The organism is Propionibacterium acidifaciens (assembly GCF_003798325.1).
Taxonomy (GTDB): Bacteria; Actinomycetota; Actinomycetes; order Propionibacteriales; family Propionibacteriaceae; genus Propionibacterium; species Propionibacterium acidifaciens.
In genome coordinates this window covers 2926733-2983544 of the sequence record NZ_CP033719.1, presented here as the reverse complement: position 1 = coordinate 2983544, position 56812 = coordinate 2926733, and the positions used below count along the sequence as shown (strand labels likewise).

The 56812-nt window shown below is 68.7% G+C and carries 54 protein-coding genes and 3 pseudogenes (2 of these 57 cut by a window edge); 11 read left to right on the top strand and 46 right to left on the bottom strand.

From position 1 onward, the window contains the following. The 10 genes from EGX94_RS12820 to EGX94_RS12775 all read right to left on the bottom strand — a co-directional run. Positions 1 to 1078 carry the 5' portion of a replication-associated recombination protein A gene (locus EGX94_RS12820; RefSeq protein WP_051245286.1) on the bottom strand. The gene continues 359 nt to the left of window position 1, outside the view, so the window shows 1078 of its 1437 coding nt (coding positions 1–1078); it begins with the start codon at positions 1076 to 1078; the stop codon falls past the left edge of the window. A 58-nt stretch (positions 1079 to 1136) separates the two neighbouring features. Beyond that, on the bottom strand, positions 1137 to 1439 hold the full coding sequence (locus EGX94_RS12815; protein WP_123826393.1) for a hypothetical protein: 303 nt from the start codon (positions 1437 to 1439) through the stop codon (positions 1137 to 1139). Then, positions 1426 to 1653, bottom strand: a complete 228-nt coding sequence (locus EGX94_RS12810; protein WP_021797912.1) for a hypothetical protein — start codon at positions 1651 to 1653, stop codon at positions 1426 to 1428. The genes EGX94_RS12815 and EGX94_RS12810 overlap by 14 nt, the downstream gene beginning before the upstream one ends. Before the next feature lie 129 nt (positions 1654 to 1782). Continuing rightward, positions 1783 to 2292: a Fic/DOC family protein gene (locus EGX94_RS12805; protein WP_226906031.1), complete on the bottom strand. Its 510-nt coding sequence runs from the start codon at positions 2290 to 2292 to the stop codon at positions 1783 to 1785. Between the two features lie 112 nt (positions 2293 to 2404). Next, on the bottom strand, positions 2405 to 2614 hold the full coding sequence (locus EGX94_RS12800; protein WP_043122087.1) for an antitoxin VbhA family protein: 210 nt from the start codon (positions 2612 to 2614) through the stop codon (positions 2405 to 2407). A 516-nt stretch (positions 2615 to 3130) separates the two neighbouring features. After that, a complete protein-coding gene (gene aspS / locus EGX94_RS12795; RefSeq protein WP_021797921.1) occupies positions 3131 to 4933 on the bottom strand; it encodes an aspartate--tRNA ligase in 1803 nt (600 codons plus the stop codon). Between the two features lie 98 nt (positions 4934 to 5031). Further along, the gene (locus EGX94_RS12790) at positions 5032 to 6099 is read right to left on the bottom strand and encodes a glycosyltransferase (protein WP_021797915.1); all 1068 of its coding nucleotides are present in this window, start codon (positions 6097 to 6099) and stop codon (positions 5032 to 5034) included. 138 nt (positions 6100 to 6237) lie between these two features. Beyond that, positions 6238 to 7014, bottom strand: a complete 777-nt coding sequence (gene budA, locus EGX94_RS12785; protein ID WP_021797922.1) for an acetolactate decarboxylase — start codon at positions 7012 to 7014, stop codon at positions 6238 to 6240. 6 nt (positions 7015 to 7020) lie between these two features. Next, positions 7021 to 8352 carry a histidine--tRNA ligase gene (gene hisS / locus EGX94_RS12780; protein WP_021797917.1) on the bottom strand — a complete coding sequence of 444 codons (1332 nt, stop codon included), beginning with the start codon at positions 8350 to 8352 and terminating at the stop codon, positions 7021 to 7023. Further along, entirely contained in the window at positions 8352 to 9056 is a 705-nt protein-coding gene (locus EGX94_RS12775; RefSeq protein WP_226906030.1) for an MBL fold metallo-hydrolase, read from the bottom strand. Before EGX94_RS12775 ends, hisS begins: the two co-directional genes overlap by 1 nt. Between EGX94_RS12775 and EGX94_RS12770 the strand changes: the two genes are divergently transcribed. Further along, positions 9028 to 10311 (top strand): DUF349 domain-containing protein, encoded by a 1284-nt coding sequence (locus tag EGX94_RS12770; protein ID WP_043122077.1) that lies wholly within the window; start codon positions 9028 to 9030, stop codon positions 10309 to 10311. The genes EGX94_RS12775 and EGX94_RS12770 overlap by 29 nt on opposite strands. 41 nt (positions 10312 to 10352) lie before the next feature. Here EGX94_RS12770 and EGX94_RS12765 read toward each other — a convergent pair whose 3' ends face one another. The 15 genes from EGX94_RS12765 to hisD all read right to left on the bottom strand — a co-directional run bounded on the left by EGX94_RS12765 (position 10353) and on the right by hisD (position 26002). Next, positions 10353 to 12722, bottom strand: coding sequence for a RelA/SpoT family protein (locus tag EGX94_RS12765; RefSeq protein WP_021797920.1), 2370 nt, complete (start codon positions 12720 to 12722; stop codon positions 10353 to 10355). A gap of 100 nt (positions 12723 to 12822) precedes the next feature. Then, positions 12823 to 13365, bottom strand: a complete 543-nt coding sequence (locus EGX94_RS12760) for an adenine phosphoribosyltransferase (RefSeq protein WP_021797918.1) — start codon at positions 13363 to 13365, stop codon at positions 12823 to 12825. A 3-nt stretch (positions 13366 to 13368) separates the two neighbouring features. Beyond that, positions 13369 to 14709 carry a protein translocase subunit SecF gene (gene secF, locus EGX94_RS12755; protein ID WP_021797907.1) on the bottom strand — a complete coding sequence of 447 codons (1341 nt, stop codon included), beginning with the start codon at positions 14707 to 14709 and terminating at the stop codon, positions 13369 to 13371. Continuing rightward, positions 14709 to 16466 carry a protein translocase subunit SecD gene (gene secD / locus EGX94_RS12750; RefSeq protein ID WP_123826391.1) on the bottom strand — a complete coding sequence of 586 codons (1758 nt, stop codon included), beginning with the start codon at positions 16464 to 16466 and terminating at the stop codon, positions 14709 to 14711. The genes secF and secD overlap by 1 nt, the downstream gene beginning before the upstream one ends. Before the next feature lie 115 nt (positions 16467 to 16581). Next, a complete protein-coding gene (gene yajC / locus EGX94_RS12745) occupies positions 16582 to 16995 on the bottom strand; it encodes a preprotein translocase subunit YajC (RefSeq protein WP_021796826.1) in 414 nt (137 codons plus the stop codon). A gap of 138 nt (positions 16996 to 17133) precedes the next feature. Then, complete coding sequence (gene ruvB, locus EGX94_RS12740) at positions 17134 to 18162, bottom strand: Holliday junction branch migration DNA helicase RuvB (protein ID WP_192962711.1); 1029 nt, start codon at positions 18160 to 18162, stop codon at positions 17134 to 17136. A 73-nt stretch (positions 18163 to 18235) separates the two neighbouring features. Then, on the bottom strand, positions 18236 to 18841 hold the full coding sequence (gene ruvA, locus EGX94_RS12735; protein WP_021796845.1) for a Holliday junction branch migration protein RuvA: 606 nt from the start codon (positions 18839 to 18841) through the stop codon (positions 18236 to 18238). Beyond that, positions 18838 to 19350, bottom strand: coding sequence for a crossover junction endodeoxyribonuclease RuvC (locus EGX94_RS12730; protein WP_028706088.1), 513 nt, complete (start codon positions 19348 to 19350; stop codon positions 18838 to 18840). The genes ruvA and EGX94_RS12730 overlap by 4 nt, the downstream gene beginning before the upstream one ends. A gap of 150 nt (positions 19351 to 19500) precedes the next feature. Beyond that, positions 19501 to 20298: a YebC/PmpR family DNA-binding transcriptional regulator gene (locus EGX94_RS12725; RefSeq protein ID WP_028706089.1), complete on the bottom strand. Its 798-nt coding sequence runs from the start codon at positions 20296 to 20298 to the stop codon at positions 19501 to 19503. A 149-nt stretch (positions 20299 to 20447) separates the two neighbouring features. Beyond that, positions 20448 to 21497, bottom strand: a complete 1050-nt coding sequence (locus tag EGX94_RS12720; protein ID WP_021796851.1) for a GNAT family N-acetyltransferase — start codon at positions 21495 to 21497, stop codon at positions 20448 to 20450. Continuing rightward, on the bottom strand, positions 21494 to 22273 hold the full coding sequence (priA, locus tag EGX94_RS12715) for a bifunctional 1-(5-phosphoribosyl)-5-((5-phosphoribosylamino)methylideneamino)imidazole-4-carboxamide isomerase/phosphoribosylanthranilate isomerase PriA (RefSeq protein WP_081707321.1): 780 nt from the start codon (positions 22271 to 22273) through the stop codon (positions 21494 to 21496). Before priA ends, EGX94_RS12720 begins: the two co-directional genes overlap by 4 nt. Positions 22274 to 22283: 10 nt before the next feature. After that, positions 22284 to 22913: an imidazole glycerol phosphate synthase subunit HisH gene (hisH, locus tag EGX94_RS12710; RefSeq protein WP_021796813.1), complete on the bottom strand. Its 630-nt coding sequence runs from the start codon at positions 22911 to 22913 to the stop codon at positions 22284 to 22286. Next, positions 22910 to 23518, bottom strand: coding sequence for an imidazoleglycerol-phosphate dehydratase HisB (gene hisB, locus EGX94_RS12705; protein ID WP_021796848.1), 609 nt, complete (start codon positions 23516 to 23518; stop codon positions 22910 to 22912). Before hisB ends, hisH begins: the two co-directional genes overlap by 4 nt. Positions 23519 to 23561: 43 nt before the next feature. After that, entirely contained in the window at positions 23562 to 24689 is a 1128-nt protein-coding gene (locus tag EGX94_RS12700) for a histidinol-phosphate transaminase (RefSeq protein WP_021796841.1), read from the bottom strand. Continuing rightward, the gene (gene hisD, locus EGX94_RS12695; RefSeq protein WP_021796812.1) at positions 24686 to 26002 is read right to left on the bottom strand and encodes a histidinol dehydrogenase; all 1317 of its coding nucleotides are present in this window, start codon (positions 26000 to 26002) and stop codon (positions 24686 to 24688) included. Before hisD ends, EGX94_RS12700 begins: the two co-directional genes overlap by 4 nt. Positions 26003 to 26089: 87 nt before the next feature. Here hisD and EGX94_RS12690 point away from each other — a divergent pair, with 87 nt between their 5' ends. After that, a complete protein-coding gene (locus tag EGX94_RS12690; RefSeq protein WP_021796816.1) occupies positions 26090 to 26851 on the top strand; it encodes a DUF554 domain-containing protein in 762 nt (253 codons plus the stop codon). 48 nt (positions 26852 to 26899) lie between these two features. On the opposite strand, the gene EGX94_RS12685 is transcribed toward EGX94_RS12690, so the two are convergent. Together EGX94_RS12685 and dnaE are read right to left on the bottom strand one after the other, a co-directional pair. Then, positions 26900 to 27694 carry a hypothetical protein gene (locus EGX94_RS12685; RefSeq protein ID WP_021796831.1) on the bottom strand — a complete coding sequence of 265 codons (795 nt, stop codon included), beginning with the start codon at positions 27692 to 27694 and terminating at the stop codon, positions 26900 to 26902. Positions 27695 to 27750: 56 nt separating this feature from the next. Beyond that, entirely contained in the window at positions 27751 to 31317 is a 3567-nt protein-coding gene (gene dnaE / locus EGX94_RS12680) for a DNA polymerase III subunit alpha (protein WP_021796843.1), read from the bottom strand. 272 nt (positions 31318 to 31589) lie between these two features. On the opposite strand from dnaE, the gene EGX94_RS12675 reads away from it, so the two are divergent. Further along, positions 31590 to 32231 carry an HdeD family acid-resistance protein gene (locus EGX94_RS12675; RefSeq protein ID WP_043120583.1) on the top strand — a complete coding sequence of 214 codons (642 nt, stop codon included), beginning with the start codon at positions 31590 to 31592 and terminating at the stop codon, positions 32229 to 32231. Between the two features lie 128 nt (positions 32232 to 32359). Next, on the top strand, positions 32360 to 33415 hold the full coding sequence (locus EGX94_RS12670) for a magnesium and cobalt transport protein CorA (RefSeq protein ID WP_081707320.1): 1056 nt from the start codon (positions 32360 to 32362) through the stop codon (positions 33413 to 33415). Between the two features lie 35 nt (positions 33416 to 33450). Here EGX94_RS12670 and EGX94_RS12665 read toward each other — a convergent pair whose 3' ends face one another. Together EGX94_RS12665 and EGX94_RS12660 are read right to left on the bottom strand one after the other, a co-directional pair. Beyond that, positions 33451 to 34041, bottom strand: a complete 591-nt coding sequence (locus EGX94_RS12665; RefSeq protein ID WP_051383742.1) for a TetR/AcrR family transcriptional regulator — start codon at positions 34039 to 34041, stop codon at positions 33451 to 33453. A 372-nt stretch (positions 34042 to 34413) separates the two neighbouring features. Then, positions 34414 to 35514, bottom strand: coding sequence for a hypothetical protein (locus EGX94_RS12660; RefSeq protein ID WP_021796840.1), 1101 nt, complete (start codon positions 35512 to 35514; stop codon positions 34414 to 34416). Positions 35515 to 36051: 537 nt separating this feature from the next. On the opposite strand from EGX94_RS12660, the gene EGX94_RS12655 reads away from it, so the two are divergent. The 3 genes from EGX94_RS12655 (at position 36052) to EGX94_RS12650 (ending at position 37123) form a co-directional block, all read left to right on the top strand. Further along, on the top strand, positions 36052 to 36342 hold the full coding sequence (locus tag EGX94_RS12655) for a hypothetical protein (protein ID WP_043120581.1): 291 nt from the start codon (positions 36052 to 36054) through the stop codon (positions 36340 to 36342). Continuing rightward, the gene (locus EGX94_RS13520) at positions 36339 to 36539 is read left to right on the top strand and encodes a hypothetical protein (RefSeq protein ID WP_043120579.1); all 201 of its coding nucleotides are present in this window, start codon (positions 36339 to 36341) and stop codon (positions 36537 to 36539) included. The genes EGX94_RS12655 and EGX94_RS13520 overlap by 4 nt, the downstream gene beginning before the upstream one ends. 227 nt (positions 36540 to 36766) lie before the next feature. Further along, a complete protein-coding gene (locus tag EGX94_RS12650; protein ID WP_021796825.1) occupies positions 36767 to 37123 on the top strand; it encodes a transposase in 357 nt (118 codons plus the stop codon). 517 nt (positions 37124 to 37640) lie between these two features. Here EGX94_RS12650 and EGX94_RS12645 read toward each other — a convergent pair. The 17 genes and pseudogenes from EGX94_RS12645 to hisI form a co-directional block, all read right to left on the bottom strand. Beyond that, positions 37641 to 38450 carry a cyclase family protein gene (locus tag EGX94_RS12645; protein ID WP_081660472.1) on the bottom strand — a complete coding sequence of 270 codons (810 nt, stop codon included), beginning with the start codon at positions 38448 to 38450 and terminating at the stop codon, positions 37641 to 37643. Positions 38451 to 38709: 259 nt separating this feature from the next. Then, entirely contained in the window at positions 38710 to 39153 is a 444-nt protein-coding gene (locus tag EGX94_RS12640) for an SRPBCC family protein (RefSeq protein ID WP_021796837.1), read from the bottom strand. Continuing rightward, positions 39140 to 39364 (bottom strand): phosphopantetheine-binding protein, encoded by a 225-nt coding sequence (locus tag EGX94_RS12635; RefSeq protein ID WP_162142544.1) that lies wholly within the window; start codon positions 39362 to 39364, stop codon positions 39140 to 39142. The genes EGX94_RS12640 and EGX94_RS12635 overlap by 14 nt, the downstream gene beginning before the upstream one ends. A gap of 73 nt (positions 39365 to 39437) precedes the next feature. Beyond that, positions 39438 to 40691 (bottom strand): beta-ketoacyl-[acyl-carrier-protein] synthase family protein, encoded by a 1254-nt coding sequence (locus tag EGX94_RS12630; protein WP_021796833.1) that lies wholly within the window; start codon positions 40689 to 40691, stop codon positions 39438 to 39440. Between the two features lie 16 nt (positions 40692 to 40707). Then, entirely contained in the window at positions 40708 to 41979 is a 1272-nt protein-coding gene (locus tag EGX94_RS12625) for a beta-ketoacyl-[acyl-carrier-protein] synthase family protein (protein WP_021796846.1), read from the bottom strand. Between the two features lie 2 nt (positions 41980 to 41981). After that, a complete protein-coding gene (locus EGX94_RS13970) occupies positions 41982 to 42521 on the bottom strand; it encodes a hypothetical protein (protein ID WP_226906116.1) in 540 nt (179 codons plus the stop codon). A 246-nt stretch (positions 42522 to 42767) separates the two neighbouring features. After that, positions 42768 to 42986 (bottom strand): annotated as a pseudogene (locus EGX94_RS14485) (methyltransferase family protein); the annotation flags it as partial. A 67-nt stretch (positions 42987 to 43053) separates the two neighbouring features. Further along, complete coding sequence (locus EGX94_RS12615) at positions 43054 to 44103, bottom strand: methyltransferase (RefSeq protein WP_021796821.1); 1050 nt, start codon at positions 44101 to 44103, stop codon at positions 43054 to 43056. Continuing rightward, positions 44090 to 44509, bottom strand: a complete 420-nt coding sequence (locus EGX94_RS12610; RefSeq protein ID WP_196807732.1) for a cupin domain-containing protein — start codon at positions 44507 to 44509, stop codon at positions 44090 to 44092. The genes EGX94_RS12615 and EGX94_RS12610 overlap by 14 nt, the downstream gene beginning before the upstream one ends. 983 nt (positions 44510 to 45492) lie before the next feature. Then, positions 45493 to 45726 carry a hypothetical protein gene (locus EGX94_RS12605; RefSeq protein ID WP_028706097.1) on the bottom strand — a complete coding sequence of 78 codons (234 nt, stop codon included), beginning with the start codon at positions 45724 to 45726 and terminating at the stop codon, positions 45493 to 45495. 24 nt (positions 45727 to 45750) lie between these two features. Next, positions 45751 to 46155, bottom strand: a complete 405-nt coding sequence (locus EGX94_RS12600) for a hypothetical protein (RefSeq protein WP_123826385.1) — start codon at positions 46153 to 46155, stop codon at positions 45751 to 45753. A gap of 911 nt (positions 46156 to 47066) precedes the next feature. Beyond that, positions 47067 to 47864 (bottom strand): annotated as a pseudogene (gene lgt / locus EGX94_RS12595) (prolipoprotein diacylglyceryl transferase); the annotation flags it as partial. Then, positions 47861 to 48694 (bottom strand): tryptophan synthase subunit alpha, encoded by an 834-nt coding sequence (trpA, locus tag EGX94_RS12590; protein ID WP_043150017.1) that lies wholly within the window; start codon positions 48692 to 48694, stop codon positions 47861 to 47863. The gene trpA and the pseudogene lgt, both read right to left, overlap by 4 nt. Positions 48695 to 48747: 53 nt before the next feature. After that, positions 48748 to 50004: a tryptophan synthase subunit beta gene (gene trpB, locus EGX94_RS12585; protein WP_021796817.1), complete on the bottom strand. Its 1257-nt coding sequence runs from the start codon at positions 50002 to 50004 to the stop codon at positions 48748 to 48750. Further along, positions 49997 to 50827: an indole-3-glycerol phosphate synthase TrpC gene (trpC, locus tag EGX94_RS12580; RefSeq protein WP_051245294.1), complete on the bottom strand. Its 831-nt coding sequence runs from the start codon at positions 50825 to 50827 to the stop codon at positions 49997 to 49999. The genes trpB and trpC overlap by 8 nt, the downstream gene beginning before the upstream one ends. Before the next feature lie 127 nt (positions 50828 to 50954). After that, positions 50955 to 52394, bottom strand: a pseudogene (locus EGX94_RS12575) (chorismate-binding protein); the annotation flags it as partial. Further along, positions 52391 to 52840, bottom strand: a complete 450-nt coding sequence (hisI, locus tag EGX94_RS12570) for a phosphoribosyl-AMP cyclohydrolase (protein WP_021796852.1) — start codon at positions 52838 to 52840, stop codon at positions 52391 to 52393. The gene hisI and the pseudogene EGX94_RS12575, both read right to left, overlap by 4 nt. Before the next feature lie 354 nt (positions 52841 to 53194). On the opposite strand from hisI, the gene EGX94_RS12565 reads away from it, so the two are divergent. The 4 genes from EGX94_RS12565 to EGX94_RS12550 all read left to right on the top strand — a co-directional run. Continuing rightward, positions 53195 to 54127: a sugar phosphate isomerase/epimerase family protein gene (locus EGX94_RS12565; RefSeq protein WP_021796834.1), complete on the top strand. Its 933-nt coding sequence runs from the start codon at positions 53195 to 53197 to the stop codon at positions 54125 to 54127. 42 nt (positions 54128 to 54169) lie between these two features. Further along, positions 54170 to 55180, top strand: coding sequence for a Gfo/Idh/MocA family protein (locus tag EGX94_RS12560; RefSeq protein ID WP_021796808.1), 1011 nt, complete (start codon positions 54170 to 54172; stop codon positions 55178 to 55180). Between the two features lie 135 nt (positions 55181 to 55315). Continuing rightward, complete coding sequence (locus EGX94_RS12555) at positions 55316 to 56359, top strand: LacI family DNA-binding transcriptional regulator (RefSeq protein WP_021796844.1); 1044 nt, start codon at positions 55316 to 55318, stop codon at positions 56357 to 56359. 100 nt (positions 56360 to 56459) lie between these two features. Next, positions 56460 to 56812, top strand: partial view of a zinc-binding dehydrogenase gene (locus EGX94_RS12550; protein ID WP_192962664.1) — the beginning only. 781 nt of this gene lie beyond the right edge of the window; 353 of the gene's 1134 nt are visible here — the first part of the coding sequence; its start codon is at positions 56460 to 56462; its stop codon lies off the right edge, out of view.

The window sequence follows — 56812 nt, the reverse complement described above, 5'->3', positions numbered from 1 at the left end:
GGGCCTCGGGCATGCCGATGAGCTGCACCGCCTGCGCCGCCGCGACGGCGGTCTGGAGCACGCTCGGGGCGGCCATGCCGATGTCCTCGCTCGCCAGGACGATGAGGCGGCGCGCGATGAAGCGGGGGTCCTCACCGGCCTCGATCATGCGGGCCAGCCAGTGCAGGGCGGCGTCCGGGTCGGAGCCGCGCACCGACTTGATGAAGGCGCTGATGACGTCGTAGTGCTGGTCGCCGTCCCGGTCGTAGCGCACGGCGGCGCGGTCGACGGAGGCGGCCAGGACGGCCGAGGAGATCTCGGCGCTCTCCCCCGCGGTGGCGCCGGCGGCGGCCTCCTCGAGATAGGTGAGGACGCGGCGGGCGTCCCCGCCGCTCAGGCGCAGCAGGTCGGCGCGGGCGGTGTCGGTGATCGTGTAGGGCCCGCCGTCGGGGGTGCGCAGGCCCCGCTCGTCGGCCAGGGCCCGGTCGACGAGCTCGTTGATGTCCTCGGGCGACAGCGGCTCGAGGGTGAGGAGCAGCGAGCGCGAGAGCAGCGGCGGGATCACCGAGAAGGAGGGGTTCTCGGTGGTCGCGGCGATGAGCGTGACGATGCGGTTCTCGACGGCCGGCAGCAGGACGTCCTGCTGGGCCCTGCTGAAGCGGTGCACCTCGTCGACGAAGAGCACGGTGGGCCGGCCGTGGGCCAGCTCGGCGCGGGCGGTGTCGAGTTCGCGGCGCACGTCCTTGACGCCGGCGGTGACTGCGGAGATCTCGACGAAGCGGCGGTTCGTGGCGTGCGAGACGACCGAGGCGATCGTCGTCTTGCCGACGCCGGGCGGGCCCCACAGGAAGACGCTCATCGAGGCGGTGCCCTCGGCGAGGCGGCGCAGCGGGGAGCCGGGGGCCAGCAGCTGCCTCTGCCCGACGATCTCGTCGAGGGTGCGGGGGCGCATGCGCACGGCCAGCGGCGCGTCGGGGCTGGCGGCGTCGCCGAGCGAGCCGCCGCGGCCGTGCGGCTCTGCGGCGGGCATCACCGTCCCGAACAGGTCCTCGCTCACGAGGTGAACGATAGCGCCGGGCGCGGACAGACGGCGGACCATGGGGCGAAGCGCGTCGGGGCCATCGAAGAGCCTGTGCGCCCGGGCCGGGAGCAGGCACTCACGGTGCGTCGGACGCCAGCAGGGCCGTGCGGACACTGTGGGCCGGATCGTTCGCGAGTATCTTCCGGGCATCTCTCTGCTCGGAAGTGGGGTCGGTCCTCGCCAACTTCTCAGCGAGGGCGCGGCGTACCCGCGGATCGGGATCGGCGGCCAAGCGAGCACCGAGGTGGGAAGGGCAGGGATGTCTTGCCCAGATGATGCCGGCGAGCGAACGGGAGGCCCGGCCCTGCCCGGCGAGGAAACCGAGGTCTAGGTCAGGTGCCTGGTAGAAGTACCCGCGCCACGCCTCACTGAACACCATGCCAGGCCCCTTCCGGGTCGAGAGAGCGGGCCACGTACTCGTCGATGCCGATCCGGCCGGCGGCCAAGTCGACGACGTTCCTCGTCTCGCGGCGGGTCGGGTAGAAGCCCTCGTGCCAGCCGGCGGCGAGCACTCGGACCACGACGCGGCGCTGCTCCTGGTCGAGGCCGGCGAACAGATCCGGCCACCGCTGCTCAACATCGAAGATCTCCACGGCAGCCCCTCACATCTCCGGGCCCATGCCCGGTCTCTGTCTCAGGGACGGGCGGTGGGACTTCTCCGGCGCCGGCGGCTCTTGTCGTGCCGGCTCGTGGAAGGCCAGGTGTGCGCGTTCGATCTTCTTCTACGCGGTGTCCCTGCGGGCCTGCGTGGGCGCTTCACCGGTGACGACCTGGTCGAACATGTCGCGGAGCGGCCCGAGATCGCGTTCCTCGATCGCGGCCCTGGAGGCGTGATCGTTCACCGCGCCCTGAACGGTGCGCCAGTCGAGCTGCCAGCCCGCGTCGCGAGCGACCCGGCTCCAGAACACTCGCTGGGTCCTGCCGTTGCCCTCGCGGAACGGGTGCAGGTAGTTGACCTGGTCGTAGTGGTGGGCCAGGCGCTCGATGAACTGGTCCCGGCCCATCGCGCGGAGATTGTTGTCGGCGCGCAGCTCGGCCGCTGCGTGGTCGGCGGCACGCTGGATCATGCTCACCGGCATGAACGGCTCGGTCGGCCTCTCGCCTGCCGCGGCGATCTTGCGCATGTCGATCGTCCGCAGCTGGCCGGCCCACTCGTAGACGTCCTGGAACAGGACACGATGGATCGCGCGCAGCTCGTCGAGGTCGCCGGTCGGCTTCGGCGGGTGGTCCAAGAGCTGTATCAAACGGGCGAACGAAAGGTCACCCTCGACTTCATGGAGCTCGGCGCGAGTCCTCGCCCCGGCCAGGTTCCGCAGGACACCGGTCCCGGGGTCCACGTACGGGTCACGACTGCTTGTCAAGGCCATAGCGGGCGCGTGCGCGAGCGACCAGCTCGTCGGAGTCGATGTGACCGTCGATGTACTCCTGGGCGTCCTGGAGTCCGGCGGGCGTCACCGACAGGCCTTCCATCTCCACGCTGTGCCGCGCCTGGGCGACGTTCCAAGCCCTCTCCTCACGGATCAGCTCGGCCGTGGTCTTGACGGTCGCGGTCATCATCGCCTCCCTCTCGTGCGCCAGTCTAGTGCGAAAACGTCTGGGACCACTGGTTTTGACCGGTTCGGTTCTGGCCAGAGTCTTGGTCGGCCGAACCTCGTAGTCGGCCGGCGCCGGCATGCCGACGCTGTGGGCTGGTCAGGAACGACCGTTTCCGGGCCGCCGCACCGTGATCGCGGTGAGAGCGCGACACGCCCGTTTCGTACGCCCCACCGGCCTCGGGCAGGAGCGGCTCGGACGGCCCCATCTCCCCCAGCGCGATCTCGACCTGGAGCAGTTCGTCGGCTGCGAGGAGATTCCACTTCAGTCGGAAGGAACGGCGGCTGAGGACCCGGGTCTGCGCATCCGTCCACCGCTGGGCGAGGCAGGCGTCACCGGCCGCCTCCTCCCAGAGCGCGTCGGCCTCCTTGAACTGCTGGTGCAGCGCCTGGTGGCGCGCGTACCGGGCGAGGACCAGTGCCCCGGACGCATGCCCGAGGCGTCTTCTCCTCGCGTCGCCGATCAGCGCCGACGGCCTCAGCCCCCGTCGGCCGCCTTCGCGCCCTTCTCCTGCTCGGGCCTGTGGTCGACGCCGGCCTCCCGGCGCTGGGCCGCGGTGATCGGCGCCGGGGCGCCGGTGAGCGGGTCGTAGCCGTTGCCGGTCTTCGGGAAGGCGATGACGTCGCGGATCGACTCGAAGCCGCCGAGCAGCATGACGAGGCGGTCCCAGCCGAAGGCGATGCCGCCGTGCGGCGGGGCGCCGAACCGGAAGGCGTCGAGCAGGAAGCCGAACTTGCGCTGCGCCTCCTCCGGCGACAGGCCCATGACCTTGAAGACGCGCTCCTGGACGTCGCGGCGGTGGATACGGATCGAGCCGCCGCCCACCTCATTGCCGTTGCACACGAAGTCGTAGGCGTAGGCCAGCGCCCGGCCGGGGTCGGTGTCGAAGGTGTCCAGGCACTCGGGCCTCGGACTCGTGAAGGCGTGGTGGACGGCCGTCCAGGCGCCGGCGCCGACGGCCACGTCGCCCTCGGCGCGGGCCTCGGCGGCGGGCTTGAACAGCGGCGCGTCGACGACCCAGCAGAATGCCCAGTCGGACGGGTCGTACAGCCCGCAGCGCCGCCCGATCTCCAGGCGGGCGGCCCCGAGCAGCTCCTGGGAGGCGGTGCGCTCGCCGGCGGCGAAGAAGATCGCGTCGCCGGGTTTCGCGCCGACGAGCCCGGCGACGCCGGCCTTCTCGTGCTCGGAGATGTTCTTGGCGACCGGCCCGCCGGGGGTGCCGTCGTCGGCGATCGTGATGTAGGCGAGGCCCTTGGCGCCGCGCTGGCGGGCCCAGTCCTGCCAGGCGTCGAACTGGCGGCGCGGCAGCGAGGCCCCCCCGGGCATGACGACGGCGCCGACGTAGGGGGCCTGGAAGACCCGGAACGGCGTGTCGGCGAAGAACCCGGTGACCTCGGTGAGCTGCTGGTCGAAGCGCAGATCGGGCTTGTCGGAGCCGTAGCGGTCCATGGCCTCGTGCCAGGTGATGCGCGGCAGCGGGCGGGTCATCTCGTGGCCGATGAGCCGCCAGCAGGCCGCCATGACCTCCTCGCCGAGGGCGATGACGTCGTCCTGGTCGACGAAGCTCATCTCGATGTCGAGCTGGGTGAACTCGGGCTGGCGGTCGGCCCGGAAGTCCTCGTCGCGGTAGCAGCGGGCGATCTGGTAGTAGCGCTCCATGCCGGCCACCATGAGCAGCTGCTTGAACAGCTGGGGGCTCTGCGGCAGGGCGTACCAGGAGCCCGGCGCCAGGCGCGCCGGCACGAGGAAGTCGCGGGCGCCCTCCGGCGTCGAGCGGGTGAGGGTCGGGGTCTCGATCTCGACGAAGTCGTGCTCGGCGAGCACCTCGCGCGCGGCCCGGCTCACCCGCGAGCGCAGCACGAGGGCGTCGTGCATGCGGGGGCGGCGCAGGTCGAGGTAGCGGTAGCGCAGCCGGGCGTCCTCGCCGACGGTGGAGTGCCCGTCGAGCGGGAACGGCAGCGGCGCCGAGGGGTTGAGGACGTCGAGCTCGCTGATGTTGACCTCGATCTCGCCGGTGGGCATCTCGGGGTTCTCGTTGCCCTCGGGCCGGTGCTCGACGACCCCGGTCACGGCGATGCAGAACTCGTTGCGCAGGTCGTGCGCCCCCGAGTTCGCCAGCACCTCGTCACGGACGACGACCTGGGCGGTGCCGCTGGCGTCGCGCAGGTCGATGAACGCCACGCCGCCGTGATCGCGACGGTGGGCGACCCAGCCGGTCAGGGTGACGGTCTTGCCTTCGTCGGATGCGCGCAGACTGCCCGCCCCACGGGTTCGGATCACGATGTCTTCCCTTCTGCGCCGCCGCATGGACGGTACGGCGGCCAGGGGACATTTTTCCACGGATGCCCCCTGGGCCGTCGACGCGGCGGGCGGTTGCCTCAGAAGACCTCGGGGAACCAGTCCCGGGCCTTCTCGTAGATGGCCTTGTTGCCGGCGGCGCGGGCGTGGTGGGTGAGGATCCAGTCGTGGATGGAGCCGCCGGAGGCCTCGTCGATCCTCGCCTGGGCGCCCTGCGGGTCGCGCAGCACCTCCTCGAGCATGTCGGCGGCCTCCTCCTCGGAGCCGTACAGGTACGGGTAGGCGTCCGGCACGACGCCCTTGACCCACTCGCGGCGCGGCAGGACGCCGATGACGCCGGCCAGCAGCGCCTCCAGGTACTCCAGCGAGTAGGCCTCCTCGCGGGCGGTCGACAGGAAGGCGGTCATGCCGGCCAGGGACTCCCAGTAGTTCTCGCGGCGGCCGAAGACGGGGCCGACATGGGTCCACGAGTGCGAGCTCATGCGCATGGCGGCCATCGAGACGAGCTCCCGCTCGGACAGGCAGGCCTCCATGCGCAGCTTCATGCGGCCGGCGACCTGCGAGACGATCGACATGAAGACCTTGGGCTGCTTGTCGTCCGAGACGTGGATCGTCGGGTAGAGCACGGTGGGCACCTCGGCGACCCGGTGCGCCTGGACGAGGTCGTCGTGGACGCCGGGGTAGAACCACGAGATCGGGGCCCGCTCGCGGATGGCGGGGCTCCCCCAGCGGTGGCACAGCTCGGTGACCTCGCTGGCGGTGCGCTCGCCGGCGCACAGCGTCGGGAAGAGCGCGTAGCTCAGGCCGAGGGCGGCGAAGTTGACCCGGTGGTGGTAATGGCGCGGCGGCAGCCACTGGAGGTTCATGATCTTCGGCTCGGCGCCGTTGCGGTGCAGCACCTGGAAGGTGCCGACGCTGTCCATGACGTCGAGGTTGATGACGAGGTCGGAGACCGGGTCGAGGCTGGTGACGCGCTTGATCTCGAAGCCGTTGGCCCGCTGGTCCTGGTAACCGACCAGGCAGGACCCCGGGAAGATCTTGAGCAGCCGCTCGACGAGGGCGCCGCCGCTGCCCTTGATGGCGAAGTTCCCGTCATCGTCGACCAGCGGCTCGTCGACCAGTGAGCCGTACTTGATGGCGATCGTCATTGTTCTGCACTCCGTTGCTGCGATGGGCCCTGCGGGCCTCGTGGATGGCGGCGCGCCCGGCAGGGCGGCCGCCGACTGCTCCGGCGCACCGCGGCACCCGTTGTCGGCGGTGCGGGGACAGACCCACTGTAGGGCCGATCACGAGCGGCTGCCAGCGGCCCCCCGGGGGCGCTCGTGGGTCTCGGCCGCCCGCACCTGGGCGTCCAGGTCGGCGGGCGTCAGGTCGGCCCCGGCGAACGAGTCGGTGAGCGGCAGCGCCACCCGCAGATCGGTGCCGAGGCAGACCTCGACCAGTCCCCCGGCGATGACGAAGTCCATGACGTGCCCGCCGCGGCTGCGGGCGTCGTCGATGAAGTGCACGTGGCAGCCCGCCACGTTGATGCCCTGCTCGAACAGCGGGGTGCGGAAGCCCGCCATGACCCCGCTCGTCCGCTCGTGACGCACGACCCGCTCGGTGGCGGTGGTCTCCGCCATGGGGCGCCAGGGGCGCTCCTGGCGCTCGACGGTGCGGGTGCTCACCCATTCGAAGTCGCCGCTGATGCGCAGCGCGTACAGGTAGTTCGTCGAGATCATGAGGCGGTCGATGATCCCGTGGAGCTCGGCGCGGGTGGTCGGCCCGGTGATCTCGTGACTCACGTCGGGCACGAAGTTCGTGACCGTCGCGAAGGGGGTGCGGTCCTGGAGCCCGGCCCGCTCGACGGCACCGTCGACCCGCATGCGCCACGGCACGGAGTCGGTGATGATCATCTCGCCGTCGAGCGCCTCGAAGGTGCCGATGCCGAAGTTGCCGTGGCCGAGCAGCTCGGCCAGGGTCATCTCGCCCTCGTAGACGCCGTCGAGCAGGGCGCTCATGAGGCTCGTCTGGAAGACCTCGTGGCGCACCAGACGGCGCTGGGCGCTTCGTTCGCCGCTCATCGTCGCTCACTCCGCGGGCAGCACGCGCGGATGCAGGTCGACCTCCTCCGGCGTCCAGTCGGCCGCATCGGCCGGCTGCTGGTCGCCGGAGCGGATGTCCTTGATCTCGCCGACGCGCGGCCCGAACCAGACGAACGGGATGCCGCGCCGGTCCGCGTAACGGATCTGCTTGCCGTACTTGTCGGCCCTCGGGGCGACCTCGGTGGGGATGCCGCGCACGCGTAGGACGGCCGCCACGTCGAGGGCCCGGTCGCGGGTCTCCTCGCTGTCGACGGCCACGAGCACGCAGGTGGGCACGGGGCGCGAGACGACGAACTGCCCGCGGGCCAGCAGGGGCCCGAGCAGACGGGTGACGCCCAGCGAGATGCCGACGCCCGGGTGGCTGTTGCGCCCGTCGGAGGCGAGGGAGTCGTAGCGGCCCCCGGAGCTGATGGAGCCCATCGACTCGAAGCCGACGAGCTCGGTCTCGTAGACGCAGCCGGTGTAGTAGTCCATGCCGCGGGCGATCGACAGATCGGCGCAGAGGCGCCCGGGGACGCGCCGGTTGGCCTCCTCGAGGAGGGTGACGAGCTCGGCCAGGCCCTCGTCGAGCAGCTCGTCGGCGACGCCCAGGGCGCGGACCCGGTCGACGAAGCCCGTGTCGTCGCTGCGGATCGTGGCCAGCTCCACGCACCGCTCGGCGACCCCGGCGTCGAGGCCGAGCTCGTCGACGAGCAGCTGCGCGGTGGCCTGCGCGCCGATCCTGTCGTACTTGTCGACGATCTGCAGGACGCCCGGCGTGTCCGTCACGCCCAGGCCGCGGTAGAAGCCCTCGGACAGCTTGCGGTTGTTGACGTGCATGAGCACCGGCGGCAGGCCGATGCGCTCGTGGAGCCGTTCGAGGGCCTCGAGCATGACGAGGGGGACCTCGACATCGTGGTGGGCGGCCAGCTCGCCGCGACCGATGATGTCGATGTCGGCCTGGGTGAACTCCCGGTAGCGGCCCTCCTGGGGGCGCTCGCCGCGCCAGACCTTCTGGATCTGGTAGCGGCGGAAGGGGAACTGGAGCGCGCCGGAGTGCTCGAGCACCCAGCGGGCCAGCGGCACGGTGAGGTCGAAGTGCAGGCCCAGCTCGTCCTGGTCGGCCTCGTCGGCGTGGAGCCGGCGCACGACGTAGACCTCCTTGGTGATCTCCCCCTTGCGGGACAGCTGCGCGAGCGGCTCGACGGCCCGGGTCTCGATGTTGCCGAACCCGTGGAGCTCGAAGGTCTCGCGCAGGGTGTCGAGAACGGTCTGCTCGACGATCCGCTCGTCGGGCAGGAACTCGGGGAATCCGGACAGCGGCTTGGGACGTGCCATCAGCTCAGCGCCTCCACGTAGGCATCGGTCAGATACGGATTGGTGGCCAGTTCGTCGGCCATCGTGCTGAACGGGCCGTGGCCCGGCAGCACCTGGACCCGGGCCGGCAGCTCGCGGACGACGTCGCGCAGGCTCGCGCGCATCGCGGGATCGTCACCGGCGGGGAGGTCCGTGCGTCCGATGCTACCGGCGAAGAGGACGTCGCCGGTGAACGCGACCTCATCGTCCCCCGTGCTGGTGCGCAGCAGCACCGAACCGGGCGTGTGGCCGGGCGCCGGCAGCACCGTGAGGCGGAGCCCGCCGATGCTCAACGGCCGGGACGGGTCGTAGAGCTCGACGCGGCGGGGCTCGGCCGGCGGCCCGGGCAGCAGGGCCACGAGCTGGGCGGCGAGCTCCGTCGAGAGCGCCAGCTCGGGCCTGGTGAGCAGCACCCGGTCGGCCGCCGAGACGAGGACGGGGGCGTCGTGGGCGTCGGCGAGACGGGCCGCCTCGGCGCAGTGGTCGATGTGACCGTGGGTGAGCAGGACGCCCGCCAGGCCGAGGCCGTGCTCGGCCAGGGCGCGCTCGACCGTCTCGCTCGCGCCCAGCGGCGCGTCGATGACGATCCCCCGGTCGCCCCCGTCCGGCGCGAGGAGATAGCAGTTGTTCTGCAGCGGGCCGGCCACGAAGTAGGCGATGAACACAAGCGCCAGCCTATCGGGCAAGATAAAGAGCATGAGCGAAACACCGAGCCCGACGAATCACGGTCGCGTCGACGCCGATGGGACCGTCTACGTGATCACCTCCGCCGGTGAGCGCCGCGTCGGTCAAGTCCCCGACGTCAGCCCCGACGAGGCCATGGCCTTCTTCGTGCGCCGCTACGAGGCGCTGAGCACCGAGGTGAACCTGCTCAGGCAGCGCATCGTCTCCGGCTCGGTGAGTCCCGACGAGGCCCGCAGGCAGATCAGGACTCTGCGCACGAACATCCTCGAGGCGAACGCCGTGGGCGACCTCGACGCCCTGGCCGCCAGCCTCGACGGAGTGGCCCCCGTTCTCGAGACGAAGGCCGCCGAGCGCCGCGAGGCCCGCGCCCGCCAGCACGAGGAGACGAGGGCGGCGAAGGAGGAGATGGTGGCCGAGGCCGAGCGTCTGGCCGCCGGCAATGACTGGCGCGGCGGCGTCAACCGCTTCCGCGCCCTGCTCGAGCAGTGGAAGGCGCTCCCCCGCATTGACCGGACCACCGACGACGAGCTGTGGCACCGCTTCAGCTCGGCCCGCACCACCTACACCCGCCGCCGCAAGGCCCAGTTCGCGCAGCAGGCCGAGCACCGCGAGGCGGCCCGCCGGACCAAGGAGCGGATCATCGCCGAGGCCGAGAGGCTCTCGACGAGCACCGACTGGGGCCCCACCGCCCATGCCTTCCGCGAGCTCATGACCCAGTGGAAGGCCGCCGGCCCCGCCCCGCGCGAGGTCGACGACGAGCTGTGGAAGCGCTTCCGGGGACTCCAGGACGTCTTCTTCGACGCCCGCAACGAGGTCTTCCGCAAGCAGGACGCCGAGTTCGAGGAGAACCTCGCCGCCAAGCAGGCCCTGCTCGACGAGGCGGAGCGGACGATCCTGCCGGTCACCGACGTCGAGCGGGCCCGCCACCAGCTGCGGGCCTTCCTCGAGCGCTTCAACGCCCACGGCAAGGTGCCGCGCGAGGCCATCCGCGCCGTCGACGGTCGGGTCCGGGCCCTGGAGCAGGCCGTCAAGCAGGCCGAGGAGGCCGAGTGGAGGCGCACCGACCCGCAGGCCCGCGAACGGGCCGCCGACACGGTGGCCATGCTCACCTCGCAGATCGACAAGCTGACCGCCCAGGCCGAGGCCGCCGAGGCGCGCGACGACACGCGGGAAGCAGGCCAGTTGCGCGACTCGATCAGCACCTACCGGGGCTGGCTGGACCAGGCCCAGAAGACGCTCGACGAGTTCAGCGCCTGAGGCCGCGCGCAGGGGCCCCGGGACGGCCCGGCCTGCGCGCGTCACTGCTTCAGGCGGTACGCGTCGTAGACGCCCGAGACCTTCCGGATCGTCGCCATGACGTGGTGCAGGTGCACGGGGTCGCTCGACTCGAAGGTGAGCCTGATCTTCGCCAGGTGGTCCTTGGTGACGTTGACCGCCGCCGAGGTGATGTTGACCTGCTGATCGGCCAGGGTGCGGGTGATGTCGGCTAGCGTGCCGGGGCGGTCGAGCGCCTCGACCTGGATGCTGACCAGGTAGCCGCTGGAGACGTCCGGCGCCCAGCTGACCTCGACGATGCGCTCGGGGTGCGTCAGCAGGTTCGCGGCGTTGGTGCAGTCGCGGCGGTGCACCGAGACGCCCTGCTCGCGCGTGACGAAGCCGAGGATCTCGTCGCCGGGCATCGGGGTGCAGCACTTGGCGAGCTTGACCCACATGTCGGCGTCGCCCTCGACGACGACGCCGGTGGTGCCCCTGCCGGCCCGATGCCGGCGCCGTTCCCCCTCGACCTTGGGAAGGATCGCCGCCTCCTCGAGGCCCTCCCCGACGGCCTCCTCCATCCCGCCCTCGGCGGCGATGAGGCGCGCGACGGCGCCGGGGGCGCCCACGTTGCCCTCGCCGATCGCCGCGTAGAGCGAGTCGACGTCGGGCAGCCGGAAGCTGTCGGCCACCTCGGTGAGGTGCTCGATGGTGAGCAGGCGCTGCACCGGCACGCCGGCGCGGCGCAGCTGCTTGGCGAGCGCGTCCTTGCCCCGGTCGATGGCCTCCTCGCGGCGCTCGCGGGTGAAGTAGGAGCGGATCTTGCTCTTGGCCCGCGGGCTCACGACGAAGTTCAGCCAGTCGCGGCTGGGGCCGGCGTTCTCGGCCTTCGAGGTGAGGATCTCGACGAGGTCCCCGTTCGACAGCTTGGACTCGAGCGGGACCAGCTTGCCGTTGACGCGGGCGCCGATGCAGTGGTGACCGACCTCGGTGTGGATCGAGTAGGCCAGGTCGACCGGCGTGGAGCCCTGTGGCAGGGCCAGTACGTCGCCCTTCGGGGTGAAGACGTAGACCTCGGAGGTGGCCAACTCGAAGCGGAGGGTGTCGAGGAACTCCTCGGGGTCCTTCTCCTCCCGCGTCCACTGGTTGAGCTGGTGCACCCAGGCCAGGTCGGTGCCCTCGGGGTCGACATTGCCGCTGGCCTTGTTGGGGTGCTCCTTGTACTTCCAGTGGGCCGCAACGCCGTACTCGGCGCGGCGGTGCATGTCGTGGGTGCGGATCTGGAACTCGACCGGGTGCATGTCGGGGCCCATGACCGTCGTGTGCAACGACTGGTACATGTTGAACTTCGGCATGGCGATGTAGTCCTTGAAGCGGCCGGGCAGCGGGTTCCAGTGCGTGTGGATGACGCCGAGCACCGCGTAGCAGTCGCGGACCGTGTCGACGAGGATGCGCAGACCGACCAGGTCGTAGATGTCGTTGAAGTCGCGGCCCCGCACGACCATCTTCTGGTAGATCGAGTAGTAGTGCTTCGGGCGGCCGTAGACGACGGCCCCGCCCAGCCCGGCCTCCCCCAGGTAGTCCTTGACGAGGTCGATGACCTCGCGCAGCTGCTGTTCGCGCTTGGGGGCGGCCTGGGCCACCAGGCGCACGATCTCGTCGTAGACCTTGGGCTGGAGGGTCGAGAAGCACAGGTCCTCGAGCTCCCACTTGATGGCGTTCATGCCGAGCCGGTGGGCCAGGGGCGCATAGATCTCGAGGGTCTCGCGGGCGATGCGGTTCTGCTTGTCGGGGCGCAGGAAGCCGAGGGTGCGCATGTTGTGCAGGCGGTCGGCCAGCTTGATGACGAGGACGCGGATGTCGCGGCTCATCGCGATGACCATCTTCCGGACGGTCTCGGCCTTCGCGGAGGCGCCGTACTGCACCTTGTCGAGCTTGGTGACCCCGTCGACGAGTGCGGCGATCGTCTCGCCGAAGTCGGCCGTGAGCTGCTCGAGCGTGTAGCTGGTGTCCTCGACGGTGTCGTGGAGCAGGGCCGCGCACAGCGTCGGTTCGGTCATGCCCAGCTCGGCGAGGATCGTCGCGACGGCGAGCGGATGGGTGATGTAGGGATCGCCGCTCTTGCGCGTCTGGCCTCGGTGGTAGTGCTCGGCGGTGCGGTAGGCGCGCTCGATCATGCCCAGGTCGGCCTTCGGGTGGTTGACCCGTACGACCGAGAAGAGCGGGTCGAGCACCGCCAGCTGCGGGTTCTTGGAGCTCGCGCCGAGCCGGGCGATGCGCTGGCGCATGCGGCGCCTCGGCTGCTCGGGGCCCGAGTTCACCCGTTCCAGCGCGCCGACGGAGACCGGGGACGAGGGTGCTCCGTTCTCGCCCCGGCCGTAGGGCCCGTAGACTCCCTCGCTCCCGCTCGTCATGGTGAAGCCCCTTCGCTGTCTCGGTGCGCCAATCTTAGTGCGACGACGGGACGGCCCCGCGTACGCCGCCGCCGGGGCGCCCCGGGTCCGGACAGCGGGTTCAGAAGGCCAGCAGCGAAGAGAACGAATCAACGCCCTGGGCGGCGAGGTGCTCCCGTCCCCCCAGGTCCTTGAGTTCGAGGACGGTCTCGGTGTGGGCCAGGACCGCCCCCTCGCGCAGCACGAGCCGGGCAGCCGCGCCGAGGGTGCCGCCGGTGGCGAGCAGGTCGTCGATGAGCAGCACCCGCTGGCCCGGCTCGAGGGCGTCCTGGTGGATGCTCAGCGAGCTGGAGCCGTACTCAAGGTCGAAGCTCTCCTCGTAGACGGGCGCGGGCAGCTTGCCAGGCTTGCGGATCGGCACGAAGCCGATGCCCAGCCGGACGGCGATCGGGGCGCCGAACAGGAAGCCGCGCGAGTCGACGCCGGCCACGACGTCGACCGGGCGGGGGATCCGGTCGACGAGCTCGTCGATCGTCTCGCCGAGGCCCACCGGATCGGCCATGAGCGGGGTGATGTCGCGGAAGACGATGCCCGGCCTGGGGAAGTCTGGGACCGTGCGGACGAGCGCCTCAATACGGTCGACCCTGGTCTGGTTCGCTGCCATCGGTCATTTCTTCCGCTGGGAGCGGGTGGTGCGGGTCGGCTGGGCGCGGCCCGCCGAGTTCCGCCGATCGAGCCCCGAGCCGCCGGACCGGCGGGTCCGGCCCTGCTTCCCGGACGATCCGCTCCGCCCGCCGCCGGTCCCCCGGGCCTTCCTCTCGTCTGCGCGGGACTTCCTCTCGTCGGCGCGGGTCCGCTCCCCATCATCGGTACGGGGCCGCTCCTCGTCGGTCGTGAAGGGCGCGGAGTCCTCGCTCACGGTGGCCGCGCTGACGGTCCCGTCCACCTCGGTCGTGGCGATGGTGACGCGGGTCCTGCTCCGCTTGGCGCGATTGGCGAGGGCGGCGCGGTGCTTGACCATGTCGGGCTGGTGCTCGCGCAGCTGGCTGAACAGCGGCGTGGCGATGAAGATCGACGAGTAGGCGCCGGTCACCATGCCGAGCAGCAGCGCCAGGCCGAGATCGGCGAGGGGACCGTCACCGCCCATGAAGACGACGCCGGCGACGAGCAGGGCCAGGACCGGCAGGACGCCGAGCAGGGTCGTGTTGATCGACCGGACGAGCACGTCGTTGATGGCGCTGTTCGCCGCCTGCGAGAAGGTGCGCCCCTGCTTGGTGATGTCCGTCGTGTTCTCGCGCACCTTGTCGAAGACGACCACCGTGTCGTAGAGCGAGTAGCCGAGGATCGTGAGCAGGCCGATGAGCGTGGCCGGCGTGAAGGTGAAGCCGATGAGGGCGTAGAGGCCGACGGTGATGACGAGGTCGTGGGCCAGCGCGATGAGCGCCGACACCGACATCCGCCAGTTCCGGAAGAAGATCCAGATCATCACGCCGACGAGGACGAGGAAGACGACGAGCGCCTGGATGGCCTTCACCGTGATCTGGGAGCCCCACGAGGGCCCGATGAGCTGGTAGTTGATGCTCTCGGAGGAGACGCCGACCTGCTCGGCGAGCGCCTGGCGCATCTGGACGACCTCGTCGGTCGACAGGCTGCGGGTCTGGACGCGGACCGAGCCGCCGCCGACCGTGGTCACCTGCGCGTCGGAGACATCGGACACGCCCGAGCCCTCGGCGGCCGAGCGGATCCGCCCGACGGTGCCGTCGTCGACCTGGGAGACCGGCACGGTGAAGACCGAGCCGCCCTTGAACTCGATGCCGAGGTTCAGACCGCGGACCGCGATGGCCAGGAACGAGACGACGATCATCGCGATGGCGATGGTGTACCAGAGCCTGCGGCGGCCCACGAAGTCGATGGAGAACCGACTGGTGTAGAGCTTGTGGAAGAAGCCGTTTCCGGAGGCCTTCTCGGAGGTCCTCGGCGCATCCTTCGTCGCTGCGGCGGTGCTCATCACGCCTCCTTCGGATCGGTGGACGGCTTCGACCCGCCGGAGGGCCGTCGCCCGCCGGTGCGCCGACCGGAGTGCGTGCGGCGGCGACCGATGAGCGAGGCCCGGGTGACGCCCAGGTGCTCGGGCTCGAAGCCGCTGAATCGGCTGCCCTGGCCGAAGAAGCGGGTGCGGCCGAGCAGCGTGACGAGCGGATGGGTGAAGAAGAAGACGATGAACAGGTCGATGGCCGTCGTCACGCCGAGGGTGAAGGCGAAGCCCTTGACCGTGCCCATCGCGAGGAAGAACAGCACGACGGCGCTCAGCAGCTGGACGGCGTCGGCCATGACGACGGTGCCGCGGGCCTTCGTCCAGCCGCTCTGGATCGAGTGCGCCAGCGAGTGGCCGTCGCGGATCTCGTCCCTGATGCGCTCGAAGTAGACGATGAACGAGTCGGCGGTGACGCCGATGGCCACGATCGCGCCGGCGATGCCGGGAAGGTTCATGGCGAAGCCGACGGTCGTGCCGAGCAGGACCAGCGTGGCCCACGTGATGACGGCCGCCGCGACGAGCGAGCCGGTCACGACGATGCCGAGGCCGCGGTAATAGACGAAGCTGTAGAGGAGCACGAGCGCCAGGCCGATGGCGCCGGCGATGAGGCCGGCGGTCAGCTGGTCGCCGCCGAGGGTCGGCGAGACCGTGTCGACGCTGGAGACGTCGAAGGAGATCGGCAGGGCGCCGTACTTGAGCTGGTTGGCCAGCGTCGTGGCGGTGTCCTGGTTGATGCCACCGCCGCTGATCTGCGCGGAGCCCGAGGTGATGGCCTCGGAGGCCTGCGGGGCCGAGATGACCTTGCCGTCGAGGACGATGGCGAACTCGTTGAGCGGGCTCTGCTGGGTGGCCAGACGGCTGGTGGCCTGGCCGAACTGGTCCGCCCCCGTCGAGTCGAAGTCGAGGTTGACGACCCAGGAGACCTCGTTCTGGGGGATGCCGGCGGTGGCGTCGGTGACGTTCTCGCCGGAGATGAGCACGGGGCCGAGGAGGTACTTGTACTGGCCGTCCTCGCTGCAGGCGAAGAGGGGCTGGTCCTCGACGTCGGGCGTCGCCGTGCCGCAGTCCCAGGCCATGAAGTCGCTGTAGTCCTGCGAGCTCGGCGTCCAGGCGAGCCGGCCGGCGAAGTCGGCGGGGCCCTGGCCCGCGGCGCTCGAGCGCGGCGTCGGCGTGGGGGACGGCGAGACGGGCAGCTCGGGCAGGACGCGCCCGGCCGGGGTCTGCCCGTCGGTGGCCTCGCCGGCCGGCTGGCCCGACTGGTCGGCCGGAGCGCTCTGGTCGCCGCCCGTGGTGCCCGAGGCGTCCCCGGACTGGGACTGGGACTGCTGCTGGGCGGCGGAGGCGCTGTAGTCCATGTAGTAGACGTTGCGGAAGGCCAGTTTGGCCGTCGTGCCGACGAGGTCGACGAGCTCGTCGCCGCTCACGTTCGGGACGGAGACCTCGATCTGGCGATCGCCCTGGAGGGTGACCGAGCTCTCACCGACGCCGAGCGAATCGACGCGGTTCTGGATGATCGTGCGGGCGGTCTCCAGGTTGTCCTTCGTCGGCGCCGAGCCGTCGGCGTTGTTCTCGGCCGTCAGCGTGATGGTCGTGCCGCCGCGCAGGTCCAGGCCGAGCCGGGGCGTCCACGTCCTGGTGAGCGCCATCATGGCGTACAGGAGGACGAGGATGAGCCCGAAGGCCCCCAGTCGTTTCCAGGGTGAGTAGGAAGTGGTGGTTCGAGCGGCCATTGATCGGGCTCTCCAACGGTGTCGGTTCAGGTGTCAGTTCTGATCGTTCTCGGCGTCCTCGGTCGCGGCCCGGGCGGTCGCGGCCTCGTCCGCGGCGCCGTCTTCGTGCTCGGCATCATCCGCCCTCGGCCGGGGCGGCCTGCTCCTCGGAACCGGCCCCGTCCGGCTCCGCGGACTCGTCGGGCTGCGCCCCGGTCGCCTCGTCGGGCTCGGTGGACTCGGTCGCGTCGTCGACGGGCCCGCCGTCGGTGAACTCGAACTCCTCGTCCTCGGGCCGCACGATCTTGTTGATGGCCTGCTTGAGGACGGTGATGTCGACGCCGGGGGCCAGCTCGATGACGGCCTGGGTCTCGCCGGTGGCCCGGACGGTGCCGAACACGCCGCTCGTGAGCATGACGCGCGTGCCCTCGTCCATGCGGTTGAGCATCTCGCGCTGCTTGTCCATCTGCTTCTTCTGGGGACGCATCACCATGAAGTACATGAGGGCGAACACCACCACGATCAGGATGAGGAGAGTGCCACTACCCATTGCATTCCTTACGTCGTCGAGCCGTGCCCCGATGGCACGCCGTGGCGAGTTTACCGGTTCAGTCCGGTCGATCCCATCAGGGCACGGCCTGCGAACGCTTTCCCAGGGCCCGGACGGGCCCGTGCGGGCGTGCGGGGTTCAGGGGAACAGGCCCTCCCGGGCGCCCTGCGGCGGGTTCAGGCCCAGGTGGGCCCAGCCGGCGGCCGTCGCGACCCGTCCGCGCGGGGTGCGCATGAGGAAGCCCTGGCGCACGAGGAAGGGCTCCGCGACCTCCTCGACGGTCTCGGTCTCCTCGCCGACGCTGATCGCCAGCGTCGACAGGCCGACCGGGCCGCCGCCGAACTTGAGGCAGATCGCCTCGAGCACGCCCCGGTCGAGACGGTCCAGGCCGAGCTCGTCGACCTCGTAGAGCTCCAGCGCCGCCACGGACAGCTCCTCCGTCACCCGTCCCCCGTTGTTGACCTGGGCGTAGTCGCGCACCCGGCGCAGCAGCCGGTTGACGATGCGCGGCGTGCCGCGCGAGCGCGAGGCGACGACCCGCGCCGACTCGTCGTCGAGGTCGAAGCCGAGTTTGACGGCCGAGCGCTTCGCGATCTCGGCGAGGTCCTCGACCTCGTAGTAGTCGAGCTGGGCGGTGAAGCCGAAGCGGTCGCGCAGCGGTCCCGGCAGCAACCCGGCGCGGGTCGTCGCGCCGACGAGCGTGAAAGGCGGGATGTCGATCGGGATGGCCGTGGCGCCCGGGCCCTTGCCGACGACGACGTCGACGCGGAAGTCCTCCATTGCGAGGTAGAGCATCTCCTCGGCCGGCCGGGACATGCGGTGGATCTCGTCGAGGAAGAGCACCTCGCCGGCGACGAGCCCGGACAGGATGGCCGCCAAGTCGCCGGCGTGCTGGATCGCCGGGCCTGAGGTGATGTGCAGCGGCACGCCCATCTCCGCGGCGATGATCATGGCGAGCGTCGTCTTGCCCAGCCCCGGGGGCCCCGAGAGGAGGACGTGGTCGGGCACCGCGCCGCGGTGCCGGGCGGCGGCCAGGACGAGGCCGAGCTGCTCGCGCACCCGCGGCTGGCCCTCGAACTCGACCAGGCTGGACGGGCGCAGCGCCGCCTCGGCGGCGCGCTCGGCCGGCTCGGCCTGCGGACTGACCGGTGAGTACTCCATGATCAGGCCAGCCTAGAGGCAGGAACGGCGCACGGGCCCGACGGACCCGCGCCCGCACCGGAGCCGAACGGTGCCGCGCTCATGCGCGGGCCAGCGATGCGAGGGCGGCCTTCATGAGCGTCGAGACCGAGGGCATCGGCTCGGACTCGGCGAGCCCGGCGACCGCGTCGGCGGCGGTCTCGGCGTCCCTGCTCGACCAGCCGAGGGACTCCAGCCCCTCGCAGACCTGCTCGCGCCAGGGCTGGGCGCCGGCCGTCGGGACGGTGGGCGGGTCCTCGACGCCGAGCGCCGCGACCCGGTCGCGCAGCTCGAGGATGATCTTCTGGGCGCCCTTGCGGCCGATGCCCGGCACCTGCGTGAGCTGGCCCAGGTCCTCCGAGTGCACCGCTGCGACGAGCTGGCCCGGGCTCAGCACGCTCACGATGGCCAGCGCCAGCTTCGGGCCGACCCCGGAGGCCGACAGGCACAGGGCGAAGCACTCGCGCTCGTCGCGCTCGGCGAAGCCGTACAGGCTCATGTCGTCCTCGCGGACGATCATGGCGGTGTGGAGCAGGGCCTCGCCGCCGACGCGCAGCATCGCGGTGGTCCTCGGGGTCGTGCCGATGCGCAGCCCGAGCCCGTTGACGTCGACGACGACCCAGGTGGCGCCGATGGCGGCGACAGTCCCGTGCACCTGGGCGATCATGAGGCCCTCCTCCTGGCCGCGACGGCCTGCGCGTACCTGTTCTCGACTCCCCCGCGCCACAGCTGGGTGACGGCCAGCGCCACGGCGTCCGCCGCGTCGACGGGCCGCGGCGGCCCGTCGAGGCCGAGGATGCGGGCGACCATGGCGCCCACCTGCTTCTTGTCGGCCTGACCCGAGCCCGTGATGGCGGCCTTCGCCTCACTGGGGCTGTGCAGTTCGACGGGCGTGTCGTGCCGGGCGCCGATGAGCATGGCGATGCCGACCGCCTGCGCGACCCCGGCGACCGAGTGCAGATTGTGCTGGGCGAAGACCCGCTCGATCGAGATCGTCCCGGGCCGGTAGCGGTCGTACCAGGCGGTGAGGCCCTCCTCGAGGCGCAGCAGGCGGAACTCGTGGGGCAGCCCCGGGCTGGTGCGCACGACGCCGACGGCGACGAGCGTCGGCCGCACGCCGGGGCGTCCCTCGACGACGGCGACCCCGCACCGGGTCAGGCCCGGGTCGACTCCCATGACACGCACTGGCGCTCCTCCGCATCCGGGCCGCTGGGCCCCGGACCCCCGCCGGGGCGGACGGCGCCCCGCCGGGATGATCCGAACATCAGTTCGATGTGCGAGTCTACCCGTGCGGGGCGCCGCACCGGCCCGGAACACTCCAGCGGCTCACTCCTGCTCCGCGAGGGCCTCCTCAACCTGCGGTGAGTACTCGGCGTTGCTGTAGACGTTCTGCACGTCGTCGAGGTCCTCCACGGCGTCGATGATCCTCTCGAGCTTCGTCGCCTCGTCGACGTCGTCGACCGTCTGGTTGAAACTGGCGACGAAGCTGACCTCGGCCGAGTCGTAGTCGAGGCCGGCGGCCTGGACGGCCTTGCGCACCTCGACCAGGTCGTTCGGGTCGCAGACGAGCTCGAAGACGTCGCCCTGGTCCCGGAGGTCCTCGACGGCCGCGTCGATGGTCGCCTCGAGGAGCTGGTCCTCGTCGACGGTGCGCTCGACGCTCCTGCGCCCCTCCTCGACCTCGAAGGTCCTGGGGACGGTGACGATGCCCTTGCGATCGAACAGGCGCTGCACCGAGCCGCCGTCGGCCATGGTGGCGCCGTTGCGGGTGACGGCCGTGCGGACGTCGGCGACGGCGCGGTTGCGGTTGTCGGTGAGGCACTCGATGAGGATGGCCACGCCGGCGGGCCCGTAGGCCTCGTACATGATCTCCTCGTAGCTGACCGCGTCGGCGCCCTCGCCGGAGCCGCGCCTGACGGCCCGGTCGATGTTGTCGTTGGGGACCGAGTTCTTCTTGGCCTTCTGGATCGCGTCGTACAGGGTCGGGTTGCCGGCGGGATCGCCGCCGCCCACGCGGGCCGAGACCTCGACGTTCTTGATCAGCTTGGCGAAGAGCTTGCCCCGCTTGGCGTCGATCGCCGCCTTCTTGTGCTTCGTGGTGGCCCACTTGGAGTGACCGCTCATACGCAGATCCCCTCTTGTCCTGACTCGTTCGGCTGCTCGTGCACTGCTCGTGCCCATCGGCGGCGCGCACCGTCGGCGGCGTCGCAAACCCTGCCGATTCTACCCACTGCCGTCCACGGCCCGGCCCGGCGGCGCGGACCGGGACGGCCCTACCGGCCGCGCCTGACCAGGAGCTCCTCGTAGCTGCTCGTGCGCCCGTAGACGATGAGGCGCTCGGTGGCCACGAAGCCCATCGAGTTGAAGTAGTCCTCGGCGGCCTGCGGCACGACCGTGTCGACGCCGATGCCGGCGCTGTCGAGCCCGGCGGCGACGAAGCCGTGCATCGAGGCGATCATGAGAGCGCGGCCGATGCCCTTGCCGTGGCACCAGGGGCACACGCCGATGCGCTCCGTCCAGCCCTCGGAGACCTCGTCCTCGTAGGCACGGTTGATGACGTAGCCGACGACGCGCCCGTGCGGGGCGTCCGCGTGGCTCGGCTCGGGCTTGTTCACGATGGCCAACCAGGACAGGCGGGCGCGGGCGCCCTCGGAGTTCAGGGAGCGCTCCCAGTCCTCGCGGCTCGTCTCCCCGGCGCCGGGACGCGCGGAGAAGGCCTCGTTGTGGGCGGCGCGGGCCTGCTCGGAGTAGCGCTCGTCGAAGGGCACGATCGTCACCTCGGGCGGGACGACGAGCTCCGGCAGCTCGGTGCCGGTCAGGTCGCGGTGCATGTCGAACTGCCAGCGCTCGGGCACGAGGCCGGCGCCGACCATCGAGCCGGTGAGGCCGATGCGCTTCTCGTCGACGAGCGAGCCGATCCACAGCGGCCCGGTCCCCTCGTCGTGGACGTAGAGGTACCACTGCTCGGCGCGGGCGATGAGCCACAACGAGAGGTTGTGGCGGATCCCCTGGTGACGCCATGCGGGATGGACGCCGACGTCGAACCAGACCTTCGGCGCCGCCGGATCGGACAGGTCGGGGTGGTTCCACCCGTAGGCGACGATCCGGCCGCTCTTCTCGCGCCCGACGACCGCGTGGTGACTGGCGTGGGCGCCCGGGCGCTCCCAGTCGGCGACGAGGTCCTCGTAGCCCATGGTCTGCACCGGGTCGTCGTAGTACTCCATGGCCGCGCGCAGCTCGGCGAGCTCGGGCAGGTCGTCGAAGCTCAGGAAGCTCCAGTCGAGCAGGTCGTCGACGAAGGTCTCCGTCCACTCCGGGGTCATCGGGCCACCGCCAAGGCATCGGGAAGGGTGAACTTTCCGATGTACAGGGCGGTGCCGATGATGGCTCCCTCGACGCCCTGGCCGACCATGGCGCGCAGGGCCCGCACGTCGTCGAGCGAGGAGATGCCGCCGGAGGCGACGACCGGGGCGTCGGTGTGGGCGCAGACGGTGGCCAGCAGCTCTAGGTTGGGCCCCGACAGCATGCCGTCGGAGGAGACGTCGGTGACGGCGTAGCGCGCGCAGCCGGCGGCGTTCATCGTGTCGAGGGTGTCGAGCAGCTCGCCGCCCTCGGACACCCAGCCCCGCGCTGCGAGTCTGGTGCCGCGCACGTCGAGCCCGATGGCGATGCGGTCGCCGTGGGCCCTGATGACCTCGGCGCACCAGCCCGGGTCCTCGAGCGCAGCGGTGCCGATGTTGACGCGGCGGCAGCCGGTGGCCAGGGCGCGCTCAAGACTCGCGTCATCACGGATGCCGCCCGACAGCTCGACGTCGACGTCGAGCTCACCGATGACGTCGGCGAGCAGCTCGGCGTTCGAGCCGCGGCCGAAGGCCGCATCGAGGTCCACCAGGTGCAGCCAGCTCGTGCCGGCCTCCACCCAGCGCTTGGCGGCCTGGTGCGGGTCGCCGAAGACCTTTCCGGAGCCGGCCACCCCCTGGACCAGCTGGACCGCCTGTCCGTCCTTGACGTCGACGGCGGGAAGGAGCTGCAGGGCCTCGCTGTGTTCAGTGCTCACGGATGAAACCCTAGCCCACCGGCCGGGCCGCGCCCATGGCATCGCGGCCCGCTCACGGCCCTTCGACGATGTCCAGCCAGTTGCGCAGCAGGCGGGCCCCGGCCCGGCCCGACTTCTCGGGGTGGAACTGGGTGGAGCAGACGGGCCCGCGTTCGGCGGCGGCCACGCAGCGGTCGCCGCCGTGCTCGACCCAGCTCGTGAGCGCGCCGTCCGGTGCGGTGTGGGCGGCGTAGGAGTGGACGAAGTAGAAGCGCTCGGACGCCAGGCCCGCGAACAGGCGGCTGCCGGGGGCGGCCTCGACGAGGTTCCAGCCCATGTGCGGCAGGCGGCGACTCGTGAGCGCGGTGACGACGCCGTCGAAGACGCCGAGGCCGGCCCTCGTCCGGCCGTGCTCGTCGCCCGAGTCGAACAGCACCTGGTGCCCGACGCAGATGCCCAGCAGCGGCCGCGACACGGCCGCCCACGCGCGGACGAGGTCCGCTCCCCCGCCGGCCTCGAGTTCGTCCATGCAGGCCTCGAAGGCCCCGACGCCGGGCACGACGAGGCCCCGGCAGTCGGCGAACCCGTCGGGGCGCGATGACAGTCTCACCCGGGCGCCGGCGGCGTCGAGGGCCCGGCAGGCCGAGTGGAGGTTGCCAGAGCCGTGGTCGAGGACGCCGACCAGCGGCCGGTCCCCGCTCACAGCAGGCCCTTGGTGCTCGGGACGCCCTCGACGCGGGGATCGGGCTCGACGGCGGCGCGCAGGGCCCGGGCGAGGGCCTTGAACTGGGCCTCGACGATGTGGTGCGGCTCGCGGCCGGCCAGAAGGCGCAGGTGCAGGCAGACGCCGGCGTTGAGGGCCAGCGCCTCCATGACGTGATAGGTCATCGACCCCGGGTACAGGACCCCGTCCCCGCCGATGCGGGCGGTGACCTGCGACTCGGGTTCGCCGCTGCACACCGCGTAAGGACGGCCCGCGACGTCGACGACGGCCTGGGCGAGCGCCTCGTCGAGGGGGACGAGGGCGTCGCCGAAGCGGCGGATGCCGGCCTTGTCGCCGAGCGCCTCGCGCAGTCCCCGCCCGATGGCGATGGCGGTGTCCTCGACGCCGTGGTGGCCGTCGACCCATGTGTCGCCGGACGTCGTGACGTCGAGGTCGATGAGCGAGTGCCTGCTCAGGGCGGTGAGCATGTGGTCGTAGAAGCCCACCCCGGTGCTGATGCGCGAGACGCCGGTGCCGTCCAGGTCGAGGCTGACCTGGACGTCGGACTCACTCGTGACGCGGTGAACGCTCGCGGTGCGGCTCATGGTCGTCCTTTCCGGATGCTGTGGGCGGTGCGTGCTGCGGTGCTCAGCGGACCAGGACGCCCGGGCGGGCGAGGATCGGCCCGATGGCCTCGCGGAAGGCCCTCATCTCGTCGGGGGTGCCGGCGTTGAGGCGCAGGAAGCCCTCTGGGCCGACCTCCCGGACGAGGACGCCGGCGTCGAGGATCTCCTGCCACACGCCATGGCGGTCGGCGAACCGGCCGAACAGGATGAAGTTCGACTGGCTGGGCACGACCTCGAGGCCGGCCCGGCGCATCCACTCCTGCATGCCCTGGCACTCCTCGCGCAGGGCCTGCACCTGGGCGAGCATCTCGCCCCTGTGCGCCAGGGCGACGCGCGCAATGGCCTGGGTCTGCGCGCTCATGTGGTAGGGCAAGCGCACGATGCGGCAGGCGTCGACGACCGCGGGCGCGGCGGCGAGGTAGCCGACGCGTCCGCCGGCCAGGGCGAAGGCCTTGGACATCGTGCGCGTGACGATGAGCCGTCCGAAGCGGGCCAGCAGGGCGAGGGAGGAGTCCTCGGGCACCTCGGTGAACTCCTGGTAGGCCTCGTCGACGACGACGAGGCAGTCGACCCGCTCGCAGACCTCCTCGATCACCTTGACCGGGGTGAGCGTGCCCGTCGGGTTGTTGGGCGTGGTGATGAGCAGGACGTCGGGCCGGTGCTCGGCGACGGCCGCCGTGACGAGCTCGGCGTCGAGGGTGTGGTCCTCGCGGCGCGGGGCGGTGACGTAGCGGGTGTGCGTGTTGCGCGCGTACTCGGGGTACATCGAGTAGGTGGGAGTGAAGCTCAGCACCGTGCGGCCGGGCCCGCCGAAGGCCTGGAGGATGTGCGTCATGACCTCGTTGGATCCGTTGGCGACCCAGATGTTCGAGCTGTCGAGCCCGAAACCGAGGTAGGCGGCCAGGTCGGCCCGCAGCGCCAGGGCCTCGCGGTCGGGGTAGCGGTTGATCGAGCCGGCTGCCCGCTCGACCTCCCGGGCCATGTGGGCCCTCGCCCGCGCGCTGGGCGGGTAGGGGTTCTCGTTGGTGTTGAGGCGCACCGGCACGTCGAGCTGGGGGGCGCCGTAGGGCTCCGCACCGACGAGCTCGGGCCGCAGCGGCAGCTCGGCGAGGCTGATCCCCGGGCCTGGGGTCCGCGCGGTCCTGCTCATGAGGGCACCTGCTCCCCGGTGCGCACCGCGATGGCGTTGGCGTGGCCTGGAAGGTTCTCGGCGTGCGCGAAGCGCTGGACGGTCTCGCCGAGATCGGCCAGGGCCTGCGACGTGTAGTCGACGACGTGCACCGATCTCATGAAGCTGCGCGCGGTCAGCCCGGACGAGTAACGGGCCGCGCCCCCGGTCGGCAGGACGTGCGTGGATCCCGCTGAGTAGTCGCCCAGCGGCACCGGCACGGAGCCGCCGACGAAGACGGCGCCGGCGTTGCGCACGCGCGCGGCGAGCCCGGCCGCGTCGGCGGTCTGGACCTCGAGGTGCTCCGGCGCGTAGTCGTCGGTGACGGCCAGGCCCTGCTCCATGTCGTCGACGAGGACGACGCCGGACTGCTCGCCGGTCAGCGAGACGCGCAGCCGCTCGGCGGTGTCGAGCTGCTCGACCTGGGCCGCGAGCTCCGTCTCGACCCCCCCGAGCAGGTCCGGCGAGTCGGTGACGAGCACGGCGCCGGCCATCGGGTCGTGCTCGGCCTGGCTGATGAGGTCGGCTGCGACGCACCGCGGATCGGCGGTGCCGTCGGCGAGGACGAGGATCTCCGTGGGGCCGGCCTCCGCGTCGATGCCGATGAGGCCCCGCAGGTGCCGCTTGGCGGCCACGACGTAGATGTTGCCGGGCCCGGTGACCATGTCGACGCGGCGGCACAGCTCGGGGACGCCGTAGGCGAACATGGCGATGGCCTGGGCACCGCCCACGGCGTAGACCTCGTCGACGCCGAGAAGGGCGCACACGGCGAGGATGGTCGGGTGCGGCAGACCGCCGTACTCGGCCTGCGGCGGGGTGGCGACCGCCACCTTCCCGACGCCGGCGACCTGGGCGGGCACGACGTTCATGAGGACGGTGGAGGCGAGCGGGGCCAGACCGCCGGGCACGTACAGCCCGACGCGGCCGACGGGGACCATGCGGTTGCCGACGACGGCGCCCGGGGCGACCTCGACGCTGCGGTAGGCCTCCTCGGTCTCGATGGTCTCGGCGACGAGACGGCGCCTGCGGATCGACTCCCCGATGGCGGCGCGCAGCCGGGGGTCGAGGCCGTCGAGCGCGGCGCGGAGGGCCTCGTCGGGAACCCTCAGGTGCTCGGGGACGACGTGGTCGAACTGCTCGGCGAAGCGCAGCAGGGCCTCCCGTCCCTCGTCCCGGACCGCCCGGCAGAGGGGTTCGACGGCGGTCAGCGCGCGCTCCACGTCGAACGAACCGCGCGGCAGCACGGCAGTGTAGTCGTCCAACCGCCGCCCGCGCACATCAATGATCCGCAGCATGCCGTCAAGCCTAGCCGCGGAGCCCCGGTACGGTGGCCCCGCGCGCCGCGGGTGAGACCCTCCGCACCGGGATGGTGGAATGGGGCGGTGGTCCCCCAGATCTTCATCGGCGCCGGCACGGTCATCAACGTCTCGTCGATCATCGTCGGCTCGACGATCGGTCTGCTCGTCGGCCAGCACCTCCCGCAGGACTCCCGCCGGGCCATCACCACCGTGCTGAGCCTCGTCGTCATCGTCATCGGCGCCGAGTCCGGCACGGCCTTCTCCGACGCCGCCCTCGCCGAGGTCGTCGGCGACTTCGGCATGGTCGTCGTCATGCTCTCCCTCGTCATCGGCACGCTCATCGGACGGGCGCTGCGTCTCGAGGAGCGGCTGGAGTCGCTCGGCCGGTGGGGCCGGCGCGCGATCGCGCGGATGCGCCGGAAGGATGCCTCCTCGGGTGCCGGGGACGAGCTGGAGGGCTTCGTCACCGCGGTCCTCATCTTCTGCGTCGGCCCGCTGGGCCTGCTCGGCGCGCTCCAGGACGGCCTGGGCAACGGGCCGAGCCAGCTGTGCATCAACGCCGTCCTCGACGGCTTCACCTCGATCGCCCTCGCCTCGTCGTACGGAATCTCCGTCATGGGCTCGGCCGCCGTGCAGCTCGTATACCTGGGCACGGTCACGCTCATCGGCCACCTGGTCGGCGGCATGCTGCCCGACGCCGAGCTCGCCGCCCTCGACTCGGCCGGAGGGATCATCCTCCTGTCCTTGGGCCTCACGATGACCGGGATCAGGAAGCTGCCGGTCGTCGACGTACTGCCCGCGCTCGTCCTGGCACCTGCCGCCGTGTGGCTCGTCTCGCTGCTGTGAGCCCTCCACCGCGGGCGCGCGCCGCGGGCCCGTCCGCGCCGGCGCGCATCAGCCGCTGCCGGCCCCCCTGCCGCCCCGGTCACCGCCGATCCTCGTCCAGCGCGAGAAGCGCAGCAGCCGGTGCCCGCTGCCGGTGCGGCCCTCCTCGGACCAGCGCGGCAGCTGTTCCTGCTCCGTCCCGTCGGCCGGCTCCTCGTCGGCGGCGAGGCGCTCGCGCACGCGCGGGTCGTCGGTGTCGTGGGTGAGAGAGCTGTAGACGAGCACCGGGACGACGGCGGCGAAGGGCCAGACGACCCAGGCCGTCGGGGTCGTGAGGGCCAAGTCGCGCATGACGGTCTCGCCCGCCGCCGCGCCGGCCAGGCGCTCGTCGAAGTCGTGCGGACCGATGACGGACGCGAAGCTCACGGCGACGAGCGCGCACAGGCCGGCGCCGAGGACGGCGAAGAGGACGACCGGCCAGCCCGCCCCCTTGAACCACTGCCAGGCGCAGATGCCCAGGACGAGGCCGGCGACGAGTCCGATCATGATGAAGGCGGCGTCGGGGCCGAAGTTCTGCACAGCCGCCGTGTTCGTCGTCGTGACGGTGCCGTCGGAGGTGACGGTGACCGACTGCAGCGGCGCCACCAGGTACCACACGAGGCCGGCCAACAGGCCGACGACGACGATGAGCCCCGCGTAGAGCGCGGTGCGGAGCCAGTCGCGGCGACTGATGTGCGGGCGCCACAGGCTCACGCGGTGGAGCCCTGGCGTCGGATCGTCGACGGCCTGCTGCGGCCCGGTCGTCTCGATGGACGCGACGACGGCGGGCATGACGCCGCCCTGCGCGGGCTGCTGCTCGGTCACGACGCGCCCCCTCCTCACTGCTCGGTGGACGATCCCCAGGGTATCGGCCCGGCCGGTCAGACCGCGATGCAGCGCGGGCCGAGCAGCGCCTTGAGGTCTGCGATGAGCGGCTGCTCGTTGCTCACCCGCAGCGAGTCGGAGAGCCGCATGAGCATGCTCTTGTCGGGGCCGAGCAGTTTGACGCGCACCTCGGTGCCGCCCGGGTGGGCGGTGAGCACCTGGCGCAGATCCTGGATCACCGGCGGGATGCATCGCACGACGGGCATCTGGATCGTCACCGGGCCGTCGGCGCTCATGCGCACCTCGGGCACGGTGAGCTCGTTGGCCTGCATCTCGATGGACTCGTCCTTGTTCGTGATGCGGCCGCGGATGCGCACGACGGTGTCCGGCACGAGCTGGGTGAGGCAGGTCTGGTAGACCTTCGGGAAGATGAGCACCTGGACGCTGGCGTCGAGGTCCTCGATGGTGACGGTCGCCCAGAAGGCGCCCGACTTCGACTGCCGGCGCTGGACCTGGGTGATCATGCCGCAGATCGTCTCGACGTGTCCGTCAAGGTCGGCGCCGGACTCGACGAGGGCGCCGATGCCGACGGAGCTCTCGGCGCCGAGCACGTGCTCGAGGCCGTGCAGCGGATGGTCCGAGACGTACAGGCCGAGCATCTCGCGCTCGAAGGCCAGTTTCGTACGCTTGTCCCAGTCGGGGACCTCGGGGACCGTGCGCGACAGCGCGGTGTCGGCGTCCTCGTCGCCGCCCAGCAGGTCGCCGAAGAGGTCGTCCTGGCCGTTGGCCTGGTTGCGCTTGAGGTCGATGACGCCGTCGACGGCGCCCTCGAAGACCTCCATGAGGGCGCGCCGGGAGCGGCACATCGAGTCGAAGGCACCCGCCTTGATGAGCGACTCGATGCAGCGCTTGTTGCAGACGCTCAGCGGCACCTGGTCGAGGAATTCGTAGAAGTCCTCGGCGGGGCCGTGCTCGGTGCGGGCCCCGACGATGCCGGCGACGACGGACTCGCCGACGTTGCGAATGGCGCCCAGCCCGAAGCGGACGTCCTCGCCGACGGCCGTGAACTCGTTCTGCGAGGCGTTGACGTCCGGCGGCAGCACCCTGATGTGCTGAGCGCGCATGTCGGTCAGGTAGAGGGCCATCTTGTCCTTGTCGTCGCCGACGCTGGTCAGCAGCGCGGCGCCGTACTCGGCCGGATAGTTCGCCTTGAGGTAGGCCGTCCAGTAGCTCACGAGCGCGTAGCCTGTGGCGTGCGACTTGTTGAAGGCGTAGCCGGCGAACGGCACCATGACGTCCCACAGCGCCCTGATCGACTCGTCCGAGTAGCCGTTGGCGCGCATGCCCTCCTGGAAGGGCGTGAAGTTCTGGTCGAGGATGTACTTCTTCTTCTTGCCCATCGCCCTGCGCAGCAGGTCGGCGCTCCCGAGGGTGTAGCCCGCGAGCTTGCGGGCGATCGCCATGATCTGCTCCTGGTAGACGATGAGGTGGTAGGTGGGAGCGAGGATCTCGTCGAGGTCCTCCTTGAGCTCGGGGTGGATCGGGATGATCGGCCGGCGGCCGTTCTTGCGGTCGGCGTACTCGATGTGGGCGTTGGCGCCCATCGGCCCGGGCCGGTAGAGGGCCAGGACGGCGATGATGTCGTCGAAGACTGTGGGGCCCATCTGGCGCAGCAGGGCCCTCATGGCCGTACCGTCGAGCTGGAAGACCCCGAGGGTGTCGCCACGGGCCAGCAGCTCGTAGGTCGCCTTGTCGTCGAGGGGCAGGGTCGTCAGGTCGACGTCCTCGCCCCGGTTCTGCCTGATGATCTTCAGGCAGTGGTCCATGATGCCGAGGTTGCGCAGCCCCAGGAAGTCCATCTTCATGAGGCCCATCTCCTCGAGCTGAGGGTAGGCGAAGCCGGCGATGATCATGCCGTCCTTGTCCCGCTTGTGCATGGGAACGAGGTCGAGCAGCTTCTCGCTGGACAGGATGAAGGCGCAGGCGTGCACGCCGGTACCGCGGATGAGGCCCTCGAGGCCCTTGCCGGTGTCGACGACGCGGTGGACGTCGGGGTCGGCCTCGTAGAGCTCGCGGAACTCGGCGCCCTCGGCGTAGCGCGGGTGGTCGGGGTCGAACAGTTCGTTGAGCGGGACGCCCTTGCCCATGATGTCCGGCGGCATGGCCTTGGTGATCCTGTCGCCGAGGCTGAAGGGGTAGCCGAGGATTCGGTTGGCGTCCTTGACGGCGGCCTTGGCCTTGATCGTGCTGAAGGTGTTCACCTGGCTGGTGTACTCGGCGCCGTACTTCTCGGTGACGTACTCGATGACCTTGTCGCGCTGGCGGTCGTCGAAGTCGAGGTCGATGTCGGGCGGGTTGACGCGCTCGGGGTTGAGGAAGCGCTCGAACAGCAGGTCGTGCTCGAGGGGGTCGATGGCGATGATGTCGGTGAGGTAGGCGATCATCGAGCCGGCCGCCGAGCCCCGGCCCGGGCCCACGGGCACGCCCATCCTGCGGGCGGCGTCGCAGATGTCGGAGACGACGAGGAAGTACGAGCTGAAGCCGAGCGGCTCGATGGTGGCGAGCTCGGTCCGCACGCGGTCGAGGACCTCCTGGCGGGGGTGGTCGCCGTAGTGCTTCTTGAGACCGGCCCGGATCTTCTTGCGCAGCCAGCTCTCCTGCGTCTCGCCGTCGGGCACGTCGAACTGGGGCATGCGGTCGACGTGGGCGAAGACCTCGTCGTAGGACTCGATCATCTCGGTGAGGCCCAGGGTGTTGTCGGCGGCCTCGGCCGGGAACAGCGCCCGCATCTGCTCGTTCGTCTTGATGAAGTAGCCCGAGCCGTTGAAGCGGAAGCGGTTGGGGTCGTCCTTGTTGCGGCCCACTCCGACGCACAGCAGGTTGTCGTGCGCGTCGGCCTGGTCCTCGGTGACGTAGTGGGAGTCGTTGGTGGCCAGCAGTGGCAGGCCGAGCCGCTTGGCCAGGCGCAGCAGGTCGTCGCGCACCTCGTGCTCGATGGGGACGCCGTGGTCCATGAGCTCGCAGTAGTAGTTCCCCTTGCCGAAGATCTCCCGGTAGGCGGCCGCGGCCTCGCAGGCCTGCTCGAACTGGCCCAGCCGCAGCCTCGTCTGCACCTCGCCGGAGGGGCAGCCGGTGGCGCCGATGACGCCCTCGGCGTGCTCGGCGATGAGCTCGCGGTCCATGCGGGGCTTCATGTAGTAGCCCTCGTAGCTGGCCAGGGAGCTGAGCTTGAACAGATTGTGCAGGCCGGTGGGATCGCGCGCCCACAGGGTCATGTGCGTGTAGCGCCCGCCGCCCGAGACGTCCTTGCCACCCTCGACCACCGGGTCGCCCGAGTCCCGTCCGGCGCCCCAGAACTCCTGCTTGCGCGAGAAGCGGGTGCTCGGGGCCACATAGGCCTCGATGCCGATGATGGGCTTGACGGCCGGGTTCTGGGTCCCGTCGTACTTCTTGGCGGTCTGGAAGAACTCGTAGGCGCCGAACATGTTGCCGTGGTCGGTCATGGCCACGGCGGGCATGCCCTGACGGGCGACCTCGGCGAACAGCTTCGCATTGCTCGCGGCGCCGTCGAGCATCGAGTACTCGGTGTGCACGTGCAGATGGACGAAGTTGCTCCTGCTCATGTCGCTCCCCTCAGCGCGGCCGGTCACGGCGGTCCGCTTCAGGCTACTCGGGTCCGGCGCACGGGCACGAGCGACGGCGCCCGCGAGCCCGTGATCCAGCCTCGAACGCTCCGGCGCCGGGCCGTCTCCGCCACGCCCCTGGTTCCGCGCTGCCGCGATGCACCGGTCCGCCCGCCGGACGGCGGCCCGGAGCCCGGCTCGACACCTCGACACTTGATAGTTGAGTCAGATGGGCTCAATATTGAGTCATCGCTTCTCACTCAGGAGTTCCCATGAGCACCACCGGAATGCGCGTCCCGGGACGGAGCGAGGGCCGTCCTCCGTACCCCCGGCCCGCCGAGCGTGGCTGGCGCATCTGCCTGGGCACCGGCGTCACCGCTGCGGCGGCCGGTCTCGCCTGCATGATCTGGCCCGGCCACTCGATCGATGCGCTCGTGCGTCTCATCGCTCTCGCCCTGCTCGTCCAGGCCATCGGCTCGATCGTCACCGGCCACCGCTCGCGCGGCCTCGCCGGCTCGGGCACGATGATCCTGTCCGGGGTCCTCCTGGGGCTGGTCGCCGCATTCATGGCCTGGCACCCGGGCCTGACCGGCGAGCTCATCATCGTCGCCGTGGGCGGCGCGATCCTCGTGGCCGGCCTCACGGCGGCCTGGCTCGGCACCGTCCTGCGCGGCTGGCTGGGCAGCACCCGCTGGCTCCAGATCGGCGGCCTCGTCGGCGCCGTCATCGGTCTCGTCTTCCTCGTGCACCCGCACTTCGGCGCCGCCGCCATGGGCGTCCTCATCGGCGTCGTCATGGTTCTGTTCGGCGCCGGACTCATCGCGCTGGCGCTGCGGCTGCGCCGCTGGCACACCGGCCCCCCGGCGGCGCAGGACCCGACCGAGGTCGTCATCGAGGGCGACGTCGAGGAGTGAACGGGCCGGCCGGCGCCCAGCCCGGCGCGACGGGGCCCGGGGGGCGGACCGGCAGTAGTGTGGTGCGGATCCGCAGACCGTCCGAGCCGGTGCGCCGACGCCGGCTCCCGATGAGGGAGCAGCCCGTGATGAATGACCAGCGCGCCAGGGACGGCCAGCGCCGCTGGGGACAGCCGGAACCGGTCGGGCTCCCCACGACCGACGGAGCGGTCTCGGTGCGGCTGTACGACGCGGGCGAGCAGGTGCACCCCGAGGGCGTCAGCGGACTGAACGGCGTCCTGCCCTATCTCGATCAGCACCCCGAGCACATGGCGCTCGTCGCGTACACGGACCCCGGCCAGCGTCAGATCCGCGAGCTCGGCGCGGCGCTCGGACTGCACCCGCTGCTCGTCGAGGACCTCCTCAAGGGCCATCAGCGCCCCAAGCTGGAGCGCTACGAGGACACCCTGTTCATGGTCGTCGAGCCGACCTTCTACCTGGACGACATCGAGGACGTCGACGTCGCCGAGGTGCACGTGCTCAAGCGCGAGAACATGATCGTCATGCTCGTCCGCCCCACCCCGCACGGCATGGTCTGGGCCGGCCCCACCCTGGACTACCGTCCCCAGTTCCTGTCGCTCGGCACCGAGGCGCTGCTCTACGGCATCCTCGACAGCGTCGTCGACACGGCCTTCCCCGTCGTGCGCGGCGTCCAGACAGATCTGGGCCAGATCGAGCGCCAGGTGTTCAGCGGCGACACCGCGGCGCCCGAGCGCATCTACCGGCTGGGCCGCGAGACGATGGACCTGCAGCAGGCCGTCGCCCCGATGTCCGACATCGTCGAGGCCCTGCGCGCCGGTTTCGACAGGCACGAGGTGGCCCACGAGCTGCGCGCCCACCTCGGCGACGTCGCCGACCACACCCGGCGGGTGGGGCTCCAGATCGACCAGGTCCGCGAGCTGCTCACGCAGATCCTCACGGTCAACGCCACGCTCACGGACCAGCGGCGCAACGACAACATGAAGACCGTCTCCTCGTGGGGCGCCATTCTCCTGTTCCCGACGCTCATCGGGTCGATCTACGGGATGAACTTCGAGGCGATGCCCGAGCTGCACTGGCGCTACGGCTATCCGATGGCCCTCGGCCTCATGGTCGTCTCGGCCGTGGTGCTCTACATCGTCTTCAAGCGGCGCGACTGGCTGTGAGCCCGCACGGACGGCTGGGCGCCGGTCGCCGGTCGTCATGCCCGGTCGAGCAGCTCCCCGAGTTCCGCGGCGAGGGCGGCGGGGTCGTGGTCGTCGATGAGCGACATCTGGAGGATCTGCGCGTAGATGAGGCTGACCATCACGTGGGCCCGTGCGGGCGCCCTCCGCTCGGCGGCGCGCCGGTCCGCGCCCTGCGCGGCCAGCCAGGCCGCGCAGTACTCACCCAGGGCGTCACGCGCCTGCTCGTACACGTCGTTCGCCGCATCCCTCACCTCCCGGTTCGACACCGCCTCGCCCCACACCTGGACGAGGAGCCCGGTGGGGATGTCGGCCGATGCGATGCGCGCCGCGATGAGACCGATGAGCTCGCTCGGCCGGGGCGGCGGCTCCGTCGAGGCCGCCGCCTCGACCTCGGCGAACAGCTCGCTGAAGGTCGTCCGGGCGACGTACGCGATGATCTCGTTCTTGCCCTTGAAGTGGTTGTAGATCGTGCCGGCGGAGAGCCCCGAGGCCTCGATGATGTTGGACATGGAGGTCAGGTGAATTCCGCGGAAGGAGAATTGGTCGATGGCGGCCCGGGCGATCCGGTCGCGCCGCGCCTGCATGTACTCACTGCTGACCCTCACCACGACAATCCTCACTCCAAGGAGACGAACCATTGAGGCTTGTTCACAACCTCAATGAACAAGGCTATGGCTAGGGGTTTCGTCTCTTGTTGGGCCTCCTGTGAACAAGCCTTGTTTCAAAGTACCAGAGCGGGGCGGCGGCGCATGCCGTACCCTGTGCCTCGGGACGATCCACCGAACAGCTCCCCCGATGACGTACCGGCAAAGACGGGATGGCTCTCGACCAGCCGGGCCCCTTTGACGCGCTCCCGTCGTGACCCTCGGCTCCCCGGCGTCACCCATCGAGAGAACTGCCGACTCCACCGGCCCCGGGTCGGGGCGAGGAGCACCGCTCGCCCCGACCCGGCCGAACCGTCGGCCCCGCCTTCGGACTCAGACGTCCCCGCGCGCCCGCACGCTCGAGCGGCGCCCGAAGATCAGCAGCGTGGCGTCCACGAGGACCCATGCGCACAGCACGCACCACTGGCCCGCCGTGCTGGCATCGGGGAAGTAGCTGAGGACGCGGACCAATGTCGTCGTCGAGCCGGGGATGAGGCACTGTCCGATGTATCCCAAACCTGCGGGCAGGAACTTGTAAGGGATGGCGAACGCGGCCCAGGGCATCGCGGCGAACAATGTGATCCCGGCCGCGATTCCTATGCCCACTCCTCCGAAGGCGGAGTGCAGGCCAGCGAACAGACCACTCGTCGCCATAAGGGACAGGCCCAGGGCCAGCCAGAGGATGCCGAACGATCCCGGGTACACCGTGAGCCAGGTGTCCAGGATCAGGGTGAGCAGCAGACCCCCGCCGACCCCGAGCCCGAGCACTGCGGCGGCCTTGCGCCACACGCCCTTGACCAGATAAGCGATCGTGAGTCCGGCGAGCAGAGCGCCGACAGTGAGCGGAATACCGGCAGCGGTGGCGCCGGCCCCGCTCGCATCATCCTCGGAGTAGGGCACCAGATCGGTCACCGTCACCTGAGGAAGCGCCTCTGGCAGCTGTCCCGCCACAACCGCCGGATCGACTCCGTGACCGGCGGCAGAACCGATCCCGTCGCGGATCCCCGCGTAGATCTGCGTGTCGAGCATGGTCTGCACCCGCGAGGCCACCTCGGTCATGACGGCGGCAGGCACCTGACCATTGGCCGAGGCCGTCAGCACCTCGGGCGCCCCGTTGACGAGCACCACGGCTCCGATGAAGTTACGCTCCCGCACGCCTCTGACGGCAGCGTCGCGGTCATCGACCCTCTCCAGGTCGGCGACCCCGCCCAGGTTCCCACCGGCACCGGACATGAACTGGTCGACCAGGTCGCCGTCCCCGGTCACCGCTATCGTCTGGCCCGACATCTCGGCCCGTGAACTCGGCCACGCGAAGGTGAGGATCAGCAGGGACAGTGCGACCGACACGAGCACCACGACCCATGTCACCCTTCCCCAGCTACTCACGACATGCGCTGCCGTCCGTTCTTGACCAGCCATCGTGTGATCAGTCATCTCTCCTCCTTGAATGAATGATCATTCATCATACTCCTCGAACCCTATCCTGGCAACCAGTCACCAGGAACACAACTGATACTGTCGTCCGCCAGGAGCAGTGTCACATCGCCTCGACCCTCAAACCCTGACTGCTCGCCAACAAGTCAGACTGAGCGGTGTCCATGGACAGCACCTGTCGGCAGGTAGCGCGAGAACCGGGGCTCCGAGGACCCGACGAAGATGCCGTCAAGATTTGAACCAGATCGCATGGTCAGGGCACTGATTGCAACTACTGCCCTCGTTCGGATTGTCACAGGTTCAGTTCGAGGTCATGGAGGAGCCGAGGCATGTCCCAGAGAGTTTTGATCCAGATGTCGTTGACCGTACAACGCATCTGACTTGAACATCAGGCGCTGGAAGAATTCATGCGTCGCCAGCCCGGCTCATAGCGCCGTCCCCATGACATTACGACTGTCAAGAAACACACTATGGCTGACATGAAACGAAACCGTATTTTTCGTGGATTTCCTGTGCTGTTTCGGATATGATTGGGACATGCAGGTTGAGGTCACCTTGGAAGAAACCGCCGTCCTGATCAGGTGGAAGAAGCGTTCCGACAATCATGTGCTGGTGCGGATGAAGGCAGAAGCGATTCTGTACGCCTCCCGTGGCGTCGACGTGGGCATCATCGCTGAACTGATGGCCGAGTGGCAGCCCACCAGGATGTGCTCGGTCCTGGCCGGGCACGCCGGGAACCAGAACTCAAGACCATCCTCGCTCAGCCGTCCTACCAAGCGGGCGTCCACGCCGAGTTCTGGAACGTCCCGGCGATACGTGAGGTCGTGAAGATCCTGTTCAACGCCGAACACCAGACGGACTCCTCCTACCAGCTGCTCCTGCGCCTGTGCGGGCCGAGCCTCAAGCTGCCGGAGCCGTTCAACAAGCACCGCGACGAACCGGCCACCACCCGGCGCATGGCCGAGGTGAAAACCCAAGTCAAGAACTTGTTAAGCCAGGTCTGGGAGGTCTACGCCGCAGACTAGGCACGCCTCGAGCACGAGACCGAGACCCGCCGCATGCAGCTCCCAAGAGGACAGCGAACCAAACTGTACGTGGACCGGCAGAAGGGGGCCCAGTCGTTCTTCGTTGCGCTCTCGTTGACCAGCAAGACCGTCAAGCTGTACCCGATCGAGGGGAACCGAGAAGCCTATTCAAAAGTCGCGACAAACCTAGCCCCGACTAAATATTTATCCTTAACGGAGCGCTAGTTTTGAATAGCCCCCAGAACACCAAGCAGACAATCCTCGCCCTGGAACGACTCCAACGAGAAACCGAGACAGAGAAGATCGCGGTCGTCCTGGACAACACCCGCTTCCACCACGCGAAAGAGTTGACCACCCTCTACGAGCCGGGTCAACTGCTAGAGCGCATCACCCCTGTTTTCCTGCCGTCGTACGCGCCCGACCAAAACCCAGTCGAGCACGTCTGGAACGCGGCCAAGAACAACATCGCGAACATTCAGCGCGAGATCCCCGAAGAAACCTTCGGCGCGTTCGCCTCCCACGCCACCGGCCGTGCCCTCGACCACCTCCCACCCCGCGAAACCGAAAACGAATTCGTTTCATGACAGCCATGCTCCCGATGATCAGCACGCAGCAGCGGAACCTTCAGGTCGTTCAGCGCGAATCGCCAGGAGTCCCTGCGAAGGACCCGAGCAGTCTTCGGTTGAACCTCTTCCATGTCCCGTGGCTCGATGGCTGCTGCGCAGAGTGCACCTGTGAGGTCTTCACATCGAGCCTCGTTCCCCTAGTCACCAAGGCCGTAGTCTGCCAGCCCGAGGGATCACGACACTCTCGGTCTGAGTCTGCACCCAGTGAAGAAAAAGATGCTTGAGCAAGCCCAGATGACACTGGCTGGAGAACATGGCCAGGAGCCACAGAGATGAAATTCCGCATAGATTATGCAGAATAACGCCAACATGCCCAGCGCTCCTCCCTGAGTCGCGAGACGTACCCAAGACGGTCCTGAGACCGGATCGCGCCCTTCCTCACCAGCCCTGTCGACCCGCTTCTCCGGAAAAGTCGGGACTGCAGGAACAGAGCTTCGAGGACAGAGACCGGATGAGCAGTCGAGCGCTGTCGTTCCTACTGGTCGGGAAGTTCGGCGACCGCCCGGGTCCACGACCCTCCTGCCTCGCGCAGCGCGACCGGGAAGGCAGAGAAAACGAACCCGGAGGAAGGCAGGGAACGAAGATTCGCGAGACACTCGATCGCGATGAACTCGCGTTGTCTGCCATGCATGTGCGTCGGCCAAAGACAACTGCCGTCACCGGTCTTGAAGTATCGCTCGAGCATGTCTCTGGCAGGCGCATCCAGGCTCCATGAATCTGTTCCAACGACTTTCGCTCCCCTATCGAGGAGTTCATCTATCGCCGATGGCGCAAGAGCCACCGAATCCAGATGGTAAGAGGAGGTCCCGGCTACCAGATCAAGATCTGTTCGGAGCAGGGGTATGACTCCCTCAAGCGAATCGATGCGCAACTCATCGAGGCGTTTTCTGACGTATCCACGCGTAACGATCCTTCCGGCCCGGGTCCCGTCGATGATGACCCCCGGGGCATGAAGCAGTTCAAGCGGCACTTCGAGAACTTTCTTCGCCTTCGTGCCTTCACTCATCGGACCATAATGGAACGGGGCGTCGATGTGCGTCCCAGTGTGCACAGACAACGAGAAGAACTCATTCGACAGAAAACAACGGTCCGGAAGATCCTCCGGCCTGACGACCCGCATCCCGCCCAACCACAGGACATAGTTGCGAAGAATTTTGAAAAAACCATCGCCCGGGAGTCTCCTAGCACGGCGTGAAATAATCCTGTGTCCACGTTCATGCGTCCATCGACGGTATGACACCCCAGCAGTGCCAGGCCCAACGGGGAGACTCAAATCAACCAACATCACTCAATCCCATCGCTATCATCCACCCTCTTTCGCAGCATCCTCCTCAGCTTCCTGCGAACATGACGGACAACCCTCCCGGGCAGGCCCACCGTGAACATGTGCGCCGCAAAGTCCTCCACGAGCCGGGTCCGGACCGAGTCGCTGTCATCACAACGAGGAAACGAAACCATACATCGGGGCTTATTCACAGAAGTCGTCAACAGGAACGTTTCCCCTTGTCGGATCTTCTTTCTGCCGAGCCGTGAATAAGCTTCATCTAACCGGGAAGCTGCTCGATGAATTTTTTGATATTAATCTGGTTCCGTCGAGTATGGTTCTGCATGTTCTCCAACACCTTCTCCAGAGGCATGCCGAAGGCCTTGTCAAGCTCAAAATCCTGAATCCAGGTCATCCGCGTCCCACCGGCCTCCTCGACGTAGTTCCAGCGCAGGTGCATGAAGACAAAGGGGAACAAAGGGTCTAGACGTTCTGCAATGACGACATGGGAGCTGTTGTTCAGCAGCCTCCACGACCGCCACGTAGTCACGCCATTGTTGAGTTCGAAAACCAATTCAGTGAATGACCCCGAGCAGGTGATCCTGAGTACAGTTGCGTGCTTGTACTCATCAAAGTATGTCGGCCAGCGCGATATGTCGTTCGTGATGCTGAAGACCCTGCCCACCGGTGCATCAACGAAGACAGAGTTCTCAAGACGTGGCATTGACCCGCCCTTCCCCCGCATCCCTTGACTGAAGAGCAGTAAGATAGGTGCACAACTCACCAAACGTCTTGATCCCTTCGGCCTCCGGGCCTAACTTGAGTCCAAACTCCTTCTCCAATCCGACGATGAGTTCGACACGCTCTGCCGAGTCGATACCGAGATCATCGTGCAACAGGGTCGCACCACTCAGTCCCGCAGTCGGGATGCTCATGGTGGACAACACCTTACTGACACGGCTCTCTTCTCTCACAATTATCCTCTCAATCGGCCGTAACGACCTGTTCTCAGACACTGATGACGACAGCTGCATTGGTTCCCCCGGTACCGCGCGCGGTGACCAGAGCGGCTGTGCAGCCAGCTCTCATGGATGATCCCAGACGAGCCAGGCTCACACTTGGAGGAAGGCCGGGCGCTGGTTGCTCGAAGTGCGCCACGGGGGGAACGAAACGTGTTCTGAGGCTCTGAAGGGCAAGAATGACATCCAAGACGAAGGCGGCACCCAGAAGATGACCGAAGAGTGGCTTTGGCACCGTGATGGGAACCTGCTCTGCACCATTCCCCAAGGCGATGCTCAGTGCCCTCAACTCAGTGACGTCCTCAATGGGGAGACCGGAACCATGGGAATACACAACACCGAGGCTATCCATCCCGGCACCAGCACGGTGTAGAGCGTCGGCGATGGCTCTTGCGTATATCTCTCCTGAGGGTTCAACGGTGTAGTAGGGCATGTAGCCATCGGTGGAGCGCCCCCAACCGGAGAGCCAGCCGAGTATGACCGCCCCACGCGAATGAGCAAACTCGCCCCGCTCGAGAACGAGGAACCCGGCGCCTTCTCCGAAGACCGACCCGCTGTGTCGATGATCATAGGGATGGTACGCGACGGAGTCATCCGAATCAGTCGGGCGACGTGCAACGAGCCCACTGGTCTGCAGGCAGAGCCACCCATAGGGGGAGATCGGCGCCTCTGTGCCCCCCGCAAGCACCGCATCAGCATGTCCGTGCCTAAGCAGTCGGATCGCATCAATCAGGGCGTACGCACTGCTCGCGCGGTCGAGGGTGAAGGTCCTCGACGGCCCTCTGATTGCATTCTGAATGGTCACGTTTCCCTGGGCCGCCGTCGGGAACCAAGCCGTTGCCTGGTAGGGACTAACTTCCCGTGGCCCCTGAGTCCACAGTGCACGGAGCTCCCGTTCGGCGAACTCCCAACCACCGAGAGCATTTCCAATGGACAGGCCGACACGATCCCCATCCACATTAGTGTCGACTTCTAATCCAGCGTCCACCAACGCGTCATGAGCAGCAAGCAGCGCGAGATGAGTGAACCGGTCAGTGCGCTTCCGAAGCCGGGGAGTCAGGAACTCCTCCACGAGGCCTCCAGGGACCTCACCGGCCGCATTGGAGAGATAGGGCGTCGCATCGAAACGGGAGATGGGTCCGATCACATCGCGTCCTGTTGCCACCCCCTCACAAAAAAGTTGATATCCGCGTCCATAGGGGGTCACGCACCCGATCCCCGTGATCGCCACATCATCAGCCATGTAGAATCATCTCCGATCAGCCAATTGCATGAAGGGTCATGGCAGCATGCAGCCCACCGAACCCGCTGGCCTGCTTGAGAACACTTCTTCCGAGCCACTCGACTCCTGAGCCCGGGACATAATTTAAGTCGCATTCGGGATCGAAGGCCTCATAATTCGCGGTTGGCGATAAGAAGTCTTCTTGGAAAGATTTCGCGCAGACGACCAGCTCGATCGTCGATGCCGCTGAGAGCGGGTGGCCGATCATCGACTTGACAGAGGTGACAGGCACCTCATAGGCATGGTCACCCAAGGTCTTCTTTATGGCAGTCGTCTCGCACCTGTCGTTCTGAATGGTCGAGCTCCCATGGGCACTCACGTGTTCGATGTCGCGTGGGTCTACACCGGAACGGTCCACGGCGAATCCCATCGCCCTGGCCAAGTCTCTGCCGCCTGCTTCCAGAGCAGTCATATGTCTCGCATTGGAGGCAAGCGCAAACCCACCGATTCTCATGTACGGTCTTGCGCCGCGCGCCCGTGCATGGTCAGCACTCTCGAGAACCAAGAATCCAGAGCCCTCGGCCAGAACAAAACCGTCCCGTTCTGCGTCAAATGGTCGCGATGCAGTACTGGGAGGACCCTGTGTCCTCCTGGAGAGACAGTTGATGATTTCGAAAGAGGCAATCGTGATCGGAGTGATCGGGGCCTCCGAGGCACCTGCGATCATCACGTCCGCCTCCCCGTCCTCGATGGCCGCGCAAGCAGCTCCAACAGCGTCGATCCCACCGACGCAGCCGGTAGACAAGGCGAGTACTGGCCCCTGGGTACCGAGCATCGCAGAGAGAACGATCGCCGGGGTGTTGGACATCGCCGCCAAGTACAAGTCATGAGAAACTGCGTTCGGATCCACCGGGTTCATGCCTGAGCCCGTAACCCGAACGAACTCACGTTCCAAGGTTGTAGTTCCACAGATCGCGGTTGCGAAGGCAATGCCAGCCCTCGCATCAGAGAGCATCTTGTTTTCCAAGCCAGAATCCTGCACTGCCTCCGAGGCGGCCAGTACAGCGAGCTGGACGAATCGATCGAGTCTCCTCACCTCCCGCGGCAGGGAGTCGAGGTGCTTCTCGAGATCCGGCACCTCGCCAATGGCGACTGAACCGAACTCGAACCCACCAAGTACGGCCTCGTTAGCCGAATCCATCATCCCTTTCAGCAGTGAGCGTCCACTGGAAACCGCTTTCCACAGCGGAATTATTCCGACGCCGGCTGGACTCACAGCACCTATACCCGTGACAACGACCCCAGTCATAATTACCTCCCGCGTCTGGCCCTTAGCACCGTCAACAACCCGATCCCCTCCACTTTCGTCACCTCTACCCCCATGCTCTCAAGCATTTTTCCGTAGAATCCAGAACTTCTTATGGCACCACCGGACGTGTTGACCAGAAGACTCAGATCGAAGACAGAGATCAACGACTGCTCCTTGGTCTGCAGATCAGCCATGATGTCGACCAGCAGGAGTTCGCCGTCCCCGGCAAGGCTCGCAATCGCACCTGACAGCATCTGTCGGACGATCTCGATGCTGAAGAAACGAGTGACCGGCGGTACGAGGACCAACTGGGCACCGATATCGCAGGACTGCACCCCGTCGCCGCACGGTACGAATCTGAGATGATTGAGGGCCGGCAGCGCACCGACACGAAGGACAACTCGATCGATGAATTCAGGTGTATCCAAGGCGTAGACCGTTCTTCCCGAACCACTCTCGGCCTGCGCCAGTGCCCACTCACCGCCACCTGAATACAGTACGACAACGGTCTCCGCACACACATCAGAGGACAGCGCTGCCACCTTGCGAGCATCCTCGAGCACCCCGAACCCACCGCGGACGAAAAAATCCACGTTCGATGGACGGTCCCCTACGTCATTGATCCGACTCCTCCGATTTCCAGTGCACACGGTCTCAACCAAGTGGTCTCCCCAGCGGGGACGGGCAGCGTAAACTGCTCGAAGATGAGCGGCGATAGATTCCCGGGAACCAGCGCTGAGCAACTCAGCGACGGGGTGGGGCACGCAATACTCACACTCCGTCACCTTGAGCAGCAAACCCATGTACGTCAAGACGTCCAACAACCGTCGGACAGCGTCTCGGGACCATCCAGACGCACCCGCAACACGATCAACCGTGCCGGGAAGGTCTCCGAACTGATCAAAGATCCGCAGTTCGAGTGCAGCATCGAGTACTGCTGAGAATGTGTAACCATAATTGAGTGAAAGCAGTTTATACTCAGTTTCGATGGAATGACTCTTATTCACTCCACTCAACCTTCCAGCCAACCTCGTAACCCCGAACGGACACCATTGTCGATCATCGAGCTCCGCCTCAAAGGGAGAGGTCGCTCTGCCCCTCAAGGGAGGGTCGCACTGCTGAAACCAGTCCCGACAGAAAGGAGACCCGCTGAGTCCTCAAATCTGAGAACCCAGCACCTCGAATTATTTCCATCAGGTCCACGGCCTCATAGACCTCACCTTCTTCTGTGTTGATCAGAAGGATCACACCGAAAAGATTCGGGAACAGCCCCTTCGACACGTCGGGCATGTGGGAATGGACGAAAAGCCGACCATTGCCTCGCAGCTCATCGAAAATCTTGGACACGAGATGCCGGACTCGATCCCTGCCATACCCGTCAAGAACATGGGAGAGGAGCACAGCGTCGCATTCGGGCAAGAGATCCTTCATAATGTCACCGGGCTGAAACTCGATACGGTCCTCGAGACCTGCCACAGCAACATTCCTCGAAGCAATTTCACTGATCGAGGGATAATCGACGGCGATGACCCTGACCTCGGGATGGCGGCGCGCGATGGCGATCGAGTAGTCGCCCGAACCACACCCGAGATCGACCAAGGTGCTTCCACTCAGTAGATCAAGTCGCTTCGCCAGCGGATCAGCCTGAAGACGCGCGCTGACCCGCATCGCACCGATCAGCCGTTCTCGACCGGCGGCCCCTTCTCCGGCACCCGATCCCTGGTCGCTGTAACCCTCCTTGAGGACCCTCTTCGTAATGGAGCTGTTCGATCGGATCACAGCAGGGAGCTCAATGGAGTTCGCGAAATGAACGCTTTGATGCTCGGCAAAATCTCCCATGAACTCCGGGTTCCGCCGGACAAGATACCGTGACGCTTCGGGCGTGTTCCGGTATCCCAGCCCATCTTCACTCAACAGCCCGAGCCCGCTCAGCGCGATGAGCAGTGCACGCGTGGGTCGTTCTGGGACGCCTATCCGGCTTGACAGGTCATGGACGTCGAGGCTTCGCCCCTCCAGCTGTTCAAAGATACCGAACTGAAGCGCACTGATAAGCACCTGTGTCTGGAGATATGCTGTCAGCATCCCATGGACACGGACTGCACTGCTATCCTCATCCCTCGTCATGATCAGAGTTCAGCGCCTCTCTGTATTGACTGGACTGGATATATTCGTATGGATCTGAGGAGAGGAAGACACTCCGCACCGGTGGACGTTCCGCAGGCGCCACCACGATGAACCGGCACGACTCATCAGGAGCCGTAACGAAGCCGTGGGACTCATTTCTTGGAATGAACACCACGTCCCCTTCGGAGACGTGGAGCGGCGTTTCATCGTTCGACGCCACCAGCGTCATCGAACCCTCCAAGACATATATTTCATGCTCCCAGTCATGGTAGTGAGGAGGCGTCGATCCGCTAGGCTCGATCTCGAATTCGGTCAGGACAAAACGATCCGCCCCGTTCTTGGTGTCAATCAGCTTTCGATGAGTGGTTTGCTTCGCACCCGGCTCCCTGACGATCTCAGGGGTCACAGCCTTTCTATTCGTATGATACATTTACTGTCCTCACTAGTTAGAATGAACGTTCTTTTTATTAATATAACAGCCAGCAGCTTCCATGTCAACAGTTGTCGACTGACCTCTTAACCCCCTCATAGTCTTTGGGCCTCGGTGACAGCTAACATCAAGTTTGCTGACACGGCCTTGACGGGATTCACTCGTGTCATGAAGTCTGCGGACAGCATGCCCACCACGAGCAGTGAGCACTGCGCCCCAGAGGACATCGGGTCTTCGACTGTCGTTGACAGTCGAACGGGGTCGAGGTCGCATGACCTCGGACGGACACTCGGGCTCAGACCATCAGTGGTTCGCTGGGGACTCGCTCGCCATCGCTGTGTTCCTGCTGCCCCTTCTTAGACCCCGGCGCGTCCGGAAGCAGGCGGGGATCACCCACAGGGCCCCGAGCCGCCCCTGTCGGCAGGCTCCTGCGGCTCGTTTAGCGCATTGGCAAGGGGATTCCGTAAAGGAGCAGCGCCTCTGGTCGGGTCCCATGAGCAGGCCACGGCTGCGCCTCTCCGCGCGTCCGTCGTTGTCCAGTCCTCCAAGACGACATCGATCATCATCGGGCGGACCGCTTCTCGTCTTCCCGGCATGCCATCCGGGATCTTCCACGAACCAGTCGAACTGCCCCTGGACGAACCGCGTCCCGTTTCCTTCCCGCGACACCGGATGCGGTGCCCGTGGAGACGGGCACCGCATCCTCCCATCAGAGGGACATGTTCACAGGCGACTCGGCAGGAGGCACAGCTCCATGTCATGGCTCGGTCCATCGATGCTGTGCGGCTTGTTCATGGGGATCGGATCACGATCATCGCCCCCATCCATGTCACGACGCCATCCACGGACGCTGTGAACAAGCCTCTGCGAACAGCCTCGGAGCTCATCGGCAGAGGTTCGGCAAGGACATGCCGGTCCGGGGACCGCGCCCCTGCGACGGTCCTCAACCTGGTCGTTGCTCATTCCACGGGTCGAGGAGAGTCCCCCCGAACCGAGGGGTCACCGCTCCCTTCCTCGGCGAGCAGTCGTCTTTCCCGGCCCCGAGCGAGCAGCCAGTACAGCCCCCGCGCCGCGAGGAGGACGAGCAGGAGCACCCAGAGTTTCCAGTTCCCCTCCCTCGGCCCGACGTTGAGAAGAATGATGAAGGCGACTGCCATCAGCCCCGACACCACACCGATGTCGGCATTCACCATCTCTTGCCCCCGCTCCCCGGTGCGTCACCAACAGTCGATCAATCCCGTCACGGCACCGCCGAAGGCACCGCTGACACCACCGACCATGCACCCGCCGGCTGAGCCGGCGATGCATCCACCAATGGTCCCCGTGATAAAACCATCACGAATTCTCTCGTTGCTGCAGTCCCAGTCGAAACTCGACATCACACGAACCGACCCGGAGTCCATTCCCGTGCTCACCGAGGCCGAGTAGATCGCGTGCGTCGATGAGACCAGCTCCCATGTCCCCACTGCCCGTCGTCCAGAACCCAGGTCCAGAACGGCGGGGACCAGTTCGCTACTCGTCGGCGACGTCATGAGCAATGACCCGTCCTCGGCGAGGGAGACAGCAGAATCGGTTGAGACGGAGAGATCCGCCGTCACCATCGCCTGTTCGGGCCTCTGCACTTGGACGGCGTAGCCCCCGGTGTCTCGGGGGCGGCCGTGGTGGAATCCGTCGGAAGCTGCGCCCCAGGGTCGGGGGCTGCTTCGGCAAGAGACGCTGGGATCATGAACACACCCAGAGCGGCCAGGCCCGCGGAAAAGACTTTGAGAGTTCGCATCGTTTCCTCCTCGCACAGCTCGCACGTCTCCCCCTCGGAAACTGTTCCCATGACGTCGTGGGGACGGAACCATCGTTCTTCTCGGAAGGCCGTGTGTCAACCCTTGTCAGGCCTGCAGAAGGCACTCGACCGGAGGTCTCCGCCCGGGTGCCTTCCCCGCCTCGGGGAGATCTCCGGGCACATGAGGCGGCTGCGGTCCGCGATCAGTCCGTGGAGCGTCTTCCGGGATCTCCGGGATCGGTGAGGGAATGCCCGTCCGGCGAGGAGTCGGTTCCCGGAGCCGACCACCAGCCGCATCACGATGAGCCCCTGCGACGACGGACGCGGCCGAGACGTCCCGGAGTCGCAGGGCCCGGTCGTTCTCGCCCGCCAGCGCCGACGAGGCGCCCACATCGGCAACGATGAAACTGAGCGGTCGCCGATACGACAACGGTCCAGCAACGCTCGACTCACCCGACCGGTACGGCCGTCGCGTACGGGCCCACTCCGCAGCCCGGAGAGCCCATCCCCGCACGGCCTTCCGGCCCGCTCGCCGCAGCCCCGGGGCCGGACCACGAGACGTCACGAACGACTCGTCGTCCCCTCGTCCGGGTCCGGTCGTGCACCGGCGGCGCTCGACCCCGGACCCTTGGCGGCGGCAGCGCCGCCGGACCCCCGACCACGAACCTGCGCACCGGTCGTCTCGACGGCACCGCCCCCCGGGCAGGAGCCCGTGCGCCCACCGCCGTCCCGGGCCTCGTCGAGTCGGGGGCCGCAGCCCGGACGGCGCTTCAGCTGCCAGCAGAGCAGCCCGACGGCGAGGACGAAGCCGAGGGCGCTCGTCCAGTTGTTGAATCGCATGCCGCCGATCCGGTTGACCGGGTCGATGCGCAGCGCCTCGATGAAGAAGCGGCCCAGGCAGTAGTAGGCGACGTAGGCGGTGAAGGTCTTGCCCCGCCCCAGACGGAATCTTCCCGAGGCCCACAGCAGGAGGAGTGCGCCGCCGATGTCCCAGATCAGCTCGTAGGCGAAGGTCGGATGGAAGGTCGCGTACTGCCCGTAGCCGCTCGGCCGGTGCGCCGGGTCGATCTCGAGGGCCCACGGCAGGGTGCTCGGCCGGCCGAAGAGCTCCTGGTTGAACCAGTTGCCGAGCCGTCCGACGCCCTGGGCCAGGAGCAGGGCGGGAGCGACGGCGTCGGCCACCGCGCCGAAGCGCACCCGATGGGCCCGGCACCACACCCAGACGGCCAGCCCGCCGGCGATGACGGCACCCCAGATGCCCAGGCCGCCGTTCCAGATCCGCAGCACGTCGGCCGGATGGCGGCCAGGCCCGAAATAGAGCTGGTGATCGGTGACGACATGGTAGGCACGGGCGCCGACGATACCGGCCGCAACCGCCCAGCCCATCATCGAGTCGAATTCTCCGGGCTCGGCGCCGCGGGCCCGCAGCCGGCGCTGCCCCAGCCACCACGCCAGGAAGATGCCCGCCAGGATGCACAGCGCGTAGTAGTGGATCGTGACCGGTCCGATCCCGAAGGAGCTGACCGGAGGACTGGGCAGGAACAGGGCGGTCACCGGGAGGCCCTCACCCCCGAGGCGAGGTCGTCGACGAGGGCGCGCAGCCCGTCGAGCGAGGCGGTGCCCGCGTCCTCGGCCGCGATGAGCTGCTTCACGAGGGCAGAGCCGACGATGGCGAGGTCGGCGAAGGCGCCGATCTCGCCGGCCTGGGCCCCGTTCGAGATGCCCAGCCCGACCCCCACCGGAAGATCGGGGGCGATGGCGCGGACCCGCTCGACGAGCCGGGGGGCGGCGTCGGAGGTCTGCGCGCGGGCACCGGTGACGCCCATCACGGAGGTCGAGTAGACCCAGCCCCGGCATGCCGCCGTCGTCCGGGCGACGCGCTCGTCCGTGGACGAGGGTGCGACGAGGTAGACGCGGTCGAGGCCGAACTCGTCGGAGGAGGCGGTCCAGAACTCGGCGTCATCGGGCGTCAGATCGGGCGTGATGAGGCCCGCGCCGCCGGCATTGGCCAGGTCGCGGGCGAAGGCGCGCACGGAGGCGGCGGGATCGTTCCGGCGGCCCCTGGCGCCGTAGTGCTCGACGAGGTTGTAGTAGATCATCACGAGCGGCGTCGCACCGGCGACGGCGACCGCCTCGACCGCGGAGAAGACGTCGTGCGTACGCACCCCCCGCTGGATGGCCTTCGTGTCGGCGTGCTGGATCGCCAGACCGTCCATCATCGGGTCGGAGTACGGCATGCCGATCTCGACGGCGTCCACCCCCCCGCCCCCCGTGCCCTGGGTGAGGGCGACCATGGCGGCGATCGACCCGGGCACGTCGGGGTAGCCGACGGGCAGGTAGCCGACGAGGGCCGCGCGGTTCTCGGCCCGGCAGGCGGCCACCATGCGCCCCGAGACGCCCAGCCGGGCCTCGTCGGGGAAGGGCCTGGTGAGATCGGTCATGACATCCTCCCGGTCGTGGCGTCCACGTCGCCGTTCACGCCGAAGTACTTCATCGCGGTGTCCACGTCCTTGTCACCGCGCCCGGAGACCGTCACGAGGATCGTCGGACGCCGGTCCGGGTCCTCGGCGAGCATCCGCAGGGCGAGGCGCTGGGCGCCGGCGACGGCGTGGGCCGACTCGATGGCCGGCATGATGCCCTCGCAGCGGGCGAGACGGTCGAGGGCGGTCATGGCCTCGTCGTCATCGACCGGTTCGTAGTGGGCGCGGCCGATCCGGGCGAGGTAGGCGTGCTCGGGCCCGACCCCCGGGTAGTCCAGGCCGGCCGAGATGGAGTGCGACTCGACCGTCTGGCCGTCGTCGTCCTGGAGGACGAAGGTGCGGGTCCCGTGGAGGACGCCGACCGAGCCGCCGTTGATCGAGGCGGCGTGCTCCCCCGTCGCGACGCCGCGCCCACCGGCCTCGAAGCCGTAGAGGGCGACGTCGTCGTCGGCGATGTACTCGGCGAACGAGCCGATGGCGTTCGAGCCGCCGCCGACGCAGGCGCAGACGGCGTCGGGCAGGGCCCCGAAGCGGTCGAGCATCTGGGCGCGGGACTCCTTGGAGATGATCGACTGGAAGGCCTTGACCATCTGGGGGAACGGGGCCGGGCCGGAGGCCGTCCCGATGAGGTAGTGGGTGGTACCGACGTTGGTGACCCAGTCGCGCATCGCCTCGTTCATGGCGTCCTTGAGGGTGGCGCTGCCCGCCTCGACGGCCACGACCTCGGCGCCGAGCAGCTGCATGCGGGCCACGTTGAGGGCCTGACGGTCGGTGTCGACCCTGCCCATGTAGACGCGGCACTCGAAACCCATGAGGGCGGCGATCGTCGCCGCCGCCACGCCGTGCTGGCCGGCTCCGGTCTCGGCGATGACGCGCCGCTTCCCCATGCGCCGGGTCAGCAGGCCCTGTCCGAGCACGTTGTTGATCTTGTGGCTGCCGGTGTGGTTGAGGTCCTCGCGCTTGAGCAGGATGCGGGCCCCGCCGCAGTAGCGCTCGCCGAAGTTGCTGGCCTCGCTGATCGGGGTGGGACGGCCCGCGTAGTTGACCTGCAGATCGGCGAGCTCGGCGGCGAACCGGGGGTCGTCCTGCGAGGACTCGAAGGCCTCGGTCAGCTCCTGGAGCGCGGCCATGAGCGCCTCCGGGACGAACCGGCCGCCGAACGGCCCGTAGTGGCCCAGGGCGTCGGGCAGCGCGTCCGGCACGATCTCACTCATTGGGATTCCCCATCTCTCGACTTCCGGCGGCGCTGGTGGCCGCCATCATGGCGTGCACGGCAGCGGCCGGGTCGCCGCTGCGCACGAGCATCTCCCCGACGAGTACCGTATCCGCACCGGCGTCGCGCACCCGCACGACGTCGTCCACCGTGGCGATGCCGGACTCGCAGACCTTGATCGCCGTGTCGGGCACGAGACCCACCAGCTGCTCGAAGCGGCCCAGGTCGACGTCGAGGGTCTTCAGGTCCCGATTGTTCACGCCGATCAGCTCGGCGCCGAGGTCGACGGCGCGGCGCGCCTCGTCGGCGGTGTGCACCTCGACGAGCGGCAGCAGGCCGAGACCGGCGGCCCGGTCGTACAGCACCCGCAGGTCCGCGTCATCGAGCGCCGCGACGATGAGCAGGACCAGGTCGGCGCCGGCGGCACGGGCCTCCAGCACCTGGTAGGGGTCGACGACGAAGTCCTTGCGCAGCACGGGCACCGAGACCCCGGCGCGCACGGCGACGAGGTCCTCGAGACTGCCGCCGAAGCGACGCCGCTCGGTCAGCACCGAGACGGCCCCGGCTCCACCGCGCTCGTAGGCGCGCGCCTGAACGGCCGGGTCGGGGATCTCGGCCAGGGCGCCCTTGGACGGGCTGGAGCGCTTGACCTCGGCGATGACGCGCACGGATCCGGCGCTGCGCAGACGCGGCCGCGGATCGATCGTGGGCCCGAGCCGCTCGATGGCCGCCTCCAGCCGGCTGGGGGCGGTGCGCGCCATGCGCGCCGCCATGTCGGCGCGCACGCCGGCGATGATTCCGTCCAGGACGGTTCCGGTGCTCATGACTGCTCCTCGTCGACGTCGCTGCTCCGCGTGCCCCCGCTCGAACCCCCCCCCAATCCCAGGCGAGCGGCACGCTCGCCTGGGCCCGCCCCAGGGCGGAGATCATCGCGGCCGCCTTGTTGCGGGTCTCGGCGTCCTCGTTGTCGGGCACCGAGTCGGCCACGATGCCGGCGCCGGCCTGCACATGGGCGACGCCGTCCTTGAGGACGGCCGAGCGGATCGTGATCGCCGCGTCGGCATTGCCGGCGAAGTCGAAGTAGCCGACGACGCCGCCGTAGGGGCCGCGGCGCGTCACCTCGAGCTCACCGATGATCTGCATGGCGCGCAGCTTCGGCGCTCCCGACAGGGTGCCCGCCGGGAAGCACGCCATCGTCACGTCCAGGCCCGAGACGCCGGACCCGACGACCCCGGTGACGGAGGCCTCGAGGTGCATGACGTGCGAATAGCGGCCGATGTGCATGAACCGGGTGACGGCGACGGTGCCCGGCACGCAGACGCGGCCGAGGTCGTTGCGTCCGAGGTCGACGAGCATGAGGTGTTCGGCGCGCTCCTTCTCGTCGGCGAGCAGCTCATCGGCCAGGCGGCGGTCCTCGGCCTCGTCCCGGCCCCGCGGGCGGGTGCCGGCGATCGGGTGGGTCGTCGCGACCCCGTCCTTGACGGTGACGAGGGCCTCGGGGCTGGAGCCGACCAGGTCGAAGCCCGGCAGGCGCAGCAGGAAGAGATAGGGGCTGGGGTTCGTGACGCGCAGCTCGCGGTAGATGTCGAGGGCCGAGGCGGTGACCGGCACGTCGAAGCGCTGGGAGGGCACCACCTGGAAGACGTCGCCGGCCCGCACGTGCTCCTTGGCCTCCTCGACGAGCCGCTGGAACTCCCCCGGGGCACGCTGGTCCTGGACCACGGGCGGGGCGACCTCGCGTGTCGTCGCGAGCATCGCCGGACGCGGCGCGCACAGCCGGGCGGCCATCGCCCGGACGCGCCCCACGGCATCCGCCCAGGCCCGCTCGGCGCGCTCCGGGCTGTTGTCGTAGTTGACGGCATTGGCGATGAGCCAGACCTCGCCGCCGTCGTGGTCGAGGACGGCCATGTCCGCGGCGAGCATCATGACCATGTCGGGCACGCCCAGGTCGTCGGGCAGGGGCTCGCCCAGGGTCGGCTCCTGCTCGCGTTTCACGTCATAGCCGAGATAGCCGACCATACCGGAGCTGAACGGCGGCAGCGCGGGGTCGGCGGGGGTGTGGAGGGCATCCAGGGTCTCGCCGAGCACGGCCAACGGGGCCCCGCCGGTGGGCAGCCCGGCGATCGGACGGCCGAGCCAACGACTGCGCCCCGCCGCGCCGACGAGGATCGAGGGGCAGTCGACGCCGACGAACGACCATCGCGACCAGACGCCGCGCTCGACCGACTCGAACAGGAAGCCGCCCTCGCGGCCCCGGGTGAGCTGCTGGTAGAGGGCGACCGGGGTGAGGTCGTCGGCGCGCAGCCGGGCGTGGACGCTGATGACGCGCCGCCGGCCCGCCTGGGCGACGAACTCATCGCGGCCGGGGAGGATCGTCAGCTCGGGGCTCATGCGGCGCCCCCCGCCGCCGGGCCGTCCGGCGGGGTCCGGTCGTCGGACCCCTCGACGAGCGGGAGCGGGCCGCCGGTGTCGAAGCAGGATTCTGCGCCGGTGTGGCAGGCGCCGCCGACCTGGTCGACGCGCAGGAGGATCGTGTCGCCGTCGCAGTCGAGCCGGGCCTCGCACACGTACTGCGTATGACCGCTCGTGGCGCCCTTGACCCACAGTTCGCGGCGCGAGCGCGACCAGTAGGTCGCCCTGCGGGTGGCGAGCGTCATGGCCAACGAAGCGGCGTTCATCCACGCCATCATGAGGACCCGGCCGCTCGTGGCGTCCTGGGCGATGGCGGGGACGAGACCAGCGGAATCGAAGGTCAGCCGGGAGGCGATCCCCTCGGGCAGGACCGTCCCCTCGGGCGGGGCGGCCTCGGCGGGCAGGTCATGGGCGTCGGACGGCATGCGTCCCATTGTCCCCCTGCGCGCAGGAACCGGTTCCGCGACGCCGAATGGCGGTCCGGACCGTGGGATCCGCGCCCGCCGAACGGGTCTGGGGCGCCCTCGGCGTCATCGGTAGGTTGACCGGCCGGCGCCGCGGGGTGGGACTGCGGATCGTCCGGAACGACGGCGCGGCCCGAGGTCCGCACTGGCCGGATCGGAATCGGCGGCGCCCGAGACGGAGCCCCCGCACCGGAAGCGCCGGATCGATCCGTCACCACGCGGGGGTGGCCAGGCCCTGATCCATTTGTTATGTTATTAGCGCGCTCTAATAAGAGTTTGAGCGGACAAGAACCTCAACGAGGAGGAACAGGGACAATGACCTCGAAGGCACGCAACACGAACGATCCGAGGTACTCGAAGCTCACCATCGGCGTGTGCCCGGACCAGTGGGGGGTGTGGTTCCCCGACGATCCGAAGCAGATGCCGCCCCGCCAGGCCTGGCAGGAGATGGCCGAGGCCGGGTTCGACGTCATCGAGACGGGCCCCTGGGGATACTTCCCCAAGGACCCGAAGGAGCTGCAGAAGTGGTGCGACGAGTACGGCATGCGCGTCGTGGCGGGCACCGGCTGGGGCATCCTGCACAAGGCCGAGGCCTGGCCCGAGACGGTCGCGCACTTCCGCGAGATCGCCGAGACACACGCCGCCGTCGGCGCCGAGTACATCGTCCACCTGCCGCCGCTGTACCGTGACGACAAGACCTGGGAGTGGACCGACGACCGCGTCCTGAGCGATGACGCCTGGAGGCTCTACGTCGAGCACGCCAACGCCCTGGGCCGGATGCTGCTGGACGAGTACGGCCTCAGGATGGTGCTGCACCCGCACGGGGACTCCCACATCGAGACGCCCGAGGAGATCGCCCGTATCTTCGACGCCACCGACCCGAGGTACGTCAACCTCTGTCTCGACTCCGGCCACGTCGTCTACGGCGGCGGCGATCCCGTCGAGCTCTGCCGGACGTACCCCGACCGCATCACCTATGTACACATCAAGGCCTTCGACGAGGCCATCACGAGGGAGGCCCACGAGAAGGACTGGCCCTTCGGCGAGGCCGTCACCAAGGGCGCCTCGGTCTGCCCGCCCGCCGGGCTGCCCGAGATGCACGCCTTCGTCGACGCGCTGGCCGATCTGGACAAGCCGATCTACTGCATCTGCGAGCAGGACTGCTACCCGTGCGAGCCGTCCTTCCCGAAGCAGAACGCCATCAACATGCGCACCTACCTGGCCGGGTGCGGCCTGGGCCTGGCCTGACCGATCCGCGGCCACCCGATCACTCGAAGAGGAGAACACATCATGACTGTCCGCATCGGACTCATCGGCGCCGGCGGCATGGGCCGGGCCCATCTCGCCCGGATCACCAATGAGCTGTCGGGCGGCGAGATCGTCGCCGTCGCCGACATCAACCACGACGCAGCGGTCCAAGCGGCCGCGCCCTACGGAGCCAGGGTCCACGACACCTCGGACGAGCTCATCAACGACCCCAGGGTCGACGCCGTCATCATCGCCACCTTCGGCAAGGTCCACGCCCCGGACGTCATCCGCTGCATCGAGGCCGGCAAGTACGTCCTGTGCGAGAAGCCCCTGGCCACGACGGCGGAGGACTGCGCCGCGATCATGGCGGCGGAGCAGCGGGCCGGCAAGAAGCTGGTCACCGTCGGCTTCATGCGGCGCTTCGACGCGGCCTACAACGAGATGAAGGCCGTCCTGGACGCCGGCGGGAACGGTCAGGCGCTGCTGGTGCACAACCGCCACCGCAATCCCACCGTGCCCGAGTCCTACACCTCGCGCATGGCCATCGACGACACGGCCATCCACGAGATCGACACGATGCGCTGGCTGCTCGGCGAGGAGATCGTCCGGGTCCGCGTCGAGCGTCCGAAGTCGACCACCCACCGCTTCCCCCACCTCATCGACCCGGTCGTCGTCGTCATGTACACCGAGTCCGGCGTCCGCATCGACGACGAGGTGAACGTCAACCTCCAGTGGGCCTATTCCATCGAGTGCGAGCTCGTGCTGGAGACCGCCGCCGTGCGCCTCGGCGACCAGGAGAAGATCCACGTCCGCGACGAGCACGGCGACCGCAATGCGATGTGCCAGTCCCACATCGACCGTTTCCAGGCCGCCTTCAACCGCGAATTCCAGGAGTGGATCAACGCCGTGGCCCGCGACGAGCACACCGGCTCCACCTCATGGGACGGCTACGCCGCGACCTCGGTTGTCGACGCCGCCGTCGCCTCCCTCGAGGACGAGAGCGCTCCGATGGTCGAGGTGAGGCTCATGGAGAAGCCCGCGTTCTACGCCTGAGCGGCCCCGACCCGATCGCCCGCGCGGTGATCATGCGGCCCCGGCCCCGCGACTGGCACAATGGGCACGCCCCGTTGTCGGACGCGGGGACCGGGGCCGCGCCCGCGCCCCGCCGAGACGGGTGAGAGGTGGGTCATGTCCGCGAAGCGCAGGCCGACGCAGGTGGACGTCGCACGGCTGGCACGCACATCGCGGCAGACCGTGTCCCTCGTCGTGCGGGACGACCCCCGGGTGGCCCCGCAGACCCGCTCGCGGGTCCTCTCGGCCATGGACGAGCTCGACTACCGGCCCAACATCGCCGCGCGCGCCCTGGCCGCGCACAACTCCCGGTTCATCGGCATCATCCTCGTCGGCATCACGAACCCCTTCTACGCGGACCTGTGCGATGCGCTGCGCAGTCGCTGCGAGGAGCGCGGGCTGATCCCGCTCGTCGCCATCTCGGGCCGGCACCGCGACAGCTGCATCGTCTGCGCCGAGCGGCTCGTCCACATGGGGGTCGAGGGTCTCACGGTGGTCTCCCCTCCCCTGGGCGCCGAGGACCTGGACCGGATCGGCACCCAGGTCCCCACCGTCCTCCTCACCCACAACAGCGGCCCCGGGTCGGTCGACCTCGTGCACACCGACGACGAGACCGGGGCGCGCATGGCGACCCGCCACCTGCTCGAGAACGGCTTCGAGCCCGTCGCCCACCTCGGCTACGACCGCGCCATCCCCGGGGACTCCGCCGGCGCCAGACGGCGGGGCTTCCTCGCGGAGGCACGACGGGCCGGCACCGAGCCGCTGTCCGTCGACCTCATGACGACGACCGTCGAGGACGCCGTGCGGGGGCTGCTCCGCGCACATGGCCCGGGAATCGGGTTCTGCTGCCACAACGACCTCGTCGCGCTCGAGGTCATGCGGGTGCTCGCCGACCGGGCCCCGGCGGGCGGGCACGACCACGGGATCACCGGCTTCGACAACTCGCGCATCGCCTCGCACCCGGCGATCTCCCTCACGAGCATCGACCAGAGGACCGCCGACTTGGCCGATGCCGCCGTGGAGCTGCTCGGCGAGCGGATCGACGGACGGACCGGACAGGTCGACCGGGTGTGCGCCCCGACCCTCGTCCGCCGGGACTCCAGCCGCTCCCGCGGCACCCCGGACGTCGGCGCGTCGCCCCTCGCCGGCAATTTGTCCTAACAAATACTTTACATCGTCGGATCGCGTGACTAGCGTCAGAACTGACCCGGGGAAGAAGTCCGGGTGCGAACCAGCGATGCTTCAACCGACGGAGGACGACATGACTTCTCACATTCCCACGACCATGCGCGCCGCGGTCCTGCGCGACGTCTCGCGCGGACTGGAGATCCAGGAGATCCGCACGCCGAGGCCGCGCACCGGCGAGGTCCTCGTGCGAACGAGCGCCTGCGGACTGTGCCACTCGGACCTGCACGTCATCGGCGGGGCCATCGCCTTCCCCCTGCCGTGCGTCCTCGGGCACGAGGTCGCCGGCGAGATCGTCGAGCTCGGCCCCGGCAACGACCACACCGGGCTGGCCGTCGGCCAGCGCGTCGCAGGCGCCTTCCTCATGCCCTGCGGGCAGTGCCCGGCGTGCGCGGAGGGCCGCGACGACCTGTGCGGCCCCTTCTTCGA

Bases quoted from the DNA above. Each gene is read 5' to 3' on its own strand.
- EGX94_RS12815 (WP_123826393.1), bottom strand. From the start codon at position 1,439: ATGGTGTTCAGTGAGGCGTGGCGCGGGTACTTCTACCAGGCACCTGAC.
- EGX94_RS12800 (WP_043122087.1), bottom strand. From the start codon at position 2,614: ATGACCGCGACCGTCAAGACCACGGCCGAGCTGATCCGTGAGGAGAGG.
- EGX94_RS12790 (WP_021797915.1), bottom strand. From the start codon at position 6,099: ATGACGATCGCCATCAAGTACGGCTCACTGGTCGACGAGCCGCTGGTC.
- budA (WP_021797922.1), bottom strand. From the start codon at position 7,014: ATGAGCGGCGAACGAAGCGCCCAGCGCCGTCTGGTGCGCCACGAGGTC.
- hisS (WP_021797917.1), bottom strand. From the start codon at position 8,352: ATGGCACGTCCCAAGCCGCTGTCCGGATTCCCCGAGTTCCTGCCCGAC.
- EGX94_RS12770 (WP_043122077.1), top strand. From the start codon at position 9,028: ATGAACACAAGCGCCAGCCTATCGGGCAAGATAAAGAGCATGAGCGAA.
- EGX94_RS12765 (WP_021797920.1), bottom strand. From the start codon at position 12,722: ATGACGAGCGGGAGCGAGGGAGTCTACGGGCCCTACGGCCGGGGCGAG.
- EGX94_RS12760 (WP_021797918.1), bottom strand. From the start codon at position 13,365: ATGGCAGCGAACCAGACCAGGGTCGACCGTATTGAGGCGCTCGTCCGC.
- secF (WP_021797907.1), bottom strand. From the start codon at position 14,709: ATGAGCACCGCCGCAGCGACGAAGGATGCGCCGAGGACCTCCGAGAAG.
- secD (WP_123826391.1), bottom strand. From the start codon at position 16,466: ATGGCCGCTCGAACCACCACTTCCTACTCACCCTGGAAACGACTGGGG.
- yajC (WP_021796826.1), bottom strand. From the start codon at position 16,995: ATGGGTAGTGGCACTCTCCTCATCCTGATCGTGGTGGTGTTCGCCCTC.
- ruvA (WP_021796845.1), bottom strand. From the start codon at position 18,841: ATGATCGCCCAGGTGCACGGGACTGTCGCCGCCATCGGCGCCACCTGG.
- EGX94_RS12730 (WP_028706088.1), bottom strand. From the start codon at position 19,350: ATGGGAGTCGACCCGGGCCTGACCCGGTGCGGGGTCGCCGTCGTCGAG.
- EGX94_RS12725 (WP_028706089.1), bottom strand. From the start codon at position 20,298: ATGAGCGGTCACTCCAAGTGGGCCACCACGAAGCACAAGAAGGCGGCG.
- EGX94_RS12720 (WP_021796851.1), bottom strand. From the start codon at position 21,497: ATGACCCCGGAGTGGACGGAGACCTTCGTCGACGACCTGCTCGACTGG.
- priA (WP_081707321.1), bottom strand. From the start codon at position 22,273: ATGCCATGGGCGCGGCCCGGCCGGTGGGCTAGGGTTTCATCCGTGAGC.
- hisB (WP_021796848.1), bottom strand. From the start codon at position 23,518: ATGAGCCGCACCGCGAGCGTTCACCGCGTCACGAGTGAGTCCGACGTC.
- EGX94_RS12700 (WP_021796841.1), bottom strand. From the start codon at position 24,689: ATGAGCAGGACCGCGCGGACCCCAGGCCCGGGGATCAGCCTCGCCGAG.
- hisD (WP_021796812.1), bottom strand. From the start codon at position 26,002: ATGCTGCGGATCATTGATGTGCGCGGGCGGCGGTTGGACGACTACACT.
- dnaE (WP_021796843.1), bottom strand. From the start codon at position 31,317: ATGAGCAGGAGCAACTTCGTCCATCTGCACGTGCACACCGAGTACTCG.
- EGX94_RS12675 (WP_043120583.1), top strand. From the start codon at position 31,590: ATGAGCACCACCGGAATGCGCGTCCCGGGACGGAGCGAGGGCCGTCCT.
- EGX94_RS12670 (WP_081707320.1), top strand. From the start codon at position 32,360: ATGAATGACCAGCGCGCCAGGGACGGCCAGCGCCGCTGGGGACAGCCG.
- EGX94_RS12660 (WP_021796840.1), bottom strand. From the start codon at position 35,514: ATGACTGATCACACGATGGCTGGTCAAGAACGGACGGCAGCGCATGTC.
- EGX94_RS12655 (WP_043120581.1), top strand. From the start codon at position 36,052: ATGCAGGTTGAGGTCACCTTGGAAGAAACCGCCGTCCTGATCAGGTGG.
- EGX94_RS12645 (WP_081660472.1), bottom strand. From the start codon at position 38,450: ATGTTGGTTGATTTGAGTCTCCCCGTTGGGCCTGGCACTGCTGGGGTG.
- EGX94_RS12640 (WP_021796837.1), bottom strand. From the start codon at position 39,153: ATGCCACGTCTTGAGAACTCTGTCTTCGTTGATGCACCGGTGGGCAGG.
- EGX94_RS12635 (WP_162142544.1), bottom strand. From the start codon at position 39,364: ATGAGCATCCCGACTGCGGGACTGAGTGGTGCGACCCTGTTGCACGAT.
- EGX94_RS12630 (WP_021796833.1), bottom strand. From the start codon at position 40,691: ATGGCTGATGATGTGGCGATCACGGGGATCGGGTGCGTGACCCCCTAT.
- EGX94_RS12625 (WP_021796846.1), bottom strand. From the start codon at position 41,979: ATGACTGGGGTCGTTGTCACGGGTATAGGTGCTGTGAGTCCAGCCGGC.
- EGX94_RS12615 (WP_021796821.1), bottom strand. From the start codon at position 44,103: ATGACGAGGGATGAGGATAGCAGTGCAGTCCGTGTCCATGGGATGCTG.
- EGX94_RS12605 (WP_028706097.1), bottom strand. From the start codon at position 45,726: ATGGTGAATGCCGACATCGGTGTGGTGTCGGGGCTGATGGCAGTCGCC.
- trpA (WP_043150017.1), bottom strand. From the start codon at position 48,694: ATGGTGGCCGCCTGCCGGGCCGAGAACCGCGCGGCCCTCGTCGGCTAC.
- trpB (WP_021796817.1), bottom strand. From the start codon at position 50,004: ATGAGTGAGATCGTGCCGGACGCGCTGCCCGACGCCCTGGGCCACTAC.
- trpC (WP_051245294.1), bottom strand. From the start codon at position 50,827: ATGAGCACCGGAACCGTCCTGGACGGAATCATCGCCGGCGTGCGCGCC.
- hisI (WP_021796852.1), bottom strand. From the start codon at position 52,840: ATGCCGTCCGACGCCCATGACCTGCCCGCCGAGGCCGCCCCGCCCGAG.
- EGX94_RS12565 (WP_021796834.1), top strand. From the start codon at position 53,195: ATGACCTCGAAGGCACGCAACACGAACGATCCGAGGTACTCGAAGCTC.
- EGX94_RS12560 (WP_021796808.1), top strand. From the start codon at position 54,170: ATGACTGTCCGCATCGGACTCATCGGCGCCGGCGGCATGGGCCGGGCC.
- EGX94_RS12555 (WP_021796844.1), top strand. From the start codon at position 55,316: ATGTCCGCGAAGCGCAGGCCGACGCAGGTGGACGTCGCACGGCTGGCA.